Below are 57,671 nucleotides of genomic sequence, written 5' to 3'. Positions count from 1 at the left end.
GAGGATATCGACACGCTTCCCGTCGCGGGCGCTCGCCTCGCGCAGACAGCCGGCGTCCCTGAAGCCCACCTTGTGGTACGACGCAACTGCACCAGGGTTACAGGCAAGCACTGTCAGAAAAATCGTATGCAGCTCCAGCATGTCGAACCCCACGGTACACAGGAGGCGCATCGCTTCCGTGCCGTACCCATGGCCACGGTACTTGACGTCCCCGATGAGGATGCTCGCTTCTCCCCTCCCCACGATGAGGTTGAGGTTCTTGAGCGCACACCTCCCGATAAGGTCCCCGGTCGACATCAGATGAATGCCAAACCGCCGGACGTCATCAGCTACGGCGGATTTGTCGTAGGAGGCCTGCATCGTTTCGAGACTGGGGGCTCTGCCGTACCCTTGCGTCAAGCGCGTCACTTCGCGGTCGTTGGCCCACTTCCAGTAGAATGGAACGTTGTCACGCCGTTCAGGAGCCAGAAAGACGAGTTTCCCCTCGATCACACGTGGCAGCATGTCCATTGCAGTCATCTCAATAGCCCGGGTCTTCCTCGAGTTGTGCGCGGTACCTGGCCTTGGCCTGGTACATGCGCTTGTCTGCAAGCTGCACCAGGTCCCCTTCCTTAGGGTCACCCCGCACCGTAGCGATCCCTGCAGAACAATGCACTGCCCCCATTGCTGTCAGGACTTGCGCCTCGATACTTGCACGCAGTCGTTCGAGCGTAAGCTCGGTCTCCCGCTGTGAGGTCTCTGGCAGGACGAGAAGGAACTCGTCCCCACCATAGCGGATGACCTTGTCGATGGTGCGCAGAGACTTTCGCAATACTGCCACCAGCGTCTCGAGGACCCGGTCACCTTCGGCGTGACCCAGCCGGTCGTTGATGGACTTGAACTCATCGATATCCAGCATGACAAACGACACGTCATGACCGTGCCGCCGGGCCCGTTCCAACTCCTCCACAACGATGTCACCCATGGCGTGACGGTTGTGTGCTCCCGTAAGGCCGTCCAGCAAAGCCTGTTCGCGCAGGAGCTGCTTGATCTGCATGCTTGCCAGCATCAAGCCGACACCAGCCGCCAGGGGCGTCAGGTTTCGGATATCCTCGCGGGAGAACGCGCCCACCTTCTTGCTTTCGAGGTTCAGGACGCCAATGACCTTATCTCCCACCATCAATGGGAGAGCCAGGTCAGAGCGCCCACCCGGTACAGCGCGCAGGTAGAACGAACAGGTACGCACATCAGCAACGTTGACGGCATGCCGTAAACGGAACGCCCGTACGACCACGCCTACATGGCTATGGACCGACAGTGCAAACCCATCGTACTCGCTCGTGTATCCCTTCTGCGCCCGCAGGACGAGGGACTCTGTCTCGTCGTCGTACAGTAAGAGCGCAATGTACTGGTAGCCAAGACGCCGCGCGATGCGTTTGACGACTGTATTCATGAATTCCACTGCGCTTGTCGCGCGCATGCCGTCGAGCGTCGTCTCGTGCAGCAGGGACAGGAAGTTCTCGCGGTTCGCAGACTGCTGTTCCTTCAGGTACCGGGCGATAATCAGGCTGATGAGGTGGATAAAGGGCCGCAGGGCCTCGATATCTCCGGGCTTCAGCCTTTGGCGTGATGTCTGTACGTTGATGATGCTGACCACGCGCCGATCAATGATAATAGGAAAGCCAACATAGCTGACGATGTCGCTGGCCGGCCTCTTCCTCCAGTCGGGGTACGCCCCGACATCCTCGATGAAGCACGTCTCACGCCCACGGATGATGCCCATGACGTTCTGCGGCAGTTCCTGGTTGAAGCTGGCCTCGACTGTTCGAAGCACGCTCCACGGGATGCCGTTGGCGGCGTCGAAGTGCACCCGCTGGTCGATGTCCACGCCCATGACCGTCACCGAGGCGGATGGTATCGACTGGGCGATGAGATCCACGGCCCGCTGGACCGCCTTTCGCGGCGTCGTTTCCAGCAGTATCCGCTCCAGTTCATCGGTCCGGATCAGTGTGGTATTGTTCATACGTTAACTTGGTGTAAGACCTATTTCAGTGTGATCTCTTGCGAAGACGAGGATCGCTTACGGATATCCCTGATCGCTTTGGCAGCTACGATTCCTACGGCGCGCACGGTTGCCTCCGCCTTGATATCGGCGTCGCGGACCTTGTGCATGACGCGCGGCACCACGTTCACAACCTTCGCTACTCGACTGGAGGCTATGGAAGCCTTGTCGGCAAGATGGTTGAACTGCGCTTCAGCGGACTGGACAGCTTCGGAGACCTTGGCAATCTCGACACTGGCGGCAGTCAGCTGCTCCTGCATCTCGGTCACCTTGGGGGCAACCTGACGCGCCACGCTCGCTACCTTGACAGCCATGAAGATGAAAGCGCCTGCAACACACAACGATGCGCCGCCGATCAATATGACGAGTACCCACAACGGGTCCATATGTTACCTCCTCAGCGCCAACTGGCGTAGTTTTTAGTATAGCGCAGCACGCGACTCATGCCACAGTCACATTGCATCATCTCCATCCATCGTGAACTCCCACGCGCATTCACACTGGCCCTGCCGCTTGCACTCTTGAAATATCGTCTCACTGTGGCACCATATCATCGGAGCAAAAAAAGATACGTTGGTAAGGAGAAGACAATCGTGCGACGTGGCAGTGCCAGACATAGACCAGATGCAATCACTGTGCCCGGCTCGACGCTCGGGCTGGATATGATGCACGAGATTCGACGTGCAAGCCGCGGACTCGCATTTGCGGTTGTGGGCTACATCACCATCTTCATCGTCCAGCTGACCAGCTACTTCATCACTCACATGCTGGCCGTCCTCGCACAGGCGTTTGCGACGCTCGCCAACGCCGTAGTGGCTGTTGTCGTCCTCCTCGCCCTGGCCTGGTCACAGAAGCCGGTCGACATGTACCTGAGATGGAGGAGGGGCCGCAGGCGCAACGCTGTCGCACTTATCTCCGCGACGTTCATCATCCTGTTCCTGAGTGTGGGCACCCTCTGGAAGGCCCTAGCGACCCTGATCCGCGGCGGCGCGTTCAGGACGGTCAGCCCTGCCCTCGCCATCGCGGTACTGGCGGTAGGCATGCTGCTGGTCAATGTTCCCCTGTTCGACATCGTCCGAAGTGCTAGAGAGGGCTCATCGATACGTCTGCGCCTCCTGTCACTCATCAAGGACGAGGTCTGCTATGCCGCTGGTATCGTAGGCATCGCGCTTGCGGCTGCGGGTCACACATGGGCCGATCCTGCCGCGTCGTTGTTGATCGGAGCCGCCATGAGCATCGGAGCGGTCCTGCTGATCCGCGACTGTGTCCTGCTGCTCAGGAGCCGTCCCGCTCGACCCTCGACGACCGGCTGACACAAGCTCGCTCCACACCTCACATCCCCTGCTTCCTGCCGCTCATCTCTGTTGTCGGCACACCCTCGTTAGAGAGATAACGTAGAAAACTCCTCATACGTCACCAATACTTGCATGAGAGCCACTGCAGAATCATGACGGTCGTTCAAGATTAGCAGTCTTGTCATGAGACTGCTAATGCGTATACCATTAGATGTAACCGGAAGCCCTGAACGGCAGCCGGCGACTGTATATGAAACGATGACCGGTGTATGCCGGAGAGAAATGACAACAACAGAGGAGGCACCACGATGTACTGCGATATCAATACGAACCCTGTCATGATGAGTGATTGCTGTTCCACCCCGACCTTAACCAACCTGTTTCCCTACCGCATGAATGCCATGCTGCGCGCAGCTGGACGGTCAGGGCGCCTGCCTGCCACAGACATCAAGCAAGACGCCACCAAGTATGTTATCCTCATGAACATGCCGGGCGTGGCCAAGGAACGCGTCGCCATCACAGCCGAGGACAATGGCCTCAGCATCCAGACGACCACAGAGGAGAAGAAGGAGGACGAGACCCTGAAGACCGTGTACCGTGAGCGCATGGGCGGAATCTACGAGCGCAAGTTCCACTTCGAGGAACCTGTCGACATCGAGAATGTCACTGCCCATATGGAAAACGGGGTACTCGAGCTGACGGTACCCAAGAAGGCCCAGAACACGGACATCAAGACGATCCACGTAGACTAGCACGCGCTGGTCTGTACTACCAACACGACGCCCCGGTCAGGACAATGGCCGGGGCGTGCTGCTTTGGCAGGTGTCACAACCTTCTTGACAGGAGTAACGTTCTGCTCCATTATTATGAAAGAAGTTTAGTAATACTGGAGCAGAACATGATTGGCTCTCGTACACTGGAAACAATTGCAACAATGCCCGTCGTCACCAAGCAGAACCTTGGTGTCCTCCTGGGTGTCTCCCCCGCCATGCTTGACTATCGCGTCCAGCGCATGCAGACCACGGGGGATCTCCTCAGACTGCGCAGCGGTCTCTATGCACCGACAGCGGCCTGGCGAGCAGCGCAGTCCAGCCCCGAGCAGACACGGCAGTACCTTGAATATCTCTCGAGCATCGTGCGCGCTCCCTCCTACCTGTCGCTTGAGTATGTCCTGGAGAAAGCAGGCATGATCCCCGAATCGCCGTTTGCCCTGACCTGCATCACGACCAAGACTCCTCGCATGTACGCGACATCCCTCGGGAGGTTTGTCTACCGGAGCATCCGAAGCGATCTGTTCACAGGATATGGTCTTGAGGCATATCGTGGCCTCGAAGTCCGCATTGCTTCTCCCGCCAAGGCGCTGTTCGACATGCTCTATCTACGGCCGTTCAGCACGTCGAGCGCGATGCGTTCCTACCTGCTCGAGACCGGGCGGCTCAACTGGGATGCGTTGCGCCCGTCGGAGAAGAAGAGGCTTGTCGCGATTATCCGCACCAGCGGCGTCCCAAAGATGAAGCGCATCCTGTCGATTCTGACCGCGGAGGGAATCGTATGATCGAGGAACGACTTGCGTCCATCATGGCTCAGTCAGGCAAGAATCTCAACCCTCTCTTCCTGCGCATCAGATTGAAAGAGGTTCTGCAGGATGAGGTCCTGGCCTTCGTCTACAACCATCCGCAGTATCGAAACTACCTGTTCACCGGTGGCACGTGTCTGCGCAAGCTATATGGACTCCCCCGGTTGTCTGAAGACCTGGACTTCGATGTCCCTGGGCAGCCAGACGTTGTGTCGTTCGTGGCAGATCTCCGGGAATACGTCAGCAAAGCGCTCCAGTATCGTCACATGACCACGAGAGTGAGCGGAAACGGAACGTCGGTCACACTGGTCTTCCCGGTCCTGCGCCAGCTGGGACTGGTCCACTCGTCTGCTGACACCCCCAACCTCCTGCTTCGCTGTGACATTGCAGCTGAGTCAACCGGTATCTACGGCACACAGGTGAGCCCTGTCAGCACAGCCAAGACGATGTTCTTCGTCCGGGCGTACGACCTCCCCACGCTCTTCGCCAGCAAGCTGGCTGCCTTCCTTGGACGGGACTACACGAGAGGATCCTCCCAGACACAACCATTCAAAGGGCGTGATGTCTTTGACCTCATGTGGTTTCTTCAGAAAGCGCAACAGCAGGAATGGAAGCTCCAGCCGCTCTGGCCACGAGTTCTTGCTCTGCTTGGAGCAGACAGCGCAGTCAGCGTCGTCCGGAGCGCAGCAGACAAGGCAGCATCTCTCGATGCCCAGCAAGTCGCCGCTGACCTGCGGCCCTTCATCGAGACTGAACAGGCACTTGAAGCCTTCAGCACAAACGTGCACGAGGTCCTCCCTGCACAACTGAAGGCACTGGAGGAAGCATTACTCACAAGATAGGATGGCCAGTTCACGTAACATGCCATCGCTACACGTCCCCGTCATTCCCGTTTCCCTTCTGTCATTCCCGTTTCCCTTCTGTCATTCCTGTTTCCCCTCTGTCATTCCCGCGAAGGCGGGAATCCAGTCTTGTCAGGATCACGCAGGAACTTGACCCGCAGTCCCAGATGGGCTACAGTGCAAGCAGGGTTCCCGCGTCATGGAGGGCTCTGCGGAGGTGATTGCATGGACGACGAAAAGCTGTACACGCTTGTCGAAGCACACGGCGAATTCGCCAGGCAGTTGAACGGCGAGGTCTGGGAACTGCTGGACACGACAGACCGCTCGAGCGCTGACGACGAACGGATGCTGTATGCCGCCTGGGCGTCCGCGTACCACTGGTTGCTGGCAGGGACCGCCGTCCATCACCAACGCGCCGAGTGGATGCTCTCGCGCGTGTACACCGTGCTGGGAGACGCACCGGCGGCCATTGCGCACGCCAGGCGCTGCCTGGAGCTCACGGAGACCTCTCCGGGTGAGATGGCGCCGTTCGACCTCGCCTACGCCTGCGAGGCCATCGCCCGAGCAAGTGCTCTGGCAGGCGACGAGCCCGAGGCGACCCGCTATCTCGAACTTGCACGCGAGGCCGGTACACGCATCACCAACGCAGAAGACCGACAGATCTTTGAGGGGGACCTGAACAGCGGCAACTGGTACGGCATCAGCTGAACGGAGCGCCCTCCTGTCGCCAAAGGACAAAGATGTTCCTTTGCGGCTGGAGACAGCACCTGACGGGCACCGCCCGGGTCTGGTCGTATCGCACATATCACCGATCACTACACGACAAAGGAGATGATTTCTATGCCTCCACATTGTGACACAATGGACGGACCGGTCGTCAAGGCCGCCCGACAGGCCTTGGCCGCAGGCAACGTCAAGCTCATCCTTCCCTGGGCTCCCCAGGACGCTGAAGCGGAACTCAGTGAAGCCTTCCGGAGGACCATGGCTGTGCGCGACAAGGGCGCCGACGCGCTCCTGCTGGCGGATCAGTGGTTCTTCGAGACCGCCGTACGGCTGCACCGTACTGGCGAAGGCGAGCCCTATACCGGGGTCAAGCCCGCTGGACTCGACGAGGGACCTGTTATTCCCCGCGCCGAGCGGGCGATCGAGGGCAACGACACCGCCGGGCTCATCGCCTTCCTGACCGGCGCCGTCGAGGAAGAGATTGGCAAGCGGTTCGCCCAGGTCCGAGCCACCCGCTCCTACGACCCGGATGATGTCGCCGCTGCACGCAAGTACGTAGGGGCCATGCTCGACCTGCTGACTTATTCCAACAAGCTCCATGTCTTCATCCATCACGCCGGCGGACACGGCGAGGGAGCCGAAGAGCACCACCACTGACCCGCATAAATGTCATAGTCGTATGAGCAAGACGACGTCGGGCGGTTGACGAGCACAAGGCCGCCCTGCGCCTATACTGTCACTAGGGACGGGGGCAGAAACGTGGCAATAGTCATCGGTGCAAGTGGGGCATGGAAGGACGTACTGGTCATGGCACGCACGGCCGGTATCGTCGTGGACGAACCGTCCGACGTTGGCATTCAGCTGGCTCGTGCCCAGAAGGTCCTGTATCAGCAGGACACGCTGGCGCGCGACGATCTCGCACTGCAGGAAGCCGCACTGGAACGCGATCTGGCAGAAAAGCGCATCGCCTCTGCCAAGGACATTGCGCACATTCATGCTCGCTCCGAGCAGGATCTGACACGCCTGTCTGCCCGCCTCGGCAGCTCACCCTCGGCGACGACCCGCCTGTGGGTCGGGTTGTCCCGTCTAGGTCGGCAGTCCCAGGAACGCGCGCAGGTACGTGTGAGGTCACGTGCCGTCCTTCCCGCTGAACGCGCCCTCGAAGACTTCATCGCCGACCGCAACACCGAGGTCGCGAGGCGTGTCGAAGGCGCCCGCCGCATCGTCAAGGGCGTCGAAGCCCTCGCCCATTCTGGTGTCCTGGCCAATGCCATCGCAGAACGTGCGGTCATCAGGACGCTCAGTACCCTTCCGGACGACTTCGTCCTGATCAACGACCTGCACCTCAGCACCAACCAGGACATTCCGTTCGAAGACAGTTACCTGAAAACAGCGCAGCTGGACCACCTTCTCGTCGGTCCCACGGGTCTCTATGCCATCGAGACCAGGAACTGGAGCAGTACTGTCGCCGCAGACGGTGACGAAGCGGACCCCGTGCTGCAGGTGACGAGGGCGTCCTTCCTCTGCTCCCGCATCCTGAAAGACGCGGGATGCAACCAGATTGTCCGCTCTGTTGTTGCCTGTGGAGGTGCTCCGCCCACCCGGTCGGGTGGAGCCCATGTCGCCATCATGCCCACTGCACGCCTGCTCGCATACGTCCAGTACGGTCCCTCGCTGGTATCGGTCCAGCAGATCGCCGACGTCTGCAGGATCCTGACCTAAGCTCGTCAGATTGATTAACGAACTCCTCAACAGCCCCGTGGGCCAGCCCGTGGTTGTCAGCCGTTCTACCTTCACAATCGTGTGTACGAAACCTCTGTATGCTGCGTATAGAAAGTACAGGGACGCGAAGGCGCCCCACGGAAAGGAGAAATGATATCTATGATGAGATTTGGCGGATATAGTGGTGGACGAGGTATGATGGGTTTTGGTTTCGGAGGTCTGTTTATAGGCTTGCTTTGCCTGATTTTTTTCATCGCGCTCATTGTCTGGATCATTCGTATGGTGACGTGGAGACGACACGGTATGGGTTGCGGTATGCATGGCATGCACGGGATGTATGGTATGTATGACGATCACGGCCCGATGCACGGCATGCAGGACGAAGCTCTGGTTATCCTCAGGAAGAGGTTCGCCGGAGGCGATATCACCAAGGAAGAGTACGACGAGCGACTGAAGGCCCTGAACGGCGAGAAGTAGCCGTCACAAAGAACCACTCACCCCTGTGCCCGTTTGCAGCACAGGGGTTTTTGCATGTCCCGGTCAAGCCGACCCTGACCTCAGCTCCCTAGACGCCTGACAGCTCGCCCAGTTCAACGTGCCGGTCGGGCCGCTGCTCCTCTATCAGACCAAAGCTGTTGCCTTCAGTGTCCTTGCAGGTCACCATGCGTCCCACCCCGGGGATCGTGTGGATGTCGCCCACGATCGTACCTCCGGCAACAGTGACACGCGCCATGGCATCTTCCAGCGACGCGACACCCAAGGTCAGGTTCGTGTCGATGCCCTCGTCCTTGGACGGTGCAAGACCCCCGTCGATGCCGGGTTCGCGGGGAGCGCCCGTCGTGATGAGGTAGTACTCGGTCGGTCCGTTCCACTTCTCCACGGTCCAGCCAAACGCCGCCTTGTAGAATGCGATCGCACGCGCCGGGTCTGTTGCCCCCAGGTCAAAATGAATCGGTCGTGACATGTCACACCTCCTGTAGTCCCAGGCCTCCTAGGCCTCTAACCCAACCATACTCCACGCCCTGCACCATGCAATGCCATCCTTGACATTCACGTCACACCGCACAAAGCTGTGATGACGTGCGGGAACCAGAATCCGCCGGCTCTCGTCAAACTGGCAGAAGGATGGTGACCCGCAAGGGCCGCCAGATAGAGGTGATACCGATGAAGAGACTACTGATCGTGCTCCTGATAGCTGCTCTGGCAGTTACGCTAAGCGTGCGCCAGGTGAACGCGGCCAGCCCGCCCGTTGGTATCCGCTACGCGCCGCCAACGGTGACACTGGCGACGGGCAAGCTGTCGTACATGCCGGGCGAGGCCATCGACTGGCGCTACACCCTCTACAACGGCAACGACCAGCCTCTTGTCCTGACCTTTATGACGTCCCAGGTCTACGACCTTATTCTGCGACAGGGCGGCAAGGTGATTGCCCGGTGGTCGACCGGCCAGATGTTCGCAGACATCGTGACCAGCCGCACCGTCATGATGGGCGAGACCATGGAGCTCAATGGCTCGTGGCAAGTGCCCGGGAAGCTCGCTTCCGGAACATATGAACTAGAGTTCGTGCTGACCAGTACAACAACCGAACCGACCGGTACGAAGACGCAGTTCGCAGTCGGCCAGACAAGCACCCGAGACCTGAGCGTCAGCTTTACGACGGACAAACTCATCTACCGCGTGGGAACAACCATCACGGTCAAGTACACAATCACGAACCTGACCAGCAAACCACTCGTCCTGACCTTTCCCAACACCCAGCAGTATGACTGGACCATCACCGATGCCAAAGGTAATCTCTTCTACCAGTGGATGGCCAACAAGAAATTTGCGGCGGGCGTCACGCACCTCACCATTCCTGTTGGGGCCAGCAATAGCTTCGAAAGTTCGTGGGACATCCCGCGCGACCTCAAGCCCAATGGCTTCTACATTTATTTCACCGTGCTGGATGACAGCCTCGGCGTTCTGAAAACGCAGCGATGTGCCGTCCTCATGGGCAGCACGCCCCCTCCACTCTAGACGCAGACGCCCCCTCACCTGAGGGGGCGCTTTCTTCCCTATCCCTGGTCCGTCATTCCCCCCCGAGCATTTCTTTCTAATGCGAGGGGTGCTCTCGGCGTATGCGGGAATCCAGACTTGTCCTTGGCTGTGAGCTGTTGAAGGCCAGCCCACCCTGACCAGGAGCATGTACCACTGGGCGTCTAATGAGCAGCGTATCACATATCGGCCAACCCCGACACTCCCTCCAACAGCGCCTGTCGGTGAGCAGCCGACCAAATGACGAGGGCCCTCGTCATTTGGTCGTCCATACTCGCAGGAACGACGAAGGAGAGATTGCCCCTGGTCCGTCATACCCCCGAGCCCTTTTGTCCAATACGAGGGGTGCTTCTCCGCGCAGGTGGGAACCGGGAGCATGTACCACTCGGACCTATTGAGCAGCGTATCACATATCGGCAACGAGCAGAGAACTGAGAGCGCCTCCCTCACGCCAGATGCAAACGCCCCCTCCCTTGAGGGGGCGTTTTTCTTTCTCCCTATTTTTGGGTCGTCAAGCCAACGCAAACGGCGTACGAGGCCGATACTACTTCTTGGCTCCCGAGGTCAGGTCAGTGCTTGCTCAGCCAGTCGTTGATCTCAGTTTCCGCCTTGGCCTTGTCGTAGCCATACCGCTGCTGCAAGACACCGGCAAGTTCTTCGGTCTTGCCACTCAGTTGGGTAAGATCATCGTCAGTGAGTTTTCCCCACTGCTCTCGCACGTGGCCCTTAAGTTCATGCCACTTGCCAAGCAAAATGTCATTGGTTGCATCCATGTCAATTCCTCCTTGAGCTATCTGTAACCCCTTGTCGGTCGCTTATCAATACCCCGGACCGTGCTGCCGGTTGATGGCGTATCCTCGTGTCTGAGCTGCATCTCACATGCCAAAGACAGGCCACCAACAAACCCCTTCTCTGATAAGGTTGGTGGCACCACGCCATTCATTGCCATACCCTTACTAAGTTGTAGCAGAATCGGCGATGCGCGTCAATGGCTGATGGGAGCGGATACCGAAGCAAATCCATCACGGGAAGGACTGAGACAGAAAGACAGCCTGCCTGCAGTGTCGTCATTCCCCCCGAGTATTTCAGTTCAATACGAGGGGTATTTCTCGACGAAGGTGGGAATCCAGTCTCTCTGCCATGCATCTGTTGGCCAGCCATGTTCGCATGCATGGGTGCCCCCCGTACCACGCTTCACTTGCATTGTTGAGGCTATTGTGTACAATACCGCCATGAGATGATGCCAATAGCATCAGGAGGTGACGCCAATGTACAGAACACGCTGGATGGCAGATCGATTGCAGCTTTCAGACCATGTCTTCCCCGTCCTTGCCCTCACGGGCGCCCGGCAGACCGGCAAGAGTACCCTTCTGTCCAACGAACCAATGTTCGCCGATTACCTGCACGTCAACCTGGATGACCTGACCACCATGACCCAGGCCCATAACGATCCGCAGGGTTTCGTCAACCAGGCCGATCGTATGGTTATCGACGAGGCCCAACGTGTCCCGGACCTCTTCATCACCGTCAAGAAAGCAGTCGACGACGATCGGTCGCGTCGCTTCGTCCTCAGCGGCTCTGCGAACTTCCTGCTGCTCCGGCAAATCCACGAGAGCCTGGCAGGACGTGCGGGGTACAGTGTCCTGCGCCAGCCCACGTGGAGCGAGTGGCGCGGTGCAAACAAGCCGTCCTGGTTACTCGGCCTATTGAACGGTACCTTGCCGCCAGAGGAGGACACGTCAGCCGTCCCCGATATCAAGACAGTGTTGTTCACCGGCTGTCTGCCCGGCATCCGCGACGCCATGCCCGCCCAAGCTGCTCTCTTCTGGGAAAGCTACATCCAGACATACATTGAGCGTGACTTGCCCGGCATATCGGCAGTCGCCTCGATGATCGACTATCAGGCGGTCATGCGCATGATCGCCATCACGACCGGATCGCTGCTGGAGTACTCCTCGGTTGCGAGCAACGCCCATGTCAGCGCCTCGACTGTCGCGAGGTACGTGGAGACACTAAAGACAGCTCACCTGCTGGATCTGGTCCCCCCTGCTCCTCTCGCCAGCGTGACATCTGTCCGGCGCAACTGGAAGTCCTACCTGTTCGACGCCGGGCTCATCTGCTCCCTGCTGGGCAAGAGAACACCAGAATCCATTGATGACACACTGGCTGGACACCTGTTCGAGGCGCTGGTCTGCACGAGCATCCAAGCGCTCGCGGACCTGGACAGTCTTTCGATCTGGTTTGTACGCACGCGCCGCGGGCCCCTGCACGAGGTCGACTTCGTCGTCGAACGCGACCAGAAGAAGACTGCCATCGAGGTGAAACTGAGTGACCATGTCTCCTGGTCCGACACGGAGCACCTGCGTTGGTACATGGGACAGGAGCCGGCATGCCCCGCGGCCGCCATCATCTATACCGGCACGCGCGTCCTGCACCTGGCCAGGAACATCGTCGCGGTGCCCTGGACCATGCTGTAGAGACGCCACGAACATTCGGCGCAGGCGGGAATCCAGCTGCCTTCCGTACGTGCCTCCGCGATCGGTGACATGACTGCGTGAATACTGGTATGGTTGCCTAGCGGGGAGCCGTGTAGTCAATTGATTGCTTTTTCCTATACGGAAGGACGATCAGATGAATTGAGGTGAAAAGCTCCCGTATCCATCCGTTCCGCAGGAATCTTCTTGTTGACGAAAAGACGCTCCTGGTCTTCAAGTAGAAGTGACGAACATGGGGGCGGCATTCCTTGAGCAGTTGTTCATCCTCTCCGAATGTCAGGCTCTCATCGTACCGGATGTCGTTCAGGAGGTCCCGGCGTATAAACTGGATAGACTTGGTCGTTCGGGTGGCATAGCTGATGAAATTGTAGAAGTGATACCATCCTCTGGCGACCCTCGAGTCAGGAACGGGGCGGAGCGAGACCATGCCAGTCCCCAGGTTTCTGCCAGCGTTCACCCTCAGGAAACGGTCAAGTTCCCTGAGAAAGGTCGGAGCAAAATAGGTATCGGCGTCAAGAAACATGACCCAGTCGCTCGCCTGGGAGACGAGATCTGCACCCAGATTTCGTGCGTGTGAAACCCCTGTCTCTGCAATCCTGACGACCTTCGCGGACACAGGCGCGTTTGCTGCGACAACGCTGTCCGTCCGGTCCGTGGAACCATTCTCCACGATGATGACCTCAAGCCTGCTGGGCTGATAGTCCAGCTCCTTCAGCGCAGAGAGTGTCTTGCCGATATAGTTTTCTTCATTGTAAGCAGGAATGACAATCGAAAAGAACAACACTTCATTGCTCACGTTCAATTCCTTTCGCCTTCTTTCCGGAGCGACTGAGATGATGACTAGCCGCCAATTGCATAAAGGTAACCGTCCCAAGACCCTACATAGACGGTGCCGTCGGAGGAAATTCTTGGTGAAGAGAAAATCCCGTCGCCTGTCTTGAATTTCCACTTGAGTGTGCCATCAGCATTCAGTGCGTAGAGGTAGTTGTTGTTTGACCCTATGTAGATTGTTCCCTCCAAAGAAATGACTGGTGAAGAGGTAATCTCATCAAGACCTGCCGTCGACCAGGAAGGCATTTTCTTTAGAAGGCTCTGGAATGGACCAGCACTGGGCCAACCTGTCTTGAATGTCCACTTAAGATTGCCGTCAGGGCTTATTGCAGACAGGTAGCCGTCCCATGACGCTACATAGATTGTTCCGTCCAAAGAAATGGCTGGAGAAGAGACAGACGCAGAGATAATCCAGTGGCCTGTCTCATATTTCCACCTGAGCGTACCATCAGGATGAAGTGCATAGAGGTAGCGATCATTTGATCCTACGTAGATTGTTCCATCTCCTGCAATAGCAGGGGAAGACCAGATCCTGCCATTTGTCTTATACTTCCACCTGAGCGTACCATCAGGATGAAGTGCATAGAGATAGCGGTCATTGGACCCTACATAAACTGTTCCATCTGGAGAAATGGCTGGGGAAGTCTGGATCCTTCTACCTGCTTTAAACTTCCACTTAAGCGTTCCATCAGGATTAAGTGCGTAGAGGTAGCTTTGCAAAAAGTTGAAGATGTCAAGGTGGTTGATATTTGCTCCCACGTAGATCGTTCCATCTGAGGCAATAGCAGGGGAAGAGTAAATCACGTCGCCTGTTTCAAACTTCCACTTAAGCGTGCCGTCAGGGTTAATTGCATAGAGATACTCGTCTCTTGAACCTACGTAAACTGTTCCATCTGCAGCAACAGCAGGTGAGGAGACAATCCAGCCACCTGTCTTGAACTTCCACCTGAGCGTGCCGTCAGGGTTCAGCGCATAGAGGTAGCGGTCCCTTGAACCAGTATAAATCGTTCCATCTGAACTAATGGCTTGGGAGGACCAGATCTTCTCGCCTGTCTTGAACTTCCACTTGAGATTCCCATTGTTCTCTGATGTATCATACGGGCATTGCCCCGTATGCTTTGTATTGTACCCTTCCATTGGCCATATTGGCTGGGTTTCTGCTTTCAAGATTTCTACTCCTCTTGTCCCCTGAACGACAGAAAACAAAACCAAGGCTATCAAGAATACTGCGACGGATCTCTTGACAGGGATCTCCTTCTTTCTTTGCGTTCTTGTCGTGTTCTCTGTCTTCATCGAGCCAGGGGCCCGTGCAGTGACGGTGCTATTGCGGCTTCTTGTCCGAGATGATGACTCCGAGGATATCGGGCCCCACCTGGTTTCCGAGAACAGGTCCAAGCTGGACCAGAATGCTCGGCAGGTTGTACCTGGAGGTGAACTCATGCTGGAACCCCTCAACCTCGGCCCGGTTGGTGCCGTAGTGGAACCCGATGTATTCGATCCCCTTCTGCACATGCTTGTCGATGATTGCCCACAGATGTTCCAGCGCAACCTTCTTGGTGCGGGGACGGTCCTCGACATCCGTGACTCCCTGGGTAAAGGTAAGAATGGGCTTGATCTTCAGGATGTTGGCAGTGATGGCAGCAGCCTTTCCAATGCGCCCGCCCCTCTCGATATACGTGAGAGAGTCGAGCACGAAGTAGGTATGGGTCCGCAGACACAGCGCCTCCGCCTCAGCGACGACCTGCCACAGCGGCGCCCCGGCTTCGGCGAGCTCCACTGCTCGCATCACCGGAAATCCGAGACCGAGACCAACATTCCAGGTATCTACCAGCTGCACGTGAACCGTGTCCAGCTGGTTGCGCCCGGTGAGAGCCGCATTGAGCGTCCCCGAAAGGCGTGAACTGACGTGAAGCGACACGATGTCTCCTGCAGGGTCCTTGTCCAGAATGGCACGATATGACGAAGCGAATTCATCAGGCGACGGCTGCGTACTGCCCCCTTTCGCGCCCGCCACGAGACGGCGGTAGAACTCGTCGTTCGTAATGTCGATGCCGTCGCGAAAGTACTCGCCGTCAAGCGAGACCCTGAGGGGAACGACGGTGACGCCGTGCTCTTCAACATACGCTTGCGGCAGACATGCCGTGCTGTCTGTTACTATGTGGACAGCCATTGCCGGCTCCTTTCTCCGCTTGTGCATCCGTTCCCTTGCCCACAGCAGCATACCCCGGGTGACGATCTCATCAACTGACACTCCCGTGACAGAGGGCGCGTCAGCCACCAATCACAGTGTAGTATAGCACCGTGTGCCTCTCCTGTTGCCTCTCCCGTCAATGAACTCAGACTACGTGATGACTTCTCACAACAGTTGCCGGCAATTATCAGACCGTGCTATGACCTTCCTCTCTTGGCTGGAGTGATTCGCGAAACCAGCTTTATCTCGGTAAGAGATACCGGATCGTGAGTGTTGCCCTTCTCCCTTTTGGAAGTGCAGCTGGTACCGTATCACCGTTTTGCATGGCCGCCAGCATGACATTGCATCGCGGGGCCACTGCGTAGTCCCTGCCCATACGGCCGCGATACAACTCGCCAGAAGCGACATCGAGGAAGCAGCCTTGTGCCTCTGCCAAGACTTGGGTGTTCTCAATTACACAACTCCAGTTGTCGCGTCCAACTGATGCATTTCTGACTCGAGTTTTCCTAATCCTTGCATGATTGTGCCAAATGGGATTTTGTCTCCAAAGAGCATTTCCTGCATGTTGCGGTAATCCTCCGCAAGCATTGCGATTGTTGCATCTGACGGCACGAGTCTGATCTTCTCCGGCGTCGCGTCCTCGTACCGTGCCCACGATGAACGATAAAATTTCTCATTGAAGCAGACTACCGTTTTCAGTAATGCCAGATCCTCAAGTGCCTCTTCCTTAATGGGTGTTTGCGACAGCATATACAGGTCATAGTAATGCCGTGAGTACCGTTCCGGCAGTCTCCCATCCGTCCGGTGCGCTTCTCTGTGAAGAATGGTCGCCTTCTCCCAAAACGTTCTCCTGGCTTCCACTGTCCGAATAGCGGTATTGGCTTGCTTGAACAAATCAGGGTAGTAGTCGGCAGCATATGGGTGAACCATCTTATCTCCACATGGAGTCCATGCTGCCAAAGCCCCGATCTCTAATCGTACTTCCGGCATGACGTATGAATCATGGAAGAGGTGCGGGTAGGCGAAACAGATGGTCTGCTCGCCGTTTCCTTCGACATGAAGTTGTACCTGTTCTCTGACGTATGTTCCGGCCAGACCGTCGATTTCTGGCATGAGCACTTCAGTCAAGTACTTGTTTGTCCTTTCACCCATTTCCTCGCTAAGATGATCTTGCTGGTTGTTCGTTCTCTCAGCCCATGGTTCATCTCTGGAATATCCCAGCAGCCGCCAGTCCAGGATCAGATCGATGTCCTCCGAGAAGCGTCGTATGACGCCATATCCCTTGGATAGACTCGTGCCCCCTTTGAAACAGAAGTGCATCGCATCCTGGCTATGATGGAAAAGCAGATCCAGGAGAAAGCATACCCAGAAGTCCTTCTCCACAATCGTCTCGCTGACGCCCATTCTGCGAGCCGTTCTATTAAAGAGTTCGCCCCTATTGTTGGCGTCCTCGTTTGCTATTTGGTACATGTCGCCGCCAAGATCTTCCTGATTTCTTCGGCCACCCACACTCTGCTCGTCTTGGATTCACGGGCCAGTCTTTCCTTCTCGGTACTAGACAACACCCCAGCGATTTTGGCTCTCACAGAATCATCCATTCCTGTCCTGCCGAGAGCCTTGATGGCTTCGATGATCAATGCGCTCTTGGCGGAAATCCCCGCTATTTCCTTCGGCGGAACGTGCTTGAAATAGAGCTTGATCCCTCCTAGGTCTACTTCCTTGTTTGTCCCGCTGCTCACAAAGTGATACTCCGCCGGGACCTGCGTTGAGAGTCCCAACGCGTTCAATGCGGTATTTCCACTTGGCGCGATCGTCCACCGGTTCTTCCTCGCTATCTTCTTCGCAACATCGAGAGGCGATGCTTCCACCTCTTCCTGCAAAAAGGAGCTGTAGTATGGGCTCTCATAGATACCCCTCTTCACCCGAAGCAGTTTGCCTTCTGCCGTCAGTTTTGAAACGGCCTCTTTCACGCCTGAGTAGTTCCCAAGGTCAGTGAAATCTGTCAGCATGTAGATGCTGTTCTTGTGACCGTGTTTTATGTGCTCTTCAATTCTTTGCTTGATCGTATCTGGTTTCATCTCATCACCTCGTGACCATTATTGTATCAAAATGGTCACGTCATGGCAAGAGCTAAGTTGCATTATGAAGAATCGTAGCGAAATGGTCTGGCGTGTCGTGCCAGCACTACATCCTCACCCCCTGATGACCAGAGCCAAGACCGACCATCTTGTTGGCGTCAACAGAATGGTCAACCCCGCTCAGCGAGCCAGGATTGCACCCATGCTGTTGGACTCGATCTGTCGAGACGTCCGACGTCATCTTTCAGGTTGAACCATTTCCATTTTGGAAACAACTGCCGTGTGATGGCTTCAATGCGAGGTCTGGCACAAGACCTTCCCGTCACCCTCGCGCTCTTGAAATTGCCGGTCTACCCCAAATGATCCGTCTAGCCAGACGATTCCAGTATGCTGTCCATATGGTAGATGTGGTATCATGTGATTGTTGCAGATTCCTGAAGGGGGTGTAAGCATGTTGCTGACGCTTCTCAAACAGTATTGGTGGATCATCCTGATTGTCGTGGCTCTTCTCGTACTTCAGTCTACTAAAGGCTCTCGAAACAAGGGAACACCTTCGGAGAAACTTGGGGACCTGCCCTACGTCCTCAAGCGGTACCTGATGTCCAGGGCGGAGCGCTCGTTCTTCGGCGTGCTGGAACAGGTGACCGACAGTTCCAAGTACTACATCTTCCCACAAGTATCACTCAACAACCTCGTGACTGTCAAGAACGGAACTGGATCTTACCTGGCATTTCACAACAAGGTGGACCGCAAGTCCGTCGATTTTGCGCTCTTTGAGAAGAGTACGATCTCACCTGTCCTCGCCATAGAACTGGACGATTCCTCACATGACCGCGAAGACCGGCAAGAACGTGACGCGTTCGTGGACGGAGTCCTGGCAAAAGCTGGATTGCCTCTCCTACACGTCAGGGCGCAGGCCGCCTATGATCCGAAGCAGCTCGCTGCATCGATCGGCGAAGCGATCAACAGACAGCAGCAGGCCTCCTGATCCCGTCACGTAAAGACGTATGAGGAGCCCCTGGTTTGGGACCCCTCACTGCAGCTACCTAGGGCAAGCGCGCGACAATGACCATGACGAGAGCGGCCACGGAAATGACAAGTGCCGAGATGGTGAGCCACAGAAGTGCCTGGACGTTCTTGCCGACAGCTATCACCTTCTCTGAGACGGCATGAACGGCCTGATCAAGCCCGGTGATGTCACCCCCCATACCCGGCAGTGGCTCCAGTTGCCTGTTCATGTCAGATTGCACATGACCAATATCCTGTCTGGCAGCGTCGATGCGCGTTAGTAGTTCAGGGCCACCCGCACTGCGAATCGCGTCCAGCCCCTGTTGGGCGCTTTGAGCCACGTTCACGACCTGGTCAGAAAGCCCGGAAACTGCTGCCACTGCTCCGTCGAGCCGACCAGCCGCTTCGCGGTAGGACCCCATTTCTTCCTTGAGACGCGTCAGCGATTCAGCGAGCCGGGTCGCTGCCTCCTCTGCTTTCAAGAATCTCTCTTCATCTGTCATGTCGCTCCCCCTCCCTATGACGTAGTCTTGTCAGCCAGACTGCTTGCCTGTTCAATCAGGAACCATGCAGGCACGTGTCGTATGGACGGTGCCGCCTTGACGAGATGACGTGCGAAATCGCGATCGGGACTCAGGCGTAGCAATTCTTCGGCAATTTCGGACCCCAATTGGCCGTCCCGTTCCCCGATCGTAGAAACACCCCATGTGGCAAATTCGTATAGCACCTGCGTGCGATCGAGACCAAACCCGGTGAAAGCAGACTCGATGGCATTGGTGAACTCACGATGAACGATGTCCGCATCCGCATCGCGACACATCGCTTCCGCGACGGCCCGCAACATCAGAAGTCCGGGATGTGTTGCATAGCTGCTGAGATAGCGCGACACCTGGCCTCGGAGTTCGGCGGCCTCGTTCGGCGACGCGACCAACCCTGCGACGTCCTGGACGAGACGGATTCCCGCTTGCGCGTCCGCAACAACGGCGTCCAGCTGGTCTGAAAACTGGGTTCGCTCCAGGTAGCGCAAGATACTCTGGCGCAAGGCATCCTCGCCAGAATGCTGACAAGCACGGAGCATCTCAGCAAGATTGCGGCGGCGAGACTGTTCGATCTCGTGATAGACGAAGTCCAGCAGCAGGCGCACCAGGTCAAGAATAAACGGCTTGCCATCAGGCGACGTAAGAGCCTCCGCCTTTGCCTGCTCCGGGGCACGCATGCTGGCCAAATAGCTTTCAACGTACTTGGTGTAGGAGGCGACCATGTCGGTTCTTGTGGCACCCGTGATGTCGACCTCGAATTGCTGTTTGGAATAGTCAAGAGTGTAGTCGCTGATCACACCGACGATAAGCAGCCGGTGCAGTGCCTTCTCGGTTGGCATTCGTGCGTCACCTCTGGCTCCACCTGCCCGAGCGGTGGCAAACGGTACAGCAACTGCGTCATGCCTCATGCTTACAGCCCCCACACGCTCAAGCACGCGCGCAACTTCATCAAGTTCAGTCGAAGCACCGCGAAATGCCGTCACATGGAAGAAGAGCCTCCGAATCGTGTCGTCAGAATCAGCGTACTTCGTGTCTTTGACGACCTGCGCCACTTCTTCGACAGAAGTCCTCATCGAGAGCAATCTCTCTGCTCGGCCGGCATCGTCGTTGGAAACAATAATGCAGCAGTATGCTGGCTCCAGTGGCTCAGTCCTTGCCCGACCAGCACGGCCGGCCTCCTGATAGAAGGACTCGATCGACCCTGGTATTCCATAGTGGACCGTATATCGGATGTTCGGCTTGTCGATGCCCATGCCAAACGCACTTGTACAGGCGAGCACCGGAATCTTGTTCCGCTTGAACTTCTTCGCCACCTCAGTTTTCTCTCGCGTGTATTCTCCCGATCCATGCCCATCTGGGGCCTTCCCGCTGTAGAAGTTGACGGGGATCCTGAGGTCTTGGTTCAGCTTTGTGGCGATCTCGACAACGCCGAAGGACCCATTGACGTGCGGGCAAAACACCAGACCTGCGTAGGTATTGTCGCCATTTGCGCCAAAGAACTGACCCGTTGTGACGCCGAACAACGAAGGAAGGCGTTGGCCAAGAAGCCCCTCCAGGCGGCCCCACTTTTCGGATGACTTCGCCGAGAAGACCATGAAATGCAGATTCTCCCGGTCGAACGTCTTGGGCGTAATGACCGAGTCGAAATCTTGCAGCTGTAGTTCACGCTGGACATCGCGCAGGACGGCTCGGGACGCAGTGCCGGTAAGTCCCAGTATCGGAGGAACATGTCCGTCTTCTGCAGCACAGTACCTGCGGGCAGTGCGGCCCAGATTGAGATACGCCGGACGAAAGTCGTGTCCCCACTCAGAGACGCAGTGTACCTCGTCGATGACGATGACGGAGACACACGTGTGGCTGGTCAGGGAAGTCAGCGCTGATCGAAACTCCTTGATCTGGAAGCGTTCAGGCGACACGAAGGCAAAGAGATACTCTCCCTGCCCCAGGAGCTGAATCAATTGGGTGCGCACTGTTGTCGATGTGCTGCTATTGATGGCGGTGATACGGTCAATACCCTTTGCTCTCAGGCCCTCGACCTGATCATCCATCAGTGAGACAAGTGGGTCGATGACGATTGTTCTCCCCGGCAGCAGCAACGATGCGAATTGGTAGATCAGGGACTTGCCTGCTCCGGTGGGAAGAAGGGCCAATGTGTCCTTGCCGGCCAAGACACGCTTGACTGCATCCCGCTGTTCGTCACCGAACTTCTCAAAGCGAAAGAGGTACTGGAGGAGAAACTGCAGGGTTTTGTCGGCGGGAGACAGCGCTGGAGTCACTTGCTCGACGGGCGAGTAGAATGCCATGGAGGCGTGGAATGGCAACGCACAGGGTAGGAGTTGAAAGCATGACTCCCCAGATTCGGACCGAGGGTCAAATAGGATGGTCATCGCGCTTCCAGTGAAACCATCCTTACCAGAATTCTCGAACGCACATGTCGGCATGCCTTTCCCGACAGTGCAGCCATGTACGCTGGCAACCGCCCGCAGAAGCCGGACGAAGTCTTCAATCGCCGCAGCGACGAGCAGGTGCGTGATTTCTGGATCGAACCATGCAAGACGATCCAGGTCTGTACTGATAGACCAGGACTTTGGTTCCGTCAGCGACAGGCGTCCGTATTTCATCCCTTGTACGAGGAGTACCTGGATTTGGTGTGCCACCGTGACCGCCTTGAGGTACACAGTCTGCACCGATCGTGGCTTCTCAACCAAAGGTGTCGACATCTGAAATAGAAGGTCTCGCACGTTCTCCTGCTCAGGCCCTGCCCCTGCCATGACCTGATGTGCAGGAATACGCAGCACTTCATAGCCTGCCTCTTTCAAGACCCGATCGCGATCGGCATCGGCAGCCAGCTGGTCGGAATGTTGAGCTCCGTCAATCTCAATAATGAACTTGCGCTTGTTGCCAAGATGCCATACCATGAAGTCCACGCGTCTCCTGGTATTGTCCGGTGACAATTCGGCAGATTCCACCAGGCTCGCGATCTCTATTTGAGGGACCACGGTGAGCCATGGATCGCGCTGTGACGCTACTCGGAGAACAGAGTCATAGAAGGCTGTCTCGGTAGGACTGTCCAGCGCAACACGTGGCAGCTCGAGTGGCCATTGTTCGACCAGCCCAGTGATATCTTCCACCGAGAATGCACTCGGTAGTCTGATGCCAAACAACAGGGCTATCCTTTGCTCAAGCGACTCAGACAGCAGCGTCAACCGCCCTCGGAACACCAGTTTCTCAAGCACGGCGAGAACACGTTGGGCGGCGGTATCCAGTGAAGGCGCGCGATTGTTGGCAGGGAAGTCGACCCGCCACTGGGCGAGGTACTGCCACACTGCCGGGTCCAGCGAAAGGTCTTCGTCGCATATCGACTTGAGCAGTGATGCCGGCACAGCCATCGACTCGAACACAGTGACCTGCTGAGAAGTAGTTCTCGCTTTGCAGACGACGGACCTTGGCAGATCGATCGGCTCGGCGTTGCGATAGACATCTCCTGCCATGCTCACCGGCGTATCGTCTCCGTTTCCGTCATACGGCAGAATCCCTCTGCAGTGAGGATACCCCGTGCATCCCCAGAACCGTTGCCCGGCATACGGGCCGCTCTTTGCCGTGCGCACCACCATCTCTGCGCCACAAATCGGACAGACTTTCCCCATTGCGCCCTCCGCAACTGCAACCAGCCCCGTTTCTGATACCGCTGACGACGCTGCGTCAACTCTGAGCATAGTGTAGGAACTCGGTTCCCACTGTCAACGAAGCGCGTGAGGCCATGCAGACCACAACTGGCGACTAAGCGCAACAGAGACACAGCCCAAGCGCGGGCTCACACAAATGCTGTCTGACGCCGACCAGCCAGACCGTCTGTATCGTCAGAACCCGTCTACGGTAGGACTGCAGCAGCCAGCTTGTAGTGGGCGTCCCTGGGTTCAAAGTATACGCCGATGCTGATACAGACATACTTTTCTGGTCGTGGGCCGTCGTGAAGCTTGCCCTGCCCCCGTAGGCGCTGCAAGAAGTAATCATCGGTCATGCTCAGTCGGTAGTCGATGCTTTCGTGCCTGAATTCGACATACCACTTTGTTCTGCCAGCATCCTCCTTGGATGCCAGCTTCAGGGTGGGTACCTCAATGAGCCACAGGCTTCTCGTTAGCGGATGAGCAAGCACTAACTCCTGCTCAGGTGGTCACTTGCATTGATAGTGGAATCCACGGGGATAGGAGTACCGGGTGGATCCACGAACCTTTCCACGTCGCCAGGATGAATCGTCGAGTTGCATCATCAAAGAATCGCAGCGAAATGGTCCGGCGTGTCGTGTCCGCACCACATACTCAACTCCCCCCGATGACCAGAGCCAAGACCGACCATTTTGTTGGCGTCAACAACATGGTCAGACACCACTCAGCGAGCCAAGATTGCATCCATGCTATTGAACTCAACCTCTCGAGACGTCCGACGCCATCTTTCAGGTTGAACCATTTCCATTTTGGAAACAGCTGCCTCCCATGCCAGTTCGCCACTGGCGAACGTATTCTTGAGATGTCCGATTGTTGCCTGTCCGTACATGCCGATGAGATCGTACGTCTAGCCACCCGTACTACGGAGTGGCATTTCTCGTACCTCCGTGGGTTAGACCCCCAGCACGCCGAAAGACACGAAGGACATACGAAACTTGAACAATTCGGAAGTGGGTAGGGTTGCCGGCTTTTTCGTGGGTTCGGTCTCAGTTCATAGTCTTCTGGCAGAAATATATTAAAATAGGTATATAATAGAAGAAAGGAAAATATATACAGTAGAGAAAGAGATATACAAAGAAGTCCCAGCAGATGACGAAATGGCTTGGTCGACGAGCCGGAAAGTGACCAGGCAAACACAGTCCGAGCGATACATATGGCATGAGTCTGACAGACATGGAGGAATGAGACATGATCAACAAAGATGATTTGAACAACCCATTTGTCGCCTATCTGACCCGTCTGGAGATTACCCCTGCTGACTTCGCGATCATGGCACGGGTCGACTACGTGGATGTCTACAGCGCGAGAAAGGCCCGTAGCCGCATCCTGCCCAAGTCATTCGTTCGAGCAATCGACGAGCGGTCCGGTGATGGCGTGGGGGCAGAGATCGCCAACGCGTACCTGGACTATAGGGAATCCTTAAGAGAGACCCTAATGTCGCAGAAGAAGTGAGGCCTGGAGATTCCCGCACATAGTACTCACCAAGCTGTTCAATTGGCATTAGGTTTTGGCGGCTGGCAGGGAGGGCGTCATGAGTTCCAACTACTACATTGAGACAGGTACCTCGTCTGTGACAGCATGGAGCGTCGCACGCATACCCTTTGAACCGAAGGGCTGGCTTCTTGAGTTCAGGAATCAACTGAGGTCGGCTGTAGCGGGACTTCCTTCAGTGGATGGTAGGATCCTCTATGCAGCATATGGATCCCCGATTAGCAAGTATGCAGATGTCGAGAATCTACTGATCTACAACATTGGTCCCGCCCAATTGTCAAATGCGACTACGAAAGGGTTGGTCTTCAAACGCTCTTACCAGATTTCTCGGGACTGCCCGGTGCAGTTGTCCTCCCCTGTTCTACATCAATATGAGTACTTGCTGCTAGACGATAGGTTCTTATCTATCGAAGGGCAAGACAACAGACCCTTGGCGTCTTTGTCGTTTGAACTGACCACTTTTGCTCTTCATAGTTGTGCAAGCGTCTGGTATGCTGCCAAAATGGGAAACATCACTTTGAGGCAAAGGTGCCACGTGGCAAAGCCGTGGGGCATATCGATAGTCATAAACAGCCCTTCTTCTCTCCGTATAGCCTGTTCCACGATTGTAAAACCACTTATAGACGGTATCACTTCTGCCCTCCACTGCCACGATGGTTCGAATATTGACTATGTCAGCGGGCAACTTGGCAAGAATCTGGGGTTGTCCAATGACGCCCTGGTAAGATCATTATTGGAAGACGGCAACCATGCCCTTTTCGGGAGAACCAACCTGCTCCACCCTTTTAGAAACAACTTGCAGTGGAACCCCAAAGACGATTACTGTACCTACTGCTCAATAGAGTGCCTGTACGATCTACCTGTCAAGAGTCTGGAGATCACCGCGCTAATCTTCGACATTGGTCAACATGATACAATCTAGCCAAGCGGTTCAACGGGCAGCAGGCCGGATTCTTCTGATTGCGGCGAGTCAGCTCCGAGGGCATTCTCTACGGCACGTTCCGGCCGGCCGATGCAAACCGTTGGTCGCCTGCCTTCATGAGCGAAGACTCTCGTTCGTCAGATCAGGACGGCACGAGCCATGAAAGTCCTCGTTCAGGGATATCAACTGGAATTCGTTCAGGTTCCGATGAGATTCCATGAACGCAGCATTGTCAATCTCTTCGCGCAGAAGAACAACAAGACATTGACTGAGACACTATCCGCCAGACGGTATACAAGGCTGTCGGAAGAAGTTCAACGTCGCTACCCCAGTTCTCTGAATGAAAAGCTCGGCGAGTTTCTCTACAGGCTCAAGATACTTGACGACAGCCTCTATCTGCGTTTCTTGAACGAGCATGGAGATAAGGTCTTCTGCGACTTCTCCATCGAAAAAACAGTCCCGAGCAAGACAAAAGGTATCTACTGCTTCACAACCGGTGAGGGAATCAAGTATGCTGGTCGAAGCCATGACCCGTTTGAAAGAAGGCTCAATCAAGGGTATGGCCACATTTCGCCCAAGAACTGTTATCTGGATGGTCAATCAACAAACTGTCATGTCAATTCGCTGATCGCCGAGGTTCATGACGTCGTGTCGTTCTATGTCTGTTCCATTGACGATGATTCGGAGATTGACCGATTGGAGAGACTTCTGATCAAGTCATACGAACCTGAATGGAATATTCGGCTCTATGGCGACGCCTAGATTGGGAAGAAGACAACTAACGCGGCGCGCAATACACAACGAGGAGGCTGCGGCATTCTTGAGCGGTCTCCCCGCTTCGCCGGAGTCCTGCTCTCAAAGCGATTTCACGTGCGCCTCACTCACGAATACGAGCTCAAGGAGGTATGAGAACATGTTAACTTGGATATTTCAAGGCAATCCAAATCTGTTTCACATTGACGAGTATCTGAGTTCCCGACAACACCAACAAATTGTCTGGGCCATTAGGCAGAAGCATTTTATCAAAGACATCACTATCGGAGATGAGGTCTACATATGGCGGGCCAATGGGCATAACCCAGGAACAGGAGGTATTGTGGCAAAGGGAACGATAACCTCGGCCCCTGAGGACATGCTCGATGATGCCCCTGATCTCTGGATGCAGCCGGAGGTACCGCTCTCGATGCCAAGGGTCCGCATATCGCTAGACGAGGTCAGGCTGACGGAAGAGCAGGGCATGATTGCCAGGGTGGAATTGTTGCACGACCCTAACGTGAACTCCATGCTCATACTGAGGTTCGCATTGCTGACCAACTACAAGCTGGACGTCAAACACGCTGAGTACATTGGCGAGCTATGGGACAAGCGACGCAGGTGATCTAGAGAAAGCAGCGCGACGCCAATTGCGCTTGGCAAGCCCATGGGCTTGCCAAGCAGCAAGCCTTGTCCCTATTTTCTTCTGCCCTGGCTGCTCTCGTCGCGCAGAAACTTCTTAATCAGTCCCATTTGAGTACCGAAGCGGGGACCCACGAAGGGTGCCTCCAGCTTCGACTTCGAGCTGGAGAATGAGTCTTTGACGATCTGCACGTACTCAGTACCGCCCAGAACGGTTACGTTGGCGTACTTGCCCAACCCTTGTCTCTCCACCTGTTGTTTCAGCTCTGGCCCCAGGAGAGCGTCAGGACTCTCGAAAGTGACATCGTAGTTGCCAGGGATGACGAAATCTGGCCGCATGAAGCCGTACTTGGGTGATAGTATCATCCAATCACAGCCTCGACTCTCAGCATACTCTCGGTTGACTACAAAGGGGGACCTGTGTATGCGTCACGCGCCTTCTGTGGACCAGCTCTAGGGTTCTTCTTCCAGATCTTGCTCTTACCACAAGGAATAACAACAAGTTTCATGCAGGCCTCCCATTCATTCGTCATGCTGATGCTCCGTGTGTTCCTCCGTTAAGAATGACCGTCTCGTTCCGCTCCAAGCTATCACTTCCGGACTATGGCACAATGACCAATCGGACCTGTTGCTAGGATTCTCGTGACTCCTCTGCATCTACGTCTACCCGCGGTCTGAGCCATAGGTCGTATTCTGCCTCGACAGGCACCGTGGGAAAGTTCTTACGGACCCATTCTTGGACCGCCATATACTGACCATAGTCATCAAGCCTGCTCCAGGCACAGCCAAGAGGTGACATCCCGAGTTCCGTCAGGCGTTCCAGCACGATGTTGTCCAGAGCCACATGAGCGACGTCATACACGCGGAAGAACCCTGGCACTCGACGCTCTCCAAGAGCAATCGCGTACTTGACACTTATGTTGATCCACTTCTGAGCCTGGCCGACCGACAACGAGGAGAACCCATGTTCTGAGGAGATTCTCTTCAGCATGTCCACCGATTCGTGGTGCCATGCGTCAAACGACGCCTGAGTCCAAGCGTGCACGCCAGGGAGTATCGTCAGGCGATCCTTCAGGACGCGGAGCATCGCCGTCCTCCAATCCGAATGAAGCTCTCCAAGTTTGCTCATGCCGTGGAGTGTACGGTTCATGTCCAGGTAGGCACGCCGTATGCAACGGTCAAGCCAGTCGCCCTCGCGCCCGAAGTAGCACACGGCCACAAAGTCATCCCAATCGCTCACAGAAACTACATGCCGTACGGACGATCCACCTCTCATTGCTTCTCCTCCGTCTGATTGATGCGGCCAATGAGCCAACCAAAGAAGTCAGTAAGGCGCGCAAACGATGCTTCAGATGCAACTTCCGTCAGCCGAATGTTCGGCCGTTTCTGCATCATGTCGTCGGTGACCTTCTTGTTCAGCAACTTCTCAGCATGCTGACGGAGTTGTTCGTACGCTTCTGGATCAGAGAATGGAGGCTTCTGAACCATCCACTGCAGGTACAGCTCCACCGTCCCATTGGTCCATACAGCGCACAATTGGTTCTTCTGTCCAGCTGTGAAGAGCATGGGGATGAACGACCCCGCGGTAGACCCGCGCCCCCACCGAACCTCAACCGTGGGATATTCCTGAAACCATGTTAGCAGGCGTTTCGCCGTACCCACTTCTCCGGTATGACCCGCCTTCAGCACTTCGAAGAACGATGGCTCGTCCCACCTGCGTCCGGACAACACCTGCTTGCGCGCAGTAGCTTCTGACGTCTGACCGATGACTTTTGGCACGAGCGCTTGGGTAGAACCTTCGGCGAATTGCTTGATTTCTACAGCCAGTACCTCTGCCGGATCCATCTGCTCATTGAGAAATTCGACGATGCGTTTGAGTTCCTCAGGAATCTGATCGGCAACAAACAGCATCCGGACGTTGCCATTCCGAAGGTTCTCCTTGACGGTTCCCCAGAATTTCTCTGGCTCCTGTGAACCTGCCAGAAAAGCGCCGAGCTCCTCCGTGCTGTCACGCTTGCGTGCGACGCACGTATGTTCAAATTGCTCCATGATGTGCTCGATCGGCCAGTAACGAACTCCGTTGGCAGCATAGTCCAGCATCTGCCCGACGACCTCCCTCCGGATGCGCGTGTCAGTCGCCCTCTTCACCTCGACCAGCGTTGGCACGCCATCCTGGTCGATGAAGAGATGATCAAGGTGCCATCGGCCGGCTCCTGATTCGTCACCGGGAATGCTGATCTCGCGTTCAACGAGCAGCCACCGACGCGGATAGGTCTCGTCCATTTGGTCACCACCCAGCAACTCAGGATAGTTGGCCAGTAGTGCTTGCAGGCGGTCCTCCGAATCGTACGCCCGTTCCTCCATAGATGTCAACTTCTCCCCTTCGTGCAACAGGAAAATGTGATGTTTCATGCGTCCTCGTCGGGAACCAGCATCCAAATGCGCTTCAACGGCAAGTCTGCCCTGATATCGGCAGGGAGCTCCTCATAGTGCTCGAAGACCTTCTCGATGACCTCCTCTGCGCCCCATAGACGTACCCTGAAGAAGCTGTTCTTCTTGTGCTGCTGCTCGACACCCTTCGTATATCCTCCCCAGGAGACGAATAGTCCTTCGTGGACGTTGAATCCGGACATGACTCCAAGGAGTTGTGAGACGGTAGGAGCGTCCACAGGCGAGTCCTGTGATTTGACCTGAACGCAGATCCTTGGTTCATCGAACCCGAAGGCACCTCGACCGGCAAGGATGTCGACACCACCATCGGCTCCAGGTGGCGAGGTGAACGTTGTATAGCCCTCTGCAATCAGAATGGCCTCAACAAGACGGGCGAACCCATGCCCCTTCATCTTGGCGTTGATGCGCGCTCGAATGTCCTCCATTGCGACTTCCTCGAGATCAGGCATGGCCTCCGGCGGCCCATCGCCAGCATCAGGCTTGCCAAGTGGAGTATATCCGGGTCCTGGATCTCTCCCCTTCTCGGCGATGACCTGCAGCCGATGTTGGGCATCGTTCCGAGTGGGTTTGAATACCGTCAGTACGGATCCAAGCGAATAGAGAAGGTCCTGCTGAATGGCAGCCCGGGAGATGTCTGTTTTGAGCCACTTCACCTGGTGCACGTGACGGACCATGTCTCCTAAATCGGTGCGGTATTCATAGTCACCTATGACTGTTCCGGCAGCGATAGCATGGGTTGACTTGAGAGGCAAGAGGATAAGGTCACCCTTCTTGATGAGGCGTACGAATGACCAGATTTGTCCACGGTTGACCGCCTGCGAGCCAGGTGAATTCTGAGGATACACCTCAGCGTACATATGCTCCAACTTGGCCCGCGCTGAATCCTCATCGCTGTCCCGAGCGACCGGAGACAGGTCCGGAAGTTCGAGCCAACGGATCTCCGAGACGCCATTGTCAAGCGCAATACCTTCCTGCTCTCCGTATTTACCTCCACGTACTACCCATACTGCCATGAGTTCCTCCTCGTGATTCCATCCACTTCTCAGGCACAACGACGTCTCGAATGTTATGCCGCAACTGCCGTCTCTCTCACTCTCTCAAGAGCTGCCAGCAGCTCACTGACCTGTGCTGCATCGAACAATCCATCGGGCCCGCGCGGGGCAATATCCGTGAAGGGAGACCCATACAACAGAGCCGTATCCAACAAACCATGCTCGGTCAGGTGCTCCACAACCATGTTCACGAACTGGATCTGGTTGGCATTGAGAGTCTTGCCTGCCAGGAAGCCGTCCATTGCCTGTTTGGCCGCCTCGCGGTCCATGCCCACCAGCGACCGAGCGAACAGCCCAAGCCCTTGAGCCTCCTTCTTGGCGCGTTCTAGATCGCCAGCAGTGCCCCCGCATTCGCCCAACAAGTGCTCCAGCTCCTTCAAGTCCGATGCTGTCAGGGCCCTGTTGCTGCGCAGTTTCCGGATTGCATCGTTGTCTTGGCGCGAACGCAGGAAGACCTCGGCTTTCGCGCGGAACTTCTCGAAGTCCTGGCCAGGTGTTAGGCCAGGCAGTAGCATGCCAGCCTCCGTACCCAGTTCATCCTCGAAGTCGGTGTAGATGAACCTCCGTCTCTGCTTCTCGATCAACCCGACGAGTGCCCTCAGATGTCGTCGTACCTGTTCAAGCATGGTCACGGTCACGTCCTGCCACCATTCGTCGGTCGCCACAGACTGGATGAGCGGCATTTGCGCCATCACCATTGGAATAGCCGTCTTCTCCTCCAGGAGTCCAGCGATCGCCTTGACCTGTTCCCTGAGCTGCTCAAACACAGGCTCTGAGCACAACAATGCCAACTGCAGTCTGAGCATGAGCAGATCAAACCGCTTTGCCTCCTCTGGCTCCGCCTCCAATTCCGAAGGCAGTCCTGCCACTTGGTGAGACAGCTCATCCACGGCTTCGTCCGAGAGAACCGTCCATGTATCAGACTTGGCATACCTCTCGACTACACGCCGTTTGGGTCTGACGACGAAGTTGTCCAGGTTCATTGTCGCCACTTCTCCATGCAGGAGTTCCACGAGTGAGGACCGCATCTCTACGTCATTCGACGGGTCACCGCCAGGGATTACGGTCTCCCTGACACCGCTGCCCGCATCACCGGCAGCCTTGTCCAATTCCCTGATCATCTCCAGCCGGGCCAGAAACAGGCGCTTGCTCAGCGAATTCGGGACCGCTCCGTCAGTCGTCTCGGGATTCTGGCTGAAGTACTCCAGGTTCTGACAGTAGTCAAACAGGTAGAAGAATGCCTTGTTCTGCCCCGGGGCAAACAGGTCTGGACAGAGCCGTGTGCCACGTCCCACCATCTGCCAGAACTTGGTCTTGGAGCGCACGAGCTTGAAGAACACCAGGTTCAAGACCTCCGGTATGTCGATGCCAGTGTCCAGCATGTCCACAGACATTGCGATGTAGGGAGCTGCGTCCTTCTTCGAAAAGTCGTCGATCAGGCTCTGGGCATATTCAGTCTTGCATGTGATCACGCGGGCAAACTCACCGTTGAAGTGAGGGTAGTTCGCATTGAACCGCTCCGCGATGAAGTCGGCATGGGCCTGATTCTTGGCGAAGATGATCGTCTTGCCCAACCGGTCACCGCCAGCCACCTTCTGCCCGCGGGTCATCAGGTGAGCAAGCACCTTGTCCACGGTGTCCTGGTTGAACAGCCAGGCGTTGACGGCTGCAGCTTCCACCTGGTCAGGAACGTCCCCGTCTTCGTTCCACTCGAGTGCATCCCACCGATCCTTCTCATCCTCGGAGAGATCGTTGTACTTGATGCCTTCGCGCTGGAACTTCAACGGCACAGATACGGCCCTGGGAGGAACGAGGAATCCGTCCTGAACAGCATCTTCCAGTGAGTACGAGTCCGTGGGTACGCCGTCCTCCAGGTCGAACAGGCCGTAGGTGTTGTGGTCTACCTCATCCTTTGGCGTAGCGGTCAATCCGACAAGCAGCGAATCAAAGTAGTCAAGAATGCTGCGGTATTTCTGGAAGACTGAGCGGTGGGCTTCGTCGATGATGACCAGATCGAAGTGCCCCACACCAAAACGCCTATGGCCGTCCTGTGTCTCATCAATCAATCCCATCATGGTTTGGTAGGTGGACACAAACACACGACCCTCGGTGTCTCTGTCTGTGACCAGATTCACCGGCTCAGCATCGGGCAGGTGGCGCTTGAACGCACCTACGGCCTGGTTCACTAGTGCAGTTCGATCGGCCAGGAACAGCACGCGCTTGACCCAGTTGCATCGCATGAGCACGTCACAGAGTGCAATCACTGTGCGCGTTTTGCCCGCACCTGTGGCCATCACTGCTAGCGCCTTGCGGTCGTGATCGCGTTCAAACGCCTCACCTATTCGTCGAACGCAGCGCGTCTCGTAGAAGCGGTTGACAATCTCCTCATTGATGTTGGCTTGACCAAGTAGCCTGCGACTGGTGCGCCGTTGAATCAGGAGTTCCAGCTCCGGCTTCTCGTAGAATCCTTGCACTCGCCGTGGCGGATAGTTGATGTCGTCCCACAACCAGTGCTCGTACCCGTTGGTATAGAAGATGACAGGCCGTTGGCCAAACTGCCTTTCGAGGCAGTCAGCATACAACTTCGCTTGCTGCTGGCCTACACGTGCATCGCGCTGCGTGCGCTTAGCTTCTACGAGCCCAAGCGGTTTGCCGTCATCACCCCACAGCACGTAGTCTACGAAACCCTTATTCTCGCTGTTGGGCATCCCAGACACTTCGAACTCACGGTCGCGCGCCTGGTCGAGCTGCCACCCAGCCTCCTTCAACAGCAAATCGATGAAGTAGTCACGGGTTTCCGCCTCAGCATAGTCGTGTGTGTCTGGACGAGTGGCAGCTGCTTTCTTGGCTTCTGCCACTTCGACGCGGAGACGCGCGAGCTCTTCGCTCAGCGCAGCCTTGTCTGCAAGCACGACTGACAGTTTCTCATCGCGCTCGCTGAGTGCTATCTCCATCGACTGCAGTTGATCCAGCGTCTGCCGAGGAACGGGCGACGTGCGTGGCAACAACTCAGAAGCGAGCATCAACCCCGAATCCGGAGGTGCCACTCGTCCATAGGTACGGGCCAGCCAGTACGACACATGGAAGAGCTCTCGCACTGCCTCGAGTGAATCTGATTCCAGAATCTGGTGATGACTGTGAACCGCTTGATTGCCAAGTCGTGTGATCACACATACCTTGGTAAAAATCGCCTCGCCAGCTACAGCCTTGAACGTTGGATCATGAATCAGAGCCCCCAGGTTGTCCTGGTACGGCAGTTGCAGGGAACTGTCATGTTTGTAGACCCATTTGACAGCAAGCTCCAGAGCACGACGCGCGTAGAAGCATGCCGTCCGAGGATCTGGATAGGCTGCTGCGGCGGCCTTGCTCGCCGCCTCATAGACCTCAGGCCACTCTGTCCGAAGGAAGCTGAAGTTGTCCGTATCAGCCACGTCGATAGACGCTGTCCGCGTTGATCTGGTCACTGAAGTACGGAGTGAACCCCGTAAGCAAGATTGACATTGCGACCAAGTCACGCATATCCAAATCACGAAGCATGCCTGCCGAGGGAGTCCCGTGTCTGAGACCAGGAAAGTCAGATGTGAAGCCATACAGGTTCTGCAGCGACAACTTCACGGCGGGGTGTGGCCACTGCCGCATCTGATCGCTTATTGCCCCCAATTCGGTTCCCTTCACGTTGTTTGTGGCTGCTCCAATAGCCTCAAGCAGCATCACCTGCTTCGATATGCAGGTAGCGATGCGACCCTTTGTCTGACCGAGTCGCAGGCCATGAACAGCCTCCTGGAAATCCTCGAGGCGCTCGGCTATGTTGCCATTGACCGATCCAAGCCGGCATGCATCGCGGAAGAGGCTCGTGAAGATACCAGGCAGTGTTGGACACAACATACACGGGGGGCATATGTCATACCGAAGACTGTACTTCTCAATGAAGTCTGTCAACAGGCCAACGTAGGCACTCGCCAAGGAGTTGCCACCATAGTCGCCCATGATAGCGTGAGCGGCCTCGAGAAACCCGATAAGCGCTGCCTCACTTGCGATGCTACTGGCTTCTACTTTCTCGAACGCATCAAGACTTCTCGATTTGTCGTTGATGATGATGTCGTTTGCCCGCTCCAGTGCTTCGGCACGCTTCTTCGGATCGTTGACCAGTTCCGACAGTGCTTGTTCCAGCACTCTTCTGCTTATGGACACATCACTGATGACCTCGTCCAATGCAGCTTCCAGCGAACCAATGTTCGGCGATAAGCCAGAAACAGTCTCCTGGAGCACCTTGTTGAGGATCTCGTCATACGTCGCTCGATCGACCTTAGCCCCAGCAAGCTGGAGTGCTCGGTCAAACATCTCCCGCCGTTGGACTGCATCATTGATCACTAGTGCTGTTGCAGCCTCAGCCACAGGCTCTTTGAGTGCACACGTCAACTCACGGTAGAGCTCACAGAAAATGTCGTCCGGAACATCCTCCCGGTCAGTCAACGGAGTCCAGATTTCCTGCCAGGTCTCGCACCAGACGTCAATGAACTGACCATCCATGGCTACAGCTCACCCCGGAAAGCCCGATTCTGGAGCGAGGCGAAGAGCGTGTCGAGCTCATCCATCGAGGCACGGTGGGTCGTCTTCAGCTTCTCGACGGCAGCGACGCGTCGGGCGAATTCGCACTGGAGCTCATGCGGCGGGATGGGCACGGTGAGCGCCCGGATATCATCGAAGTTGAGCCCTGCCTTCACGCCTTGTCGATTGCGGCCAAGCACCTGTCGCTGACCAGCGGGCGATGTCAGGTAGGCTGAAAGGAAGCGAGGAACCAGCGCCCGTGTCCGCAGAATCGATAGGTGCTGGTTGATGAATGCTGCTCCAAGTCCTTCAGGCACGACGGCCGTACGACCCAGGTCAGCTGTAATGCTCAACAGTACATCGCCCGCCTGAACTCGCGTCCGCTCCGCCTCGGCAGAATGTGGAGCATCTACGTGAGTGATGTCATCCAAGACCAACTCGTCTCGTTGAACGTTCTGTATTCTGATGAATAAGTCACCAGACTCGGCGTAGTACTCAGCCCAGCCGCGTGACCCGCTCGTCATGAAGTCCAGCAACTGTCCCAGCTGTCTCACTGGCCACCTACTGAGCACAGCAGTTGGACCACCGAACATGTCCAGGAAGATCGATTGGGTGAGCAAATCGAGTTGCACTAGGGATGCTCGGCGCTCTGCCCGCAGCGCTTCTGCTTCGTCCAACACCTCCACGATCCGACACTGCTCACGAATCGAGGGAAGAGGTATTCGCACTTGTGCCAGCGCGTTCGCCACCGCTAGGTTCTTCATAGTTGTGCCCCTGATGAAGGGAGCAAGAGAAGCTCGAAACTGAGCGCGGTGCATGAAGTGAAACACATAATGAGAACTGGCCTGTGTGGCGTCAAAGCGGAGGACTCGCACGAAGTTGGACGCACAGGTCGTCGTGATGGGCTCCGTCGCGACGTACGCTGCATAGCCGCAGTTTCCCGATACCGTAAGCACAACATCGCCGCTCATGACTCGTGCTTTCTCAGCATCGTCCTCGCGAAAACCACGCGTTGGCAAATGCTTCCACTGAATGTCTCCCGAATCAAGCACGTCCCCGTTTCGAATCACAGGAACGTCAATCTCTGAGGTGCCTGCATCCTCTCCCCAATAGCCGGCTCGCTGCAAGACAAGCAGGTCCGCGATAGGCACCGTTCTCACAGCATCTCCTCCAGTTTCGTCATACTCTGTTGTATTTCCTGTTCCAACTTCGCAAGATCAGCAAGGATCTCCTTGGGTGCGCGGTGGTCAACCTCCTGGTACACTGCCTCTTTATATCGGTTGAGGCTAAGATCGTAGCCCTGCGCGGCAATTTCGTCTTTCGGAACGCAGAAGCTCTGCGCAGTACGTGGTCTCTCGCGCTCACTATCGTCGCGGTGCTGCCACCGAGCCACGACGTCGGGCAGGTTGTTCTTAGCATAGTCTCCTTCCGTTAGGATGGTCCGTGGCACTGCACCAAGCTTATCTTCGAGCAGCAGGGGCGTGCGCTTGTCATCAAGGCTCCAGCCATCTGCCTGTACATCGTAGAACCAGACGTAGTCCGTGCCGCCGCTGTTGGTCTTGGTGAAGAGCAGAACGTCAGTAGAGACTCCTGCGTAGGGTTTGAACACTCCACTGGGCAACGATATCACGGCGTCAAGCTTCTGATCCTCGACCAACATACGACGTAGTTCCTTGTGTGCCTTGCTGGAGCCAAACAAGACTCCATCCGGCACAATGACTGCCGAACGGCCTCCCGGCTTGAGCAAGCGGAGGAACAGGGCAAGGAAGAGCAACTCGGTCTTCTTCGTCTTGACGATTTGCAGCAAGTCCTTGGCCGTGTTCTCATAGTCCAGGCTGCCTGCAAACGGCGGATTGGCCATGACGAGTGTGTAGCGCTCTTCTTCGCCGGCATGCTCTTGTGCCAGCGAGTCGCGGTACTGAACGTCAGGATTCTCCACTCCGTGCAGCAACATGTTCATGCTGCCGATGCGCAGCATGGTACTGTCGAAGTCGAAGCCATGGAACATCTCGTCGTGGAAGTGCTTGTTGGATTTGGCATCATGCAGCATATCTGGGTAGTTTCTCCGCAGATACTCGCCGGTAGCAACGAGGAAACCACAGGTACCACAGGCTGGGTCACAGACAACGTCATTGGGCGCTGGCGCAACGAGCTCCACCATGAGACCGATGATGTGGCGTGGCGTGCGGAATTGGCCGTTCTGCCCTGCCGTGGCAATCTTGCCGAGCATGTATTCATAGAGATCACCGTTGGTGTCCCGGTCTTCCATCGGCACGTCTGCCAGCAGATCGACAACCTTTGAAAGCAAAGTTGCTGTTGGGATCTTGAAGCGCGCGTCCTTCATGTGTTTTGCGTATGTGGAGTCGTCGCCACCTAGAGTCTGCAGAAACGGGAAGACGTGCTTCTCTACAACATCAAACATCTCTGCGGCACTCAGGTTCTTGAAGCGTGACCAGCGGTAGTTCTCGTAGGGGCAGCCCATTGCATCCTTGCCTTCCGGGAAGATGCGTCGTTCCATGGATTTCTTGGTTCGAGCCGCCTTGTTCTCTGCCAGCGTTTGGAGATCGTCAAGCCGGCGCAGGAACAACAAGTAGGTGATCTGTTCGATCACCTCCAACGGGTTTGAGATGCCGCCCGACCAGAATGCGTCCCATACTCGGTCGATCTTGTTCTTAATCTCACCAGTGATCATGATCAGTTCCCCCTTCTCACGTGTGCTGCCGTCAAAGCTTTACCAACCGCGCAATGCGTAGTCAGGTGCGAGTAGCTTGTGCTCGCACAGCCCACGGGACTACCGTCTTCGAGTTTCCTTGGTACCGTGAACCAGTCTTCCGGCGACTCCCAACAATATAGGCGCTGTATTCCATCATGAGAGACTATGCCTATGGGTCAAGGCTGAGTACCTCAATCCGGACGCCACAGGCATCCCAAGGTGGCCTTTGCATCAACTCGTGTCACCTTGCCCTGTCTGCTTTTTGGCCTGGTTCTCAAGGTAGGTGTCAAGAACCTGTTGTCGCGTGCGAAAGTCGCCAGGGAAGATGGTGTTGTTTTCGCGAATCGGCACCGGCCAAGAGAATGTGGCAGAATCATCATACGAAAACTGGTTCGCAAAATCCGTGATATCCCACAATCCGGTACCGCCATGAGGGGCAAACTCCAGCACAAAGCCGAAGGGAATGGTCGAGAATTCCGCTAGGACTCGCTCGCGCCAAGAGCTGCCTGTTAGCCCCATCCATCCGGAAACGCCAGCCCGACGCTGCATCTCTCCCTGCCAAGCGTAGCAGTAGATGCCGACATGATCGGGGTTCAAACCCCGTTCATCCTTGCCCAAGACTAGACGCCGCAGTTCAGGATTTGCGTTGGCTAGGCCAGGACCGCAAACCGAGGCAAACATGGCCAGAACCTGCTTAATGATCCTTAGAAGGTACACTTGCTCAAAGCGCATGACGACAAACGCTACATCTCCCACGTACACCAGACTTGAGTGTTCTCTCGATTGCATGGCGCATTCCACGAAGTGGACGTAGTCACGGGCATACCAAGCGCCGGTTGTATTGTTGCAGCGTTCGCACAAGGTATACCCTCCGGCCCCACCCTGCTCGACAGTTTCCCGAACACCCTTCATCTCCCACGGGAGGTTTTCTGGATCCCTCTTCAGGTAGTCAAATCCACTGCAAGTCAGTACCTTGCTCTTGTTGAATGCGGCCTGCGGAGGCACATGTTCAAATGTTAGCGGGCCCTCCCTGCCACAGATGCTGCAGACCCCTTCGACTTGTCTCCGCCTGGACATTCTGCCCTATTTCTCCTAGTCGCTGTAAAGAAGATCGCTGTGTTTCATCAGCATCAGCCTATTCGGCCACGCGTTCGGATCCTCGGGCAACAGGATGCGCGAGCCGTGGAGCTGATAGTACTCTTTGCCATTGTCGTAGTCCTCTTTGAGGCGCTTGCTGACCACAAACCGATAGCCGTCAGGGTCGATGGTGACGTAGCCGGCATCGAACAGCTTGTGGATGTCGGCCCGCAGGAGGATACCGTTGGTAACGTCGTTGGTGTGGGTGTCTGACCACTCCACAATATGGGCAGCCTCCAGCACGGGCAGCGAGTGCTCCCTGCTGACGGCACACTGACGATGATAGGCATCGGTCACTTCGACGCGGAATGTCCCCTGACCCTGACGGACCTCACGTAGAGCGTACTGCGGCGTGTAGTCGGGGCTGTAGAAGGGCAGTGCATGAACCTGCGGCGTTGATGGGGTCAGCTCCAGGTTGCGGAGTACCTGACGCACGATGGCCTGATCATCGGCACTGACCATATGCTTCCCACTCACGAGACTGCCCGTGTAACACGGGATCCATAGCTCCCGCGGCAGATAGACGACCTGATCGAGCACTGCGCAGCCCACGTCCGTGTTCCAGGAATCTGCACCGGGGTGCTTGTACCGCATGATGGCATCGCGGAACGCGTCCACTGTCGGCACACCGTTGCCGACGCCAAATGCATCCCAAGCCATCTGCAGCGGCAGGACTGAGTAGTGCATGAACACGCCGGCTCCAGCAATGAAGTTCAGGGGTGCCTTGAGCTTGAAGAGCCAGAGTGAACCGGGTTCGACATGTCTGCGTGCCGGAGCGCTGGGAATCCAGAAATTCACCTCGTCGGTGATCTGGTTCCTCCGCAGAGAGTCAAACCAGTTGTTGTCTGTGATACCCAAGAACGCAGGAAGCATTTCCACCCTCCAACACAGTCGACAGTACTACTGTAGCCGATTGGCGGGTTTGTCAATGTGCTTCGGCATATCCTAAACAAATCATCTGGTTTCAGTGGACGGCTTGGACCGCTCCTTTTTCAGCAAAACCTTCTGCTGGCTATCATTGCAAATTCTTCCATAATGAGTTTACACATGTGTGTTGTTCATGTCACAAGGGAGGCAGTTATATGAATGCATGGTCATTCCTTATCATTGGCATTGCGATAGGAGTTGTTATTGGAATCGCTATTGGCTTGCTGCTGCGTCACGCGCAAGCAACAAACAATCAGAAGACAATCGATCAAGCAAGAGAAGCGTTCAGCAGTCAAGCTGCCGCATCATTCAAAAGCCTTTCGATGGACGCTCTTGGCCCCGTTACAAACCAATTGTCAATAATCGCCGGCAGTAAACTGGCAGAGCAACAGGGCCAAGCAGCTCAATACCTGGACAATAAAAAAGCCCTTATAGACCAGACACTGGGAACGATGAACACCGAACTTACTAAGGTCCAGAGCGCCATACATGAACTCAAGGAAAAGGGAGAAAACCAGTTTGGCGGGCTTACGCAACAACTCACTAATGCGTCTTCGCAAACCAGTAGACTTACCGATATAACTACTGCTCTCAAGGAAGCCCTTGCCAGCGGCAAAACGCGTGGGCAGTGGGGTGAGCGCATGGCTGACGACATTCTCCGCGCCGCTGGGTTTAGGGAAGACGTCAATTATCGGAAACAAAAAGAGGAGCTTTCCGGCAATCGCCCGGATTTCACATTCTTCCTTCCCAAAAACCTGCGATTGAACATGGATGTCAAATTCCCGCTGGACAACTATATGTGTGTCATCAGTGCTGCCACAGAGGAAGAACGATCCTCGTTCACGAAGAAATTTCTATCAGACGTGCAGCAACGTGTTAAAGAGATCAACTCACGAGGATATATCGATCCAGGAAATGGAACAGTCGATTGCGTCCTCCTCTTTATTCCGGTTGAGTCGGTGTTCGCCTTTGCACAAGAGCAGGACCCACAGCTTCTCGACAAAGCCTTGAACCAACATGTCATCTTGTGCTCACCATCAACGTTGTTCGCTGTGCTTGCCATTATCCATCAAGCAACCGACACGTTCTCCAGTCAACAGAACGTTGGCCAAATCCTGGCGAAGTTCACCGAGTTCGATAAACAGTGGGGACAGTTTACGGATAAGTACGAAAAGCTCGAAAAGCACATCCAGAACGTCGAGGAAGATTTCAAAGAACTTACTGGAGTGCGAACACATAAGCTTGACGGAATCCTCGAGAACATCCATGCCCTCGAGGTGCAGCAAAAAGAAGTGGAAAACGGAACTTCAGAACAACTAACCGATGTTTGACTCTCGCACAGCGGCGTCGCAGTCATACACGCGCCTCCCTTGCGAGCAGTAGACAGTCTTCTATGATACGTGTGCACCAGGAAAGTCAGGGGTAAATCTCCTGACTGCATTTGGCACCAACAATATTTCCTGGCGGGGCATCTGGCTTAATGTCACGTGACATGCAAATGTCCGTGTGCTATGCTACTAGCAGGATAGGATGAAACGACTGTGCGCGTTTGACATAGAGAGGGACCGAAAGGGCGAACACCTCATCAGTGCCGGGTGGGCAGTGTACACCACCGCAGACCAGGTGAGCCCTGAGACTGGTATGCGTGCTGCCAAGGAGATCGGAGACCTGATCGAGCAGATAGAGCTGGCGGATATCCTGGTAGGACACAACATTATTGACTCCGATATCCCGTTTCTGGAACAGCGCTTCCCTACGATGCAGCCGGCGGTTGGCAACAAGCCGGTCATCGACACGCTGTACCTGAGTCCGGTCGCGTTCCCCACCAATCCCTATCACCACCTGTACAAGGACTACAAGCCATACCCGCTGGCGCAGAATGACCCGGTCAAGGATTCGCAGGCATCTGTCCAGCTGATGAATGAGGAGGCCGCGGCCTTTGCCGGCTTCCCAGCTGACGTGCGGTCAGTCCTGGTCACTCTGCTTGCTCGATGCGCCAAGACCGCTGACATCACGTCCCAGTTAATCGGCGACGGGACCATACTCACGCAGGAGCAGCTGCTGGCAACTGTGAAGCAGCTATGGGGACCGCGCCTGTGTTTACACACCCTGCCCGCTGTCGTCCAGCAGGCATGGGACGACGAGATGGGCGCATGGGCTCTGGCAGTCGTGCTCGCATGGATCGACAAACAGGACGGCGTCTCGGTCATCGGCAAATGGCCGCGCGAGCAGGCGCCCTGGGTCCCTCAGTTCCTTCACGACCTGCGCGAGTCCACCTGCGATGATCCCTCGTGCACCTGGTGCCGGTCCTCCAGCCCGCGTGAGAAGCTGCGCCAGTTGTTTGGCTTTGACGACTTCAGGCCCAACCAGGAGGCGATTGTCCAGGCGGCCTTGGCTGGCAAGAATGTGCTGACCGTTCTGCCCACGGGCGGCGGAAAATCACTGTGCTTTCAACTGCCGGCCCTCATGCAGGCGGAGCGCAGCAAGACCCTGACGGTGGTACTGTCCCCTCTCGTTTCCCTGATGCAAGATCAGGTTACCGGACTGAGGCAGCGGTTCGAGATCACGAACGTGGCACTGTTGGGTGGCGCGCTGTCGCCGCTGGAGCGCAAGGATGTGTTCGACCAGGTACGGCTGGGCAACGTCGATCTGCTGTTCATCAGCCCGGAGCAGCTACGCAATCACAGCACGATCGAACTGCTGGAGTCCCGCGAAATCGGGCGCTGGGTCGTCGACGAGGCACACTGCATCTCGCAGTGGGGGCACAACTTCCGCGTCGACTACGCCTACATTCCCACGGCCATCCTTTCCATCACGGGAACGGTGGTGCCCATCAGCTGCTTCACCGCAACCGCCAAGGCGGAGGTCGTGGAGGAGATCGAGCAGCAGTTCGCCCTTTGCCTGACCCAGCCATTCACACGCTTCACCCCCGAGGAGGAACGCACCAACCTGAGCTACCACATCAAGGAACTGCCCGAAGACCGCAAGAAGCCAGAGCTGCTGCATGTCCTGCAGGCGAATGACGGCCCGGCGATTGTCTACGCCCGGACACGCCTCAAGACCGAGGAGTATGCTGCCTTCCTGAGCGACAACGAGATCAAGGCGGATTTCTATCATGCAGGGCTAGATGCCCAGACGCGCGCGATCAAGCAGCAAGCGTTTCAGGACAGCGAGGTCCGCGTCATGGTCGCGACGACGGCATTCGGCATGGGCATCGACAAGAAGGACGTGCGCACGGTCGTGCTCGTGGACGCACCGGATTCGCTCGAGTCGTATGTCCAGGAAATTGGGCGCGCGGGCCGGGATGGATTGCCCTCGGACACGCTGGCCATCTACAGCGAGCAGGACATCAGCGCCATGTACAACATGCTGCTGATGCACCAGATTGGCCGCCGCGATCTGGTCGGCATTTTCAGCTCGCTGCGCAACCGTGTACGGGAGACGGGTTCGACACACCTGGAGCTGACGTCGGGCGAGATCATCCAGGGCGATGACGGTGAGCTTTCCTTTGGCCTCGATGACCGCGACTACGACACGCGTACCAAGGTTGCCTTGCACTTCCTGGAGCTGCAGGATGCGGCGCAGCGTGGCCTGAACCACGGCCAGGCCGTTTCGATCAAGCTGCTGATGGGCAAAGACGCCGCACTGGTCCTGCTGGAGCAGTCAGCCTGCATGGTCGCCCGTACGCGTGCGATCGCGACCTATCTGTTCGACCACGTTGAGGCGACTTCCACGGACGATGCGAGCGCTTGGGTGGTGAATACGGATGGCATGCTGGTGGCCCTGGGCGTCGAGAGGCAGCTGGTCTGGAACACGATGGAGACCTTGCGCCAACTCCACATTCTGGAGTACAGCATGCAGCTGCGGCTAACCATGCGTGCCAAAAAAGTCAAGGAGATTCTGCCGGAGCTGGAGCAGCTGACGACACAGATGAAAGCCCTGTATGCGCTCCTGCGGGAAGACGCCCAACACCCGTCTGATGGTGCCTCGCCCGGTCTGACACTGGTGGTGGACGCCGACACCATCGTGCCCCGCGTCGAACGAGCATCTTCCACGATCATCACAGAACACTCACGGCTGTACGAGCTGCTGTCTTGCCTCTCGTGCGTACGGTTCCTCAAGTTCCGCAAGAAGCAGAAGGACCGATTCTCGGTGACACTCATGGAGCATGAGGGAGAGGCATCACATGATCCGCTGCCGGTGGGCATGCTGGAGGCGCAGTGTCTGGGGACGTTGCGCGCCATGCAGATCTTCCTGGAACTGGCAGGAAACTCTCCTCACACGGTCATTACCGTGGACGCAGCAGACCTGACAGCCCGTCTGGACTTGGGTGAGGAGACACCCGGTATCCTGGACGCCGGCGTACGACTCCTCTCGCTGCTCCGCTTCATCACCCTGCTGGAGGTGCCCGGCCTGTTCTCGCCCGTCATGAGCCTGAACGTGACAGTCACAAAGAAGGTTGGCACCATCCATGGCCAGGACCTGAGGAAGATGCAGGATGAGCAGTTCTTCAAGGTGCGGGCGATGGAACAGTACTGTTTGCTGATCCTAGGCAAGCGCCTCGGCGTGGGCAACCTGTTTGGGAAAGCCAATACGTCCTTCCTCACCGACTACTTCCGCCTGTCCGAAAAGGAATTCATCAAGACGCACCTGGCGGATGTCGAGCCCATCGCCTACAAGCCGGTCACATGGCAGAAATCCGTCGCGACAGACAAGAACTTCGAGGAGTTGTCTCCTGAGCAGAAAGCGGTGCTGGACAGCAAACAGGACGCAGTGATGGTCCTGGCAGGCCCCGGGTCGGGCAAGACGCGCCTGCTGGTGGCCAAGGTGGTCGCCCTGATCACCAACGAGCAGGTGAATCCGGCCACCATCCTGGTGTTGGTCTACAACCACGCGGCCCGGCAGGAGATCCGCAGGCGCCTGCGCGTGCTGCTGGGTGACACGGCACTCTCTGTCGCTGTCCACACGTTTCACTCCTTTGCCCTTGGCGAGGTCTGCCACATTAACGTCATGGACATCCTGCGCGGCGAGCACAAGGACCAGCGCTTTGCCGACGCCATCACGGCAGCGGCGAACATCCTGGAACGGCATGCCGAGACCGAGCGGATACCGCTGCCGTACCGCTATGTGCTGATCGACGAGTATCAGGACATCACGGCCGACCAGTACCGCATGGTCAGCGCGCTGGTGGGGAGGCTGCGTGAGTCGGGCGAGCGCCAGTACATCTTTGCCATCGGCGACGACGACCAGAACATCTATGCCTTCAACGGGGCCGACGTCCGGCATATCCAAGCCTTCGAGAAGGATTACGACGCCGTGCAGTACGGCCTGAGCATCAACTTCCGGTCCCTCCCTGGCATTGTGACGTTCGCCAACCGCCTCATCGAGGGCAACCACGACCGTATGAAGAAGGACATGACGCTCCGCGCCAATGACCCACAGCCCGCGTCCCAGCCACATTCGGTGTTTTGGGCAGAGTACCGGTCGCGCGCCGAGGAATCCGCCACCATCGTGGAGCTCGTGCGCCAGTCAACAGGCCGCAGGATCGCCATCCTGGGGAAGGCCAACAAAGACATCGCGCACATCCGATGGACGCTGCACCACGAGGGCATCGCGTTCAGTGACCTCAACCAGCGCCACTGCAGCTACCTGCCGCTGTCCATGTGGCTGGTGAAGAACGAGCTAACAGCCAACCCCAACAGCCTGTACACGCCGAGTGCATTGACAGCCCTGTGCGATAGCCTACAGAAGGCACAGAGCCTGTGCGACTGGCAGATGCAGGAGGCGCATGACTGGATACGCGACCTTGTATGCGACGACACCGAGGAGCTGACCGGACAGGACCTCCTGCACGATTTGGTGCGATGGCTGTTTGAACCATCGACCGCCTCGACGCGCGCGTTCGGCGAGGGACCCCAGATCTCTGTGGACACAATGCACAAGTCCAAGGGCACTGAGTTCGACGACGTCATCCTGGTCGGCACCGACCAGTGGAAGATCGACGAAGAAGAGCGACGCATCTGGTATGTCGCCTGCACACGGGCCCGCTCGCGGCTCACGATGTTCGTGCCACCCTGCGAGCGTCCGCTGCTGGGACAACTGCTCAGCCCGCCCCTGGCGTATCCATCGGACGTCACGCCGGTAATGGACCCCGCGACCCTGCCGCAGTCCGTCTGGAGCCACGAACTGGATCCGGGAGACACGTACATTAGTTTCTGCAAATTCAAGCCTGACAACCGGGACGTTCCTGCCATGTTCCGCAACCTGGACCAAGCGACCCTGCACATCACGCAGGAAAATGGGCAGTACTTCGTGTGCAGCAGCTGCACGCCTCTGGCACGCTTGTCCCACAGCGGCGCAACTACAGCGTCCCAGTGCCCCTCCAGCCCGACTGCCATAGCCGTCGAGTCACCCATCATCCTTGTCCGCGAGACCGCCGACGAGCAGGACTTCGTTGTCCTGGCTACCCTGACAGCGGCAAAATAACGGGCACACAACCAAAACAAGACTGGATTCCCGCATACGCGGGAATGACAGAGGGGGGAACGGGGGAATGACGCAATGGCGCGCGGGAATGACAGAGGCAAAGGCGGTCACTCTTGACATGTACCACTGTGCTCGAATTACCAGCTGACCCCAAAAAGAGTTAGAATATTATAGGAGGTGAATTATGGCATTCACATCGTTGTTCATGGCGCACGCACCTGACGCAGACCCCGAAAGGGATGCCTGCCTACTGGGAACGGAGAAGTACAAACTCTACGTACGACTGGTCAAAGGTCAGGCTCAGGCATTGGAAGTCTGCAGAACCCTTGTCAAGGAAGAGGGCATCGAGGCTATCATCCTTTGCCCGGGCTTCACACACAAGGACATCGCGGAGATCCAGGAGCTCGTGGGGCCCAACGTCGGCATCACCGTTGCACGGGGCGATGGACCAAGCTCGAAGATCTCAATGGAAGCGATGAAGAAGGCGGGCTGGTTTTGACAGAGAGCTCATCAGTCCCTCAATTCATCAAAGGAGGCGGTACCAATGGAGAAGAGTGTAATAGCTGTCTACGGAACCATGGAAGCTGCAGAACGTGCAATAAAGAAAGTCATTGAAAATGGTCTGCCGGCGAAACAGTTGTCAATCGTGGCTCAGAACTTGAAGACTGAAGAGAAAGTCCACGGCTTTGTTACGGCACGTGATGTAGCAAAGGCAGGTGCAGGAACAGGCGCGTGGGCAGGTGGCATTTTTGGTCTCCTGGTCGGTGCAGGATTCTTCCTGGTACCTGGCTTTGGGCCGCTTATGGCTGCCGGTTCTTTAGCCTCCATGCTTTTCGTCGGTGCAGAAGGCGCGACCTTTGGTGCGGCAGGAGGAGGCATCCTGGGTGCTTTGGCTGGACTGGGTGTTTCTCACAGGCACATCATCAGATATGAGGACAGGCTGGTAGCTGGCAAGTACCTTGTTATTGCTCATGGTTCAGATGATGACGTGGCCAAAGCAAAAGGCTTGCTGCAGGAAACCAAGCCAGAAGAATTGGAAGAACATAACGGAGAAGACACAGAAGCAATAGAGTAATATCTCGTTGCAGCCAAGCGATACCACTTGGAAATGGTAACGCTTGACTGCAACGTGCCGGATAGCCTATGAATGCTGGATGTGGTACTTCTCCTGGAAAGCGTCAAGGATGCCGATGAACTGCGGGGTCAGGCGGGCGCGTACTTCCTTGGCAATACTCTCTGGGACTCCACCATAGAGTGCCTCGGCCACCGAGCCTGCGATGGCGGCCTGTGTGTCGGCGTCACCGCCCAGAGCAACTGCGCGGCACACCGCGCCCTCGAAAGACATGGAGGTCAGCGCGCAGATGAGCGCCTCGGGTACCGACCGTTGGCACGTCTCGTCGAACGAGCAGGATGGCTGGATGTCCTCATAGGCACGGTGCAGGTCATACCCGAACCGAGTCTCGAGCGCGTCCCGGATGATAACCTGACTGGTCCCCTGACGGGCAAGGAAAATGGCGGCCGCTACTGACTGCGCACCCTTGATGCCCTCCGGGTGGTTGTGGGTCACCTCGGCTGAACGCTGCGCTTCCTCCAGCGTTTCCTCCAAGGTGTCGAAGGCCCAGCCCACAGGGCTGACGCGCATGGCCGACCCGTTGCCGAAGCTGTCGTACGGTTTCGCCCCTGGCGTGGTGAACCAATGCCTGAACCGCCCACCAAACCCAGCATCTGGATGCTCCAGCGCAAACTCTCGCAGCGTCTCTTCGTACGGACGGCCCGTAAGTAGCGTCTGGGCCACGGCCATGGTCAGGACGGTGTCGTCTGTCCACTCTGAACCTTGGCTGAACAACGGGAAGTCCATTGACTTGATGGCGTGAGCCTCATACACCGAACCGATGATGTCTCCTGCTACTGCTCCCAGCATCGTCATTCCTCCCGAGGTCGGGGCGGCATACCGAGCACCCCTCTATTATATTAGTATACTGCCAATTGCTGCGCTGAGAGACGAACCGGGAACGGAAACGAAAGATCTAAGGACAAGACTGGATTCCCGCCTTCGCCGAAAGCACCCCTCAGAACGCCCCTCGCATGGGAATAAAGTGCTCGGGGGCATTGAAAAGAAATACTCGGGGGGGAATGACGGATGAGACGGGGGAATGACGGACCGAGCACACTGTTCGCCTCCATGTTGAATGAGTCGATGTGGCATCTTCGAAATTTCTTCAACAAAGGGACTATAGTACCTTGAAATAGTGTTTTCGTGGCAGAGCCTGACAGCTTTGTCTTGACCCGGTCCTCATTGCATCTCAAATTTCGGGAGTCACCATATGAGCGAAATGCCACTTCTAAAGATCGGTGATCTGGAAGCTCGTGTACCAATTATTCAGGGAGGCATGGGCGTTGGTGTTTCTTTATCGGGTTTAGCGTCAGCAGTTGCAAAGGAAGGAGCTATTGGAGTTATTTCTTCTGCAGCGATTGGTATGTTGGAGCCGGACTTTGGCAAAGATTTCAGAGAGGCAAACGCAAGAGCTCTTAGAAAAGAAATAAGGAAAGCCAGAGAGACGAAAGGCATCATCGGTGTCAACATAATGGTCGCTCTTTCAGACTATGATGATCACGTAAATATCTCGGTGGAAGAGGGTGCTGATCTCATTATTTCAGGAGCGGGGCTTCCTCTCAAAGTCCCGGAGAAGATTTTGCAGGGCAAGAGTGAAAAGAACAGGACGAAATTTGTTCCTATCGTTTCCTCAGGAAGAGCGGCAGAACTTATTTTCAGATATTGGGCGAGGCAGTATGGTGTCGTACCAGATGCGGTAGTTGTTGAAGGCCCGATGGCTGGTGGGCACCTTGGATTCAAGAAGGAAGAAATTGGCGATCCTGATTATGCCCTGGAAAGGATCCTTCCCGATGTTATTACTGTCATGAAAATTTACGAGCAACGTTACGGGGAAAGCATCCCTGTCATTGCCGCAGGTGGTATATTTACCGGAGCCGACATTTACAGGTTTCTTCAGTTGGGAGCAAGTGGAGTTCAGATGGCAACAAGGTTTGTAGGAACGTACGAGTGCGATGCTTCAATGGAATTTAAGGAGGCTTACCTGAAGAGCAAAGAAGAAGATATTGTCATCATAAATAGTCCTGTTGGAATGCCAGGACGGGCGATCAGGAATAAATTCCTGGATGACGTAAACCAGGGGATCAAGAAACCAATGAACTGTCCCTGGAAATGTCTAAAGCCGTGTAATTATGCCAATTCTCCTTATTGTATTGCACTTGCGTTAACGAACGCCAAGAAAGGAAATCTTGAGTATGGTTTTGTTTTTGCTGGTGCAAATGCGTATCGTGTAAAAGAGATAATTTCCGTGAAAGCACTGATCGAAACTTTGCAAAAAGAATATAGAGATGTCCCGTGCGATGAATTCGAAAAATCCTCTTGATGTCGTATAATTTGGGCAGGAGGTCCTAGTTGAAGACGAACACGCATGAACTGAAGTTGTCCAAGGGGGATATAGAACAAATACTCCCTCAACGAGAACCATTCCTCTTTGTCGACGAGATAACTGATCTTGTGCCCGGAGAAAGCGTGACAGGCAAGAAGACTTTTACTGGAAAGGAGTTTTTTTTCAAGGGGCATTTTCCACAGATGCCTATTGTTCCTGGTGTTATTCTGATGGAGTTTGCTGGGCAGGTATCTACATTTCTGATCCTTACTGTTCCAAAGAATAGAAACTTATTTGGCTTCTTTGCCGGAGTGGATAAGTTCAGGTTTCTGAGGAAGGTGTTTCCTGGACAGACTCTTACTGTAAAAGCAACGCTTCTTTCTTTCAGGCATAACGTTGCAAGAAGTGAGTCCAAGATTTATTCTGGTGATTCTCTCGTAGCACAAGGCGTCATTGTTGCGGTTTTTGTTGATAATGAAACTCTTTAAGGCAGGAGTTGTTTGATGGTAGGAATCGTCGGGTTGGGTAGTTATGTTCCTGAACAGATTGTTACCAACGCTGATCTGGAGAAGATTCTCGACACGACTGATGGATGGATAAAGAGCAGGTCAGGAATTACGGAACGGCGTTTTGCGAGAAAAGACCAGGCAACGAGTGACCTCGCAAAAATTGCTGCTGAACGGGCGCTGGAAGATGCACATCTGTCTCCGAATGATATTGATTTGATCATTGTTGGAACAAACTCTCCTGATATGCATTATCCTGCTACGGCTTGCCTGCTGCAAGAAATGATTGGAGCAAAAAATGCAGCTGCTTTTGACCTTCAGGCAGGTTGTCCAGGTTGGGTATATGGAGTTACTGTTGGAGCTCAATTCATTCAATCAGGCATGTACAAGAATGTTCTTGTCGTAGGAGCGGAAGTTATCACCAGGATGATGGATAATACAGATAGAGGGACGTATGTTCTGTTTGGTGACGGAGCAGGCGCTGCTGTACTAAGCACCGTCGAACATGGTGGTTTCCTTTCATTTGAACTGTTTGCTGATGGCTCTCTTGCGGAGTACCTCACGTTACCTGCTGGTGGCTCGAGGAAACCTTTCAGCAAAGAAGTACTAAAAGAACGAAGTTACTTCACTAAAATGGATGGCCAGGCAGTATTTAGATTTTCTGTCCGTGAGATCTCGCGTATTTCAAAGAAAGTTCTTGAGAAAGCACATGTTCCCCTTGAGAGTGTTGACTGGTTCGTGCCTCACCAGGCAAACCTCAGAATCATTCAGTCTGGAGCTCAAGAACTGGGTATACCTATGGAAAAGGTCGTTGTTACTATTGATAAGTATGGCAATTCCTCTGCTGCTTCCATCCCTATTGCGCTTGACAAGATTTATCAAGAAGGAAAGCTGAAAAATGGCGACAACGTGCTTATGGTTTCTTTTGGTGCTGGAATGACTTCCGGTGCGATTATTATGGAGTGGTCCAAATGCACGCCCGTCAGGTCGTGAGTTCACTGGATGGAGGAACGACAAGAGTTGGATTCCCGCCTTCGCGGGAATGACGAAGCAGGCGCTGTTCTACAGTTCATACCCCTCGGCCGTTACCACACCGTCTGACAGGTCCAGGACGACGTAGGTGGCCGTGCGGGCGGGAAAGCGGCCCCCGATGCTGCCGGGGTTGACGAGGAGGATGCCGTCCTGGCGCTCAATGAGACGGCGGTGCGTATGACCGAAGAGGACGACGTCGGCCCTTTCCTTGCGCCCCTGTTCGAGGAGCAATTCCATCCCATACTTGGTGCCATAGCTATGACCGTGGGTCATGAAGATGCGCCTGCCGGCGATCCGCAGGAGGCGCTGGAGCGGGAGCAATGCACCGAGGTCGCAGTTGCCACGCACGGCGTCGAAGCGCACGGACGGATACGCTGCGCTGAGAGCAGCGACGTCGGCCTCGCCATCCCCGCAATGGAGCACGCGGGTGACTTCGGGATGCCGAAGCATCGCCTCCTTCAGGTTGGACGTGTTGCCGTGCGAATCAGAGACTACCAGGATGTGCATGCAGGGACCTCCGGTAACAATGAGCACTCTATGAGCACCAGCATACCGGACATCGCAGGGATTGCCACGATGGCGCGTCACATACTGTCGAACAACATCGGTCTCCATCTCCCTTTCATACGCTAAAGCGTATATAACTCAAATGTCTCTGTCTATAACGTATCCTTGAGCTCATCCGTTCAACATCATCTCCCAGCAGTGCAGAGGATACAAACAGGGATAGATTCCCGCCTGCGCGAAAGCACCCCTTGCCTTGAACAGAAAGGCTCGGGGGGAATGACGGAGGGGAAGTGGGAATGATGGACTAAGGACAGCAGGCAGGCCTGGCGAGGACGGGTTGGAGGTCATCCCGTGAACTTACCACCCTGGGTCGGAATTACCAGCTGACCCCAATGGCTACCGGATGCCGCAACCGCCTGTCGACGCTACTTGCTGGAGACTGCGGCCTGCTTGTGGATGGTATGGAACCAGGTCTGGTCGTTGCGCGTGAAGAGGGCGATGAAGTCCAGCGGAAGCCACGTCAGCCCATACACGGCGAACATGAATACGCCCCACCAGTACTTCGGCCTGACCTTCTCGAGCAGCAGGGCCGCGACGAGCATGGGAGGGGCAAACCACTCGAATGTGAACAGGGCGACCCAGACCGAGGGAAGCACGATACCGGCGGATGCCCACACAGGCACGGCCATGTGGGTGAAGTGTATGACGACATTGACGAGCACCAGGAGATAGGAGAAGACCATCCAGATTGGCTGCCCGAGGTAGACCAGGATGTCGAATGCCGCCATGTCGAATCGGGTGAAGAAGCGCTTCCACAGAGGCCCGCTGTAGCGGAAGCCCAACTGGAAATGCCCACGCATCCAGCGCATGCGCTGATTCCATGAGGCTCGCATAGTGAGGGGTTTCTCGTCGTAGACGTGCGCATTCCACGCCCAGGTCGGGCGAACGCCCTGCAGGACGCACTTGATGGTGAACTCCAGGTCCTCGGTGAGGGAATGGGGATTCCAGCCGATCTCGTCGATGAGCGACATGGCCATGCAGGAACCAGTACCGCCTAGCATCGAGGCAAGACCAATGTTGCTGCGAGCGAGCTCCCAGAAACGGTTGGTGCACCAGTACCCGATGGCACACGACAGCGAGATCCACGTATCTCCGGGGTTCTTCATGTCGAGATACCCCTGGACGGCGCGGTACCCGGCCTGCGCATAGCGGTCGACCTCGCGGAGGAAGTTGGCGCTGACCAAATTGTCCGCGTCGAATATCGCTATCATGTCATACGACGTGCCCGTAGACTTGATGCGCGTGAGAAGCCAGCCGATAGCGTGGCCCTTGCCAGTCAGGACCGTATCCGTGCGTTCATAGACAATGGCTCTGCGCCCACGGGCCACGTCTGCGGTATTGTCGGCGCAGTTGTCCGCGACGACGTAGACGTCGAAGAGCTCACGTGGATAGGCCTGCCGTATCAGGGAATCCAGCACGTCGCTAATGACATGCGCCTCGTTGTGCGCCGCAACGAGCACGGCGAACCGCGTGACGGGGTCTCTCAGCGGTGGTTTGCGCCTCTGGAAGAACGCGAACAGCGACATGACCGACTGGTACGCAAACAGGACGAAGACACCGTCCTGTAAGACAGCAAGCAGCACGTAACCAAGCTGTCGTATGAACTCTGGTCCTAGATGCATTCCATCATCTCCAGTGCAGGAAGAACCTGGCGCGTGATACCTTCCCGCACATTCCTGCCATGACAACCCAGGATACTAGGCCAACGGCACCTGATGTAAAGCAGGAAGATGGTGATGAATGTGCCCGGCTCATCCGCCAAGGCAGGAGCCAATCAGCACAGAAAGGCGTTCATGACCGAATCGACGACGTGACCGGTCGTTGTGTCACACGGTGGCACTGGGTGACAAGCATGGCTGCCNNGCTGCCCTGGAATCGCATGGCCCCAGACTGGATTCCCGCCTTCGCCGAAAGCACCCCTTGTATTGAAAAGAAATACTCGGGGGGGAATGACACATGGAACGCCTCCTGCCCAGGCGTGCCCTCGCCGGGGAACACTATTTAGCTGTACACGCTTTCCGCTTGACTTGCGGCTGCCGATTTCTATGCTGTAGAAAGTAAAGTTATGGGCCAAATGGGCCCGTGACCAGCGTGACAACGGTCTGTGCAAGGGGAGATGTGCGATGCAGTATGGCACGACACTTGAACCGCTCACAGTCCTCGCCTGTACGTTGAGGATGCTCCGGGAGGTGCCCGGTGACGCGTGACTCCTTCGTCGCGCTCGTCGGCAACGCCACCCTGCTCCTCTCGCTGGTCTATGTCTATGACCTGCTGAATATCTTCCGTCGGCTGTCCAGAACCTGGATACGGCAGGTAATTACCGGCCTCGCCATCGGCGCCATCGGCATCTGCGTCATGCTGATGCCCTGGACCTTTGTGACAGGCATCATCTTCGACACACGGTCCGTCCTGCTGGCCGTCTCGGGGTTGTTCTTCGGCATGATCCCGACCGTCGTCGCGGTTGTCATGATGGCCGCATTCCGCGTGGTCCTGGGCGGCAGCGGCGCATGGACAGGCGTCTCGGTCATCATCGCCTCGGGGGGCATCGGCGTTGCCTGGCGGCACACGCACCAGCGTCCGCGTGCGATCCTCTCGTTCTGGACGCTGTACTCCCTGGGGGTGGTCGTTCATGTAGTCATGCTTGCCCTCATATTCACTCAACCGTTGCAGACGGCGATCCAGATCCTGCGCAGCATCGCCATCCCAGTCCTCGTCATCTATCCCATCACGACCGCCGCATACGGAACGCTGATGGTCCAGCGCTTGCGGCGCGACCAGGCGGCTGCGGTCGTCCGCGAGAGTGAGAGCAGCTTCAGGGTATTGTTCGAGCAGGCAGCATTTGGGGTCGCCGAGGCCGACGCGAGGACGGGCCGCTTAGTTCTCGTCAACCAGCACTTCGCGGACCTGCTGGGGTACTCGCGCGAGGAACTGCTTGCGCTGGACCTGCAGACCATCACGCATCCAGACGACCGGGCAGAGACTCGTCGGAGCATACAGGAACTAGTGTCCAGCCGGATCTCATCGTACGTCCTGGTCAAGCGCTACGTGCGCAAGGACGGAGGCGTCATCTGGGCCAACATCACCGCGTCGCGGCTGTGGGGCGAGGGGGACGAGCCCGACTTCATGATGGCCGCCATCGAGGACATCACGGACAGGAAACGCGCCGATGATGCCCTGGCGGTTTCGGAAGAACGGTATCGCACGCTGTTCGAGTCAATGCCTATCGGTGTCCTGTATTTCGCGCCCGACGGTACCATCATGTCAGCCAACCCGGCGGCCGAGGGCATCCTGGGGCTCAGCCAGCGCGAGATCGTGAATCGGACGTCTATGGACCCGTCGTGGAGGAACATCCACGAGGACGGTTCGGAGTTCCCGGGGGAGTCCATGCCCTCAACGCTCGCCCTGCGCTCTGGAGAGGCTGTCCACGACGTCATCGTCGGCATCTTCAATCAGCGCGAAGAAGCCTATCACTGGGTTCGCGTCAATGCCATACCGCAGTTCCGAGCGGGCGAAACCACCCCGTACCAAGCCTACGTCACGATGGAGGACATTACCGAGCGCAGGGCCATGGGGCACGAGCTAGTTCAACTTGCGTCCTTCCCCGAGCAGAATCCCAACCCAGTGGTAGAGGTCGCCCTGGACGGTACTGTTCGATATGCCAACGCGGCCGCGCTGCACGCGCTCGAGCGACTTGGTCTGTCTGACGATGCCCGTCAGTTTCTGCCAGAGAACGCCGAGCAGCTTGAACGGTTGAGGCACCAGTGCGAACAACATCCCCAGGCTCACCAACTCATCCTGGGCCAGGCCACCTTCTACAGGGTGATCATGGCACCACCTGAACCGGCGACCCTGCGTGCGTACGTCATCGACACCACAGAGACCAAGGCAGCCCAGTCACAACAGGGACGCTACCTCAGCATGCTCGATCGCAGTCTGAACGAGATCTATGTCTTCGACGAAGAGTCGCTGAGGTTCGTCTACGTCAACGGCGCCGCCCTTAGCAACCTGGGCTACTCCCTGGCGGAACTGCAGCAGATGACGCCGCTGGACATCAAGCCTGCCTTCACCAGGCCTTCCTTCGAGGAGCTGCTGCTGCCCCTGCGGGACGGAACCAGGGAAGTGCTGGTGTTCGAGACTGTCCACCGGCGCAAGGACGGGACGACCTACCCGGTCGAAGTCCATCTTCAGCGGTTCCAGGGAGAGGGTCAGTCTTCATTCCTTGCCTTCGTCAATGACATCACGGACCGCAAGCGGGTGCAGGCGCAGCTGCTGCAGTCCCAGAAGATGGAAGCCATTGGCGAACTTGCAGGAGGCGTCGCGCACGACTTCAACAACATGCTGACCGGTATCCTGGGCAACGTGGCCATCGTGAAGGAAAGCATGTCCCCCAACGACCCATTGCGCGAGAACGTCGATGCCATCAGAACTGCAGCCGAGGAGGCAGCGAATCTGACTAGAGGGCTGCTGACGTTCAGCCGTGGGGCCATGATCCAGCCTGTCGCGCTCGACACGAACGCATCGGTCGAGCGGACCCTGGCTGTGCTGACACAGTCCCTGCCAGCGTCTGTCGCCATCGTCAACAAGCTGCAACCAGGTATTTGGAACGTCTTCATGGATCAGTCCCAGATGACACAAATCCTGCTGAATCTGGGCGTCAACGCCCGCGACTCGATGGTGGGCAGAGGCACGCTCACCGTTGGCACGCGGAACACGGTCGTCGACGCGGCCTATGTGCAAGCCCATCCCTTCGCCCGCACCGGGGAGTTCGTCGTGCTGAGCGTTGCAGACACGGGGCCGGGGATCGCGCCTGAGGTCCTGCAACACATCTTCGAACCCTTCTTTACGACGAAGTCAGTGGGCAATGGCACGGGCCTCGGCCTCTCCATCGTGTACGGTGCGGCGCACCAAGCCGGTGGATGGGTCACGGTCCAGTCGGACCCCGGCGAGGGGGCGCTGTTCGAGGTCTACCTGCCACGGTTGGTCGAACAGCTGCTACCCGCGGTCGTCGCCACCCGGGCAGTCGCACGTCCCTGCGTCGGCACGGTGCTTGTGGTCGAGGATGAGCCAGTCGTCAGCGCCGTCGTTCAGGCCCTGCTGTCACGTGCCGGGTACGACGTCCTTGTGGCAGCCGACGGCGCATCGGCACTGCACGCACTTGAGGCGCACGGTAGCGACGCTAACCTCATCCTGCTGGACATGACGATGCCCGGGATGACCACAGAGGAGATCCTGACAGAGATGCGGCGCCTGTATCCAGTGTTGCCCGTGCTGCTCACCTCGGGGTACACGTCCAGTGACGCGGTCAAGCACATGCTCGACAATGGCATCGTGCAGGGATTCCTGGCCAAGCCCTACGAGACCGAGGTGCTGTTCGCCACCGTCGCCCATCTGATGCACACCACAGAGGGAGGGGGCCGATGAATCTGCTGGACATCCGCACCACCCTGATCGGCGGAGTCATTAGTGACGCCATCTGCACCCTGGTCATCAGTTTTATATGTTATAAAAGCAGTGCGTTCAAAAGCGAACGCACACTACCACTAATTCGCGCTTAAAGAAAGAGAGGTCGGCCATGTCCAAAGAAATCCACGATTCCATCATTCTCAACCCCGTCGCTGACACGGCAACGAGCATCACTGAGGCCGGACGCCAGGAGTCCTTGCTTAGGACCGGGGCCCTGCAGAACGCGATCTTCAACAGTGCCAACTTCTCGAGTATCGCCACCGACGCAAAGGGCGTCATCCAGATCTTCAACGTCGGTGCCGAGCGCATGCTGGGGTACGCGGCCGCCGACGTCATGAACAAGATCACCCCGGCCGACATCTCCGACCCGCAGGAAGTGATCGCACGGGCCAAGGCGTTGAGCGCCGAACTCGACACCCCCATCACGCCAGGCTTCGAGGCATT

50 protein-coding genes (1 of these 50 cut by a window edge) are annotated in these 57,671 nt (G+C 56.4%); 24 read left to right on the top strand and 26 right to left on the bottom strand.

Annotated elements, in window-relative coordinates:
- The 3 genes in view from SMC3_RS01500 to SMC3_RS01490 are tightly spaced (at most 20 nt apart) and all read right to left on the bottom strand, a layout consistent with a single transcriptional unit that may run on beyond the window.
- Nucleotides 1-510: the 5' portion of a GNAT family N-acetyltransferase gene (locus SMC3_RS01500; protein WP_207799610.1), read on the bottom strand. 54 nt of this gene lie to the left of the window's left edge; only the first 510 of its 564 coding nucleotides appear in the window; it begins with the start codon at nucleotides 508-510; the stop codon falls past the left edge of the window.
- A gap of 10 nt (nucleotides 511-520) precedes the next feature.
- Nucleotides 521-2,002, bottom strand: a complete 1,482-nt coding sequence (locus tag SMC3_RS01495; RefSeq protein WP_119088057.1) for a sensor domain-containing diguanylate cyclase — start codon at nucleotides 2,000-2,002, stop codon at nucleotides 521-523.
- A gap of 20 nt (nucleotides 2,003-2,022) precedes the next feature.
- Nucleotides 2,023-2,427, bottom strand: coding sequence for a hypothetical protein (locus SMC3_RS01490; protein WP_119088056.1), 405 nt, complete (start codon nucleotides 2,425-2,427; stop codon nucleotides 2,023-2,025).
- A gap of 57 nt (nucleotides 2,428-2,484) precedes the next feature.
- Between SMC3_RS01490 and SMC3_RS01485 the strand changes: the two genes are divergently transcribed.
- The 8 genes from SMC3_RS01485 (at nucleotide 2,485) to SMC3_RS01450 (ending at nucleotide 8,676) form a co-directional block, all read left to right on the top strand.
- Nucleotides 2,485-3,354 carry a cation transporter gene (locus SMC3_RS01485; protein ID WP_119088055.1) on the top strand — a complete coding sequence of 290 codons (870 nt, stop codon included), beginning with the start codon at nucleotides 2,485-2,487 and terminating at the stop codon, nucleotides 3,352-3,354.
- A 290-nt stretch (nucleotides 3,355-3,644) separates the two neighbouring features.
- Nucleotides 3,645-4,088 carry an Hsp20/alpha crystallin family protein gene (locus SMC3_RS01480; protein WP_165846498.1) on the top strand — a complete coding sequence of 148 codons (444 nt, stop codon included), beginning with the start codon at nucleotides 3,645-3,647 and terminating at the stop codon, nucleotides 4,086-4,088.
- Between the two features lie 146 nt (nucleotides 4,089-4,234).
- On the top strand, nucleotides 4,235-4,891 hold the full coding sequence (locus SMC3_RS01475; protein ID WP_119088053.1) for a type IV toxin-antitoxin system AbiEi family antitoxin domain-containing protein: 657 nt from the start codon (nucleotides 4,235-4,237) through the stop codon (nucleotides 4,889-4,891).
- The gene (locus SMC3_RS01470; RefSeq protein WP_119088052.1) at nucleotides 4,888-5,754 is read left to right on the top strand and encodes a nucleotidyl transferase AbiEii/AbiGii toxin family protein; all 867 of its coding nucleotides are present in this window, start codon (nucleotides 4,888-4,890) and stop codon (nucleotides 5,752-5,754) included. Before SMC3_RS01475 ends, SMC3_RS01470 begins: the two co-directional genes overlap by 4 nt.
- Before the next feature lie 225 nt (nucleotides 5,755-5,979).
- The gene (locus SMC3_RS01465) at nucleotides 5,980-6,462 is read left to right on the top strand and encodes a hypothetical protein (protein WP_119088051.1); all 483 of its coding nucleotides are present in this window, start codon (nucleotides 5,980-5,982) and stop codon (nucleotides 6,460-6,462) included.
- A gap of 132 nt (nucleotides 6,463-6,594) precedes the next feature.
- On the top strand, nucleotides 6,595-7,134 hold the full coding sequence (locus tag SMC3_RS01460; RefSeq protein ID WP_119088050.1) for a DUF6448 family protein: 540 nt from the start codon (nucleotides 6,595-6,597) through the stop codon (nucleotides 7,132-7,134).
- A gap of 102 nt (nucleotides 7,135-7,236) precedes the next feature.
- Nucleotides 7,237-8,199, top strand: coding sequence for a nuclease-related domain-containing protein (locus SMC3_RS01455; RefSeq protein WP_119088049.1), 963 nt, complete (start codon nucleotides 7,237-7,239; stop codon nucleotides 8,197-8,199).
- A 159-nt stretch (nucleotides 8,200-8,358) separates the two neighbouring features.
- Complete coding sequence (locus tag SMC3_RS01450) at nucleotides 8,359-8,676, top strand: SHOCT domain-containing protein (RefSeq protein ID WP_119088048.1); 318 nt, start codon at nucleotides 8,359-8,361, stop codon at nucleotides 8,674-8,676.
- A gap of 88 nt (nucleotides 8,677-8,764) precedes the next feature.
- Here the strand turns inward: SMC3_RS01450 and SMC3_RS01445 are convergent, their stop codons facing one another.
- Nucleotides 8,765-9,163 (bottom strand): VOC family protein, encoded by a 399-nt coding sequence (locus SMC3_RS01445; protein WP_119088047.1) that lies wholly within the window; start codon nucleotides 9,161-9,163, stop codon nucleotides 8,765-8,767.
- Between the two features lie 200 nt (nucleotides 9,164-9,363).
- Between SMC3_RS01445 and SMC3_RS01440 the strand changes: the two genes are divergently transcribed.
- Nucleotides 9,364-10,215: a BsuPI-related putative proteinase inhibitor gene (locus tag SMC3_RS01440; protein WP_165846497.1), complete on the top strand. Its 852-nt coding sequence runs from the start codon at nucleotides 9,364-9,366 to the stop codon at nucleotides 10,213-10,215.
- A 587-nt stretch (nucleotides 10,216-10,802) separates the two neighbouring features.
- On the opposite strand, the gene SMC3_RS01435 is transcribed toward SMC3_RS01440, so the two are convergent.
- Entirely contained in the window at nucleotides 10,803-11,006 is a 204-nt protein-coding gene (locus tag SMC3_RS01435) for a CsbD family protein (RefSeq protein WP_119088045.1), read from the bottom strand.
- Nucleotides 11,007-11,501: 495 nt separating this feature from the next.
- Here SMC3_RS01435 and SMC3_RS01430 point away from each other — a divergent pair, with 495 nt between their 5' ends.
- Entirely contained in the window at nucleotides 11,502-12,710 is a 1,209-nt protein-coding gene (locus SMC3_RS01430; RefSeq protein ID WP_119088044.1) for an ATP-binding protein, read from the top strand.
- 97 nt (nucleotides 12,711-12,807) lie between these two features.
- Here the strand turns inward: SMC3_RS01430 and SMC3_RS01425 are convergent, their stop codons facing one another.
- From SMC3_RS01425 to SMC3_RS01405, 5 genes are all read right to left on the bottom strand, one after another.
- Complete coding sequence (locus SMC3_RS01425) at nucleotides 12,808-13,524, bottom strand: glycosyltransferase family 2 protein (RefSeq protein ID WP_119088043.1); 717 nt, start codon at nucleotides 13,522-13,524, stop codon at nucleotides 12,808-12,810.
- A gap of 44 nt (nucleotides 13,525-13,568) precedes the next feature.
- The gene (locus SMC3_RS01420) at nucleotides 13,569-14,852 is read right to left on the bottom strand and encodes a PQQ-binding-like beta-propeller repeat protein (protein WP_207799609.1); all 1,284 of its coding nucleotides are present in this window, start codon (nucleotides 14,850-14,852) and stop codon (nucleotides 13,569-13,571) included.
- 28 nt (nucleotides 14,853-14,880) lie between these two features.
- A complete protein-coding gene (locus tag SMC3_RS01415; protein WP_165846496.1) occupies nucleotides 14,881-15,729 on the bottom strand; it encodes a DegV family protein in 849 nt (282 codons plus the stop codon).
- Between the two features lie 474 nt (nucleotides 15,730-16,203).
- Nucleotides 16,204-17,220, bottom strand: a complete 1,017-nt coding sequence (locus tag SMC3_RS01410) for a nucleotidyl transferase AbiEii/AbiGii toxin family protein (RefSeq protein ID WP_207799608.1) — start codon at nucleotides 17,218-17,220, stop codon at nucleotides 16,204-16,206.
- Nucleotides 17,208-17,828, bottom strand: a complete 621-nt coding sequence (locus SMC3_RS01405; RefSeq protein ID WP_119089737.1) for a DUF6088 family protein — start codon at nucleotides 17,826-17,828, stop codon at nucleotides 17,208-17,210. The genes SMC3_RS01410 and SMC3_RS01405 overlap by 13 nt, the downstream gene beginning before the upstream one ends.
- Nucleotides 17,829-18,279: 451 nt before the next feature.
- Between SMC3_RS01405 and SMC3_RS01400 the strand changes: the two genes are divergently transcribed.
- Nucleotides 18,280-18,816, top strand: a complete 537-nt coding sequence (locus tag SMC3_RS01400; protein ID WP_119088202.1) for a DUF2726 domain-containing protein — start codon at nucleotides 18,280-18,282, stop codon at nucleotides 18,814-18,816.
- A 58-nt stretch (nucleotides 18,817-18,874) separates the two neighbouring features.
- On the opposite strand, the gene SMC3_RS01395 is transcribed toward SMC3_RS01400, so the two are convergent.
- The 3 genes from SMC3_RS01395 to SMC3_RS09865 all read right to left on the bottom strand — a co-directional run bounded on the left by SMC3_RS01395 (nucleotide 18,875) and on the right by SMC3_RS09865 (nucleotide 23,531).
- The gene (locus tag SMC3_RS01395) at nucleotides 18,875-19,339 is read right to left on the bottom strand and encodes a hypothetical protein (RefSeq protein ID WP_119089736.1); all 465 of its coding nucleotides are present in this window, start codon (nucleotides 19,337-19,339) and stop codon (nucleotides 18,875-18,877) included.
- Nucleotides 19,340-19,353: 14 nt separating this feature from the next.
- Nucleotides 19,354-23,022, bottom strand: a complete 3,669-nt coding sequence (locus tag SMC3_RS01390) for a RecQ family ATP-dependent DNA helicase (RefSeq protein WP_207799607.1) — start codon at nucleotides 23,020-23,022, stop codon at nucleotides 19,354-19,356.
- A 224-nt stretch (nucleotides 23,023-23,246) separates the two neighbouring features.
- Nucleotides 23,247-23,531, bottom strand: coding sequence for a dual OB domain-containing protein (locus SMC3_RS09865; RefSeq protein WP_119088198.1), 285 nt, complete (start codon nucleotides 23,529-23,531; stop codon nucleotides 23,247-23,249).
- Between the two features lie 757 nt (nucleotides 23,532-24,288).
- Here SMC3_RS09865 and SMC3_RS01380 point away from each other — a divergent pair.
- From SMC3_RS01380 to SMC3_RS01365, 4 genes are all read left to right on the top strand, one after another.
- A complete protein-coding gene (locus SMC3_RS01380) occupies nucleotides 24,289-24,552 on the top strand; it encodes a hypothetical protein (protein ID WP_119088197.1) in 264 nt (87 codons plus the stop codon).
- A 79-nt stretch (nucleotides 24,553-24,631) separates the two neighbouring features.
- Nucleotides 24,632-25,513, top strand: coding sequence for a hypothetical protein (locus SMC3_RS01375; RefSeq protein WP_119088196.1), 882 nt, complete (start codon nucleotides 24,632-24,634; stop codon nucleotides 25,511-25,513).
- Between the two features lie 159 nt (nucleotides 25,514-25,672).
- Complete coding sequence (locus tag SMC3_RS01370) at nucleotides 25,673-26,275, top strand: GIY-YIG nuclease family protein (protein ID WP_119088195.1); 603 nt, start codon at nucleotides 25,673-25,675, stop codon at nucleotides 26,273-26,275.
- Nucleotides 26,262-26,891 (top strand): EVE domain-containing protein, encoded by a 630-nt coding sequence (locus SMC3_RS01365; RefSeq protein ID WP_119088194.1) that lies wholly within the window; start codon nucleotides 26,262-26,264, stop codon nucleotides 26,889-26,891. Before SMC3_RS01370 ends, SMC3_RS01365 begins: the two co-directional genes overlap by 14 nt.
- Nucleotides 26,892-26,962: 71 nt before the next feature.
- On the opposite strand, the gene SMC3_RS01360 is transcribed toward SMC3_RS01365, so the two are convergent.
- The 10 genes from SMC3_RS01360 to SMC3_RS01320 all read right to left on the bottom strand — a co-directional run bounded on the left by SMC3_RS01360 (nucleotide 26,963) and on the right by SMC3_RS01320 (nucleotide 39,682).
- Nucleotides 26,963-27,274: a DUF6884 domain-containing protein gene (locus SMC3_RS01360; protein WP_119088193.1), complete on the bottom strand. Its 312-nt coding sequence runs from the start codon at nucleotides 27,272-27,274 to the stop codon at nucleotides 26,963-26,965.
- Between the two features lie 265 nt (nucleotides 27,275-27,539).
- The gene (locus SMC3_RS01355) at nucleotides 27,540-28,184 is read right to left on the bottom strand and encodes a hypothetical protein (protein WP_119088192.1); all 645 of its coding nucleotides are present in this window, start codon (nucleotides 28,182-28,184) and stop codon (nucleotides 27,540-27,542) included.
- Nucleotides 28,181-29,320, bottom strand: a complete 1,140-nt coding sequence (locus SMC3_RS01350; RefSeq protein WP_119089734.1) for a hypothetical protein — start codon at nucleotides 29,318-29,320, stop codon at nucleotides 28,181-28,183. The genes SMC3_RS01355 and SMC3_RS01350 overlap by 4 nt, the downstream gene beginning before the upstream one ends.
- The gene (locus SMC3_RS01345) at nucleotides 29,317-30,372 is read right to left on the bottom strand and encodes a restriction endonuclease (RefSeq protein ID WP_119089733.1); all 1,056 of its coding nucleotides are present in this window, start codon (nucleotides 30,370-30,372) and stop codon (nucleotides 29,317-29,319) included. The genes SMC3_RS01350 and SMC3_RS01345 overlap by 4 nt, the downstream gene beginning before the upstream one ends.
- A gap of 53 nt (nucleotides 30,373-30,425) precedes the next feature.
- Nucleotides 30,426-33,842: a DEAD/DEAH box helicase family protein gene (locus SMC3_RS01340; protein ID WP_207799605.1), complete on the bottom strand. Its 3,417-nt coding sequence runs from the start codon at nucleotides 33,840-33,842 to the stop codon at nucleotides 30,426-30,428.
- Nucleotides 33,835-34,941 (bottom strand): hypothetical protein, encoded by a 1,107-nt coding sequence (locus tag SMC3_RS09510; RefSeq protein ID WP_207799220.1) that lies wholly within the window; start codon nucleotides 34,939-34,941, stop codon nucleotides 33,835-33,837. Before SMC3_RS09510 ends, SMC3_RS01340 begins: the two co-directional genes overlap by 8 nt.
- Nucleotides 34,942-34,943: 2 nt before the next feature.
- Entirely contained in the window at nucleotides 34,944-36,119 is a 1,176-nt protein-coding gene (locus tag SMC3_RS01335; protein ID WP_119087469.1) for a restriction endonuclease subunit S, read from the bottom strand.
- Nucleotides 36,116-37,651: a class I SAM-dependent DNA methyltransferase gene (locus tag SMC3_RS01330; protein WP_119087470.1), complete on the bottom strand. Its 1,536-nt coding sequence runs from the start codon at nucleotides 37,649-37,651 to the stop codon at nucleotides 36,116-36,118. Before SMC3_RS01330 ends, SMC3_RS01335 begins: the two co-directional genes overlap by 4 nt.
- 252 nt (nucleotides 37,652-37,903) lie before the next feature.
- Nucleotides 37,904-38,749, bottom strand: coding sequence for a hypothetical protein (locus SMC3_RS01325; RefSeq protein WP_119087471.1), 846 nt, complete (start codon nucleotides 38,747-38,749; stop codon nucleotides 37,904-37,906).
- A gap of 15 nt (nucleotides 38,750-38,764) precedes the next feature.
- On the bottom strand, nucleotides 38,765-39,682 hold the full coding sequence (locus SMC3_RS01320; protein WP_119087472.1) for an HNH endonuclease: 918 nt from the start codon (nucleotides 39,680-39,682) through the stop codon (nucleotides 38,765-38,767).
- 209 nt (nucleotides 39,683-39,891) lie between these two features.
- Between SMC3_RS01320 and SMC3_RS01315 the strand changes: the two genes are divergently transcribed.
- From SMC3_RS01315 to SMC3_RS01300, 4 genes are all read left to right on the top strand, one after another.
- On the top strand, nucleotides 39,892-41,067 hold the full coding sequence (locus SMC3_RS01315; protein WP_119087473.1) for a DNA recombination protein RmuC: 1,176 nt from the start codon (nucleotides 39,892-39,894) through the stop codon (nucleotides 41,065-41,067).
- A 199-nt stretch (nucleotides 41,068-41,266) separates the two neighbouring features.
- Nucleotides 41,267-46,222 carry a RecQ family ATP-dependent DNA helicase gene (locus tag SMC3_RS01310; protein WP_119087474.1) on the top strand — a complete coding sequence of 1,652 codons (4,956 nt, stop codon included), beginning with the start codon at nucleotides 41,267-41,269 and terminating at the stop codon, nucleotides 46,220-46,222.
- A gap of 184 nt (nucleotides 46,223-46,406) precedes the next feature.
- A complete protein-coding gene (locus tag SMC3_RS01305; RefSeq protein WP_119087475.1) occupies nucleotides 46,407-46,721 on the top strand; it encodes a DUF6506 family protein in 315 nt (104 codons plus the stop codon).
- Nucleotides 46,722-46,766: 45 nt separating this feature from the next.
- Complete coding sequence (locus SMC3_RS01300) at nucleotides 46,767-47,297, top strand: general stress protein (RefSeq protein WP_119087476.1); 531 nt, start codon at nucleotides 46,767-46,769, stop codon at nucleotides 47,295-47,297.
- Between the two features lie 66 nt (nucleotides 47,298-47,363).
- On the opposite strand, the gene SMC3_RS01295 is transcribed toward SMC3_RS01300, so the two are convergent.
- Nucleotides 47,364-48,143 carry an ADP-ribosylglycohydrolase family protein gene (locus tag SMC3_RS01295; protein ID WP_119087477.1) on the bottom strand — a complete coding sequence of 260 codons (780 nt, stop codon included), beginning with the start codon at nucleotides 48,141-48,143 and terminating at the stop codon, nucleotides 47,364-47,366.
- 403 nt (nucleotides 48,144-48,546) lie between these two features.
- Here SMC3_RS01295 and SMC3_RS01290 point away from each other — a divergent pair, with 403 nt between their 5' ends.
- Genes SMC3_RS01290 through SMC3_RS01280 form a run of 3 tightly spaced genes read left to right on the top strand, consistent with a single transcriptional unit; the run spans nucleotide 48,547 to nucleotide 51,158 of the window.
- Nucleotides 48,547-49,656 (top strand): NAD(P)H-dependent flavin oxidoreductase, encoded by a 1,110-nt coding sequence (locus SMC3_RS01290; protein ID WP_119087478.1) that lies wholly within the window; start codon nucleotides 48,547-48,549, stop codon nucleotides 49,654-49,656.
- 29 nt (nucleotides 49,657-49,685) lie between these two features.
- A complete protein-coding gene (locus SMC3_RS01285) occupies nucleotides 49,686-50,147 on the top strand; it encodes a 3-hydroxyacyl-ACP dehydratase FabZ family protein (protein WP_119087479.1) in 462 nt (153 codons plus the stop codon).
- 15 nt (nucleotides 50,148-50,162) lie between these two features.
- The gene (locus SMC3_RS01280) at nucleotides 50,163-51,158 is read left to right on the top strand and encodes a beta-ketoacyl-ACP synthase III (protein WP_279386290.1); all 996 of its coding nucleotides are present in this window, start codon (nucleotides 50,163-50,165) and stop codon (nucleotides 51,156-51,158) included.
- A 69-nt stretch (nucleotides 51,159-51,227) separates the two neighbouring features.
- Here SMC3_RS01280 and SMC3_RS01275 read toward each other — a convergent pair whose 3' ends face one another.
- Entirely contained in the window at nucleotides 51,228-51,704 is a 477-nt protein-coding gene (locus SMC3_RS01275) for a metallophosphoesterase (RefSeq protein ID WP_165846495.1), read from the bottom strand.
- 425 nt (nucleotides 51,705-52,129) lie between these two features.
- Nucleotides 52,130-53,386: a glycosyltransferase family 2 protein gene (locus tag SMC3_RS01270; protein WP_119089731.1), complete on the bottom strand. Its 1,257-nt coding sequence runs from the start codon at nucleotides 53,384-53,386 to the stop codon at nucleotides 52,130-52,132.
- Between the two features lie 574 nt (nucleotides 53,387-53,960).
- Between SMC3_RS01270 and SMC3_RS01265 the strand changes: the two genes are divergently transcribed.
- Complete coding sequence (locus SMC3_RS01265; RefSeq protein ID WP_119089730.1) at nucleotides 53,961-57,185, top strand: PAS domain S-box protein; 3,225 nt, start codon at nucleotides 53,961-53,963, stop codon at nucleotides 57,183-57,185.
- A 151-nt stretch (nucleotides 57,186-57,336) separates the two neighbouring features.
- Nucleotides 57,337-57,671: PAS domain-containing protein (locus SMC3_RS01260; RefSeq protein WP_119089740.1), on the top strand; the 335-nt coding region annotated here is incomplete at its 3' end.

The sequence above is a fragment of the Candidatus Cryosericum hinesii genome, from assembly GCF_003570985.1.
Taxonomy (GTDB): domain Bacteria; phylum Caldisericota; class Caldisericia; order Cryosericales; family Cryosericaceae; genus Cryosericum; species Cryosericum hinesii.
Note: the sequence above shows the minus strand (reverse complement) of the source record. Positions and strands in the feature narration are given on the sequence as shown.

Coding starts and splice junctions, on each gene's coding strand:
- SMC3_RS01495 (WP_119088057.1), bottom strand. CDS start 2,002: ATGAACAATACCACACTGATCCGGACCGATGAACTGGAGCGGATACTG.
- SMC3_RS01490 (WP_119088056.1), bottom strand. CDS start 2,427: ATGGACCCGTTGTGGGTACTCGTCATATTGATCGGCGGCGCATCGTTG.
- SMC3_RS01485 (WP_119088055.1), top strand. CDS start 2,485: ATGCCACAGTCACATTGCATCATCTCCATCCATCGTGAACTCCCACGC.
- SMC3_RS01480 (WP_165846498.1), top strand. CDS start 3,645: ATGTACTGCGATATCAATACGAACCCTGTCATGATGAGTGATTGCTGT.
- SMC3_RS01475 (WP_119088053.1), top strand. CDS start 4,235: ATGATTGGCTCTCGTACACTGGAAACAATTGCAACAATGCCCGTCGTC.
- SMC3_RS01470 (WP_119088052.1), top strand. CDS start 4,888: ATGATCGAGGAACGACTTGCGTCCATCATGGCTCAGTCAGGCAAGAAT.
- SMC3_RS01465 (WP_119088051.1), top strand. CDS start 5,980: ATGGACGACGAAAAGCTGTACACGCTTGTCGAAGCACACGGCGAATTC.
- SMC3_RS01460 (WP_119088050.1), top strand. CDS start 6,595: ATGCCTCCACATTGTGACACAATGGACGGACCGGTCGTCAAGGCCGCC.
- SMC3_RS01450 (WP_119088048.1), top strand. CDS start 8,359: ATGATGAGATTTGGCGGATATAGTGGTGGACGAGGTATGATGGGTTTT.
- SMC3_RS01445 (WP_119088047.1), bottom strand. CDS start 9,163: ATGTCACGACCGATTCATTTTGACCTGGGGGCAACAGACCCGGCGCGT.
- SMC3_RS01440 (WP_165846497.1), top strand. CDS start 9,364: ATGAAGAGACTACTGATCGTGCTCCTGATAGCTGCTCTGGCAGTTACG.
- SMC3_RS01435 (WP_119088045.1), bottom strand. CDS start 11,006: ATGGATGCAACCAATGACATTTTGCTTGGCAAGTGGCATGAACTTAAG.
- SMC3_RS01430 (WP_119088044.1), top strand. CDS start 11,502: ATGTACAGAACACGCTGGATGGCAGATCGATTGCAGCTTTCAGACCAT.
- SMC3_RS01420 (WP_207799609.1), bottom strand. CDS start 14,852: ATGAAGACAGAGAACACGACAAGAACGCAAAGAAAGAAGGAGATCCCT.
- SMC3_RS01415 (WP_165846496.1), bottom strand. CDS start 15,729: ATGGCTGTCCACATAGTAACAGACAGCACGGCATGTCTGCCGCAAGCG.
- SMC3_RS01410 (WP_207799608.1), bottom strand. CDS start 17,220: ATGTACCAAATAGCAAACGAGGACGCCAACAATAGGGGCGAACTCTTT.
- SMC3_RS01405 (WP_119089737.1), bottom strand. CDS start 17,828: ATGAAACCAGATACGATCAAGCAAAGAATTGAAGAGCACATAAAACAC.
- SMC3_RS01400 (WP_119088202.1), top strand. CDS start 18,280: ATGTTGCTGACGCTTCTCAAACAGTATTGGTGGATCATCCTGATTGTC.
- SMC3_RS01395 (WP_119089736.1), bottom strand. CDS start 19,339: ATGACAGATGAAGAGAGATTCTTGAAAGCAGAGGAGGCAGCGACCCGG.
- SMC3_RS01390 (WP_207799607.1), bottom strand. CDS start 23,022: ATGGGGAAAGTCTGTCCGATTTGTGGCGCAGAGATGGTGGTGCGCACG.
- SMC3_RS01380 (WP_119088197.1), top strand. CDS start 24,289: ATGATCAACAAAGATGATTTGAACAACCCATTTGTCGCCTATCTGACC.
- SMC3_RS01375 (WP_119088196.1), top strand. CDS start 24,632: ATGAGTTCCAACTACTACATTGAGACAGGTACCTCGTCTGTGACAGCA.
- SMC3_RS01370 (WP_119088195.1), top strand. CDS start 25,673: ATGAAAGTCCTCGTTCAGGGATATCAACTGGAATTCGTTCAGGTTCCG.
- SMC3_RS01365 (WP_119088194.1), top strand. CDS start 26,262: ATGGCGACGCCTAGATTGGGAAGAAGACAACTAACGCGGCGCGCAATA.
- SMC3_RS01360 (WP_119088193.1), bottom strand. CDS start 27,274: ATGATACTATCACCCAAGTACGGCTTCATGCGGCCAGATTTCGTCATC.
- SMC3_RS01355 (WP_119088192.1), bottom strand. CDS start 28,184: ATGAGAGGTGGATCGTCCGTACGGCATGTAGTTTCTGTGAGCGATTGG.
- SMC3_RS01350 (WP_119089734.1), bottom strand. CDS start 29,320: ATGAAACATCACATTTTCCTGTTGCACGAAGGGGAGAAGTTGACATCT.
- SMC3_RS01345 (WP_119089733.1), bottom strand. CDS start 30,372: ATGGCAGTATGGGTAGTACGTGGAGGTAAATACGGAGAGCAGGAAGGT.
- SMC3_RS09510 (WP_207799220.1), bottom strand. CDS start 34,941: ATGGATGGTCAGTTCATTGACGTCTGGTGCGAGACCTGGCAGGAAATC.
- SMC3_RS01330 (WP_119087470.1), bottom strand. CDS start 37,651: ATGATCACTGGTGAGATTAAGAACAAGATCGACCGAGTATGGGACGCA.
- SMC3_RS01325 (WP_119087471.1), bottom strand. CDS start 38,749: ATGTCCAGGCGGAGACAAGTCGAAGGGGTCTGCAGCATCTGTGGCAGG.
- SMC3_RS01320 (WP_119087472.1), bottom strand. CDS start 39,682: ATGCTTCCTGCGTTCTTGGGTATCACAGACAACAACTGGTTTGACTCT.
- SMC3_RS01315 (WP_119087473.1), top strand. CDS start 39,892: ATGAATGCATGGTCATTCCTTATCATTGGCATTGCGATAGGAGTTGTT.
- SMC3_RS01310 (WP_119087474.1), top strand. CDS start 41,267: ATGAAACGACTGTGCGCGTTTGACATAGAGAGGGACCGAAAGGGCGAA.
- SMC3_RS01305 (WP_119087475.1), top strand. CDS start 46,407: ATGGCATTCACATCGTTGTTCATGGCGCACGCACCTGACGCAGACCCC.
- SMC3_RS01300 (WP_119087476.1), top strand. CDS start 46,767: ATGGAGAAGAGTGTAATAGCTGTCTACGGAACCATGGAAGCTGCAGAA.
- SMC3_RS01295 (WP_119087477.1), bottom strand. CDS start 48,143: ATGCTGGGAGCAGTAGCAGGAGACATCATCGGTTCGGTGTATGAGGCT.
- SMC3_RS01290 (WP_119087478.1), top strand. CDS start 48,547: ATGAGCGAAATGCCACTTCTAAAGATCGGTGATCTGGAAGCTCGTGTA.
- SMC3_RS01280 (WP_279386290.1), top strand. CDS start 50,163: ATGGTAGGAATCGTCGGGTTGGGTAGTTATGTTCCTGAACAGATTGTT.
- SMC3_RS01275 (WP_165846495.1), bottom strand. CDS start 51,704: ATGCACATCCTGGTAGTCTCTGATTCGCACGGCAACACGTCCAACCTG.
- SMC3_RS01270 (WP_119089731.1), bottom strand. CDS start 53,386: ATGCATCTAGGACCAGAGTTCATACGACAGCTTGGTTACGTGCTGCTT.